Genomic DNA, 56,771 nt, shown 5'->3' with positions numbered 1-56,771 from the left:
TCAGCCAGAGAGACCGCACCGTGCTTCAGGCGGTTCTTCACCTCGGCACGCTCTCGGCGGGCCTTGGCAGCCTTCTCTAGGGCTGCGGCGCGCTGCTCAGGGGTAAGGGGAGGAAGAGCCACGCCGGGTCACCTCGAATTTCCTGTCGATGTACTCGGACGGGATGGGAAACTAGCTGGTCATGGCGCTTCAAGCAACGTCAAGGCCACTTTATCCCCCTAGAAAATCTACTTCGTGACTTTGTGTGCTTGCCATGTCGCTTTCCGTTGACAAAACTGCTCTCATCGCCGAGTTTTCAGGGGTTGTCTCACCCGCGACGTTCGACGGTCTCCCACGCCCCCTGGCACGCGAAACCGGCCGGTTTCCCGCATCGCCTCACGCGGGGAGCCGGGTGGTTTCCGGCGTTACCCCACCCGCGACGCTCGAGGGCTGCGGACCCCCGTCCGCGACGCCCGGCGGTCTCAAACCCCACCCGCGACACCCGGCGGCCTCAAACCCCACCCGCGACACCCGATGGCTTCCAAACCTTCGTCCGCGACGCCCGGCGCTCTCCGAATCCAACCGCGACCCCGGCCGGCCTTTCGAACGACCCCACCCGCGAACACCCGGCAGATCCCGGATCGTCCCCACCCACGAACACCCGACGGAATGCCGGCCGTCCTCAGGCGCGATGCCCCGTGGTGGCCGAAACCCGCCGCAGGGCGGCGGCGATGCCCGCGGCCGTCGCGCCGGGGTCGGCGGAGCCGGTGATCGGGCGGCCGATCACGAGGAGGTCGGCCCCGTCGGCCAGAGCCTGCTCGGGAGTGGCCACTCTCGCCTGGTCCTGGCTCTCGGCGCCTACGGGGCGGACACCGGGGGTGATGAGGGTGATGTCGGGCCCGACCTCGGCGCGCACCGCGGCGACCTCGCGTGGCGAGCAGACGAGGGCCTGGGCGCCCGCGGCGACGGCCAGCGCCGACAGACGGCGCACGGCGTCCTCGGAGGAGCCCTTGACACCCATCTGGTCCAGGTCGGCCTCCGAGAGGGAGGTGAGCAGCGTCACCGCCGCGATCTGGGTGTGGGGCATCGCCTCCACGGCCGCCCGGATCATCGCGGGGCCGCCGGCGGCGTGGACGGTCAGGATGGCGGGCTTGAGCCTGGCAACGGCCCTGGCGGCGCCCGCGACGGTGTTGGGGATGTCGTGGAGCTTCAGGTCGAGGAAGACCTGCACTCCGCTCGCCCCCCGGACGGAGGCGATCACGTCGGGGCCGTAGCGGAGATAGAGCTCCAGCCCGACCTTGACGGTGGTGACATGCGGGGTCACCAGGCTCGCCCAGTGGGCCGCGGTCTCGAGGTCTGGCGCGTCCAGGGCGACGGCGATGGGTGCGGGCCTCACAGGGAACTCTCCTCAAGATCTATCCGGTGCCGGGTGGACGCCCCCGGCGGGCGGTGGGCCAGTCCGACCGCGTCGGCCAGCCGGTGGAACCCCCGGGCCGCCAGAAGCTCCTCCAGCTCGCGGAGGATGCGCAGGCAGGCGTAGGGGTCGTGGAACAGTGCCGTCCCCACGGCGACGACACAGGCGCCGGCGAGGATGAGCTCGAAGGCGTCCCTGCCGGTCAGCACGCCGCCCATGCCGATGATGGGCACGCTGGGCAGGGCCGCGTGGACCTGCCACACGCAGCGTACGGCCAGCGGACGGATAGCCGGTCCCGACAGGCCACCGGTGACCGCCGCGAGCGTGGGGCGCATCGCCTCGGTGTCGATGCTCATGCCGAGCGGGTTGTTGATCATCGAGAGCGCGTCGGCGCCGCCGTCCACACACGCGCGGGCGACGCTCACGATGTCCATGACGTCCGGGGAGAGCTTGGCCACCACCGGCACGTCGTACCGCATCACCGAGCGCACCGAGGCGATCACCTCCGCGGAGGCGGCGCCGTCGCGGGCGAAGACCCGGCCGCGGTCCTCGATGTTGGGGCACGACAGGTTGACCTCCACGGCGGTGACGCCGGGCGCGTCGGTGAGCCTGCGGGCCAGCGCGGTGTACTCGGCCACGGTGCCGCCGCCGATGGACACCACGGTCCGTACGCCCCGCTGCGACAGCCAGGGCAGCTCACGCTCCAGGAAGGCGTCCACGCCCGGCCCCTGGAGCCCGACGGCGTTGAGCATGCCCGAGGGCGTCTCGGCCATCCTCGGGGTCGGACGGCCCGCTCTGGGGGCCATCGTGATCGACCGGGTGGTCAGCGCGCCGATCCTGGCCAGGTCGAAGAACTGGGCGAGCTCGGAGCCGGACGCCGCGCACCCGGCGGCCGTGGTGACGGGGTTGACCAGCTCCACGTGCCCCAGGTACGTCCGCATGTCAACCGGCATGCCGCGTTCCCCCACCGGGTGCTCCCAGCGCGTCGAACGGGATCGTGCCGACGTCGTCGAAGCGGACGCGCTCGCCCCTGAAGACCGGTCCTTCGACGCACGAGCGCACCATCCGGGTTACACCGTCGTCCCCGATCACCGGCAGCACGCACGTCATGCACACGCCGATCCCGCACGCCATGCCCTCCTCGACGGCCACCTGGACGGGGATGTCGAACTCGACCGCGACCGCGGTGACGCCGCGCAGCACCGGCATCGGGCCGCAGGCGTAGACGGCGTCGGCCCGCACGTCGGCGATCACTCCCGGCAGCACGTCGGTCACCCTGCCGCGCATGCCCAGGGAGCCGTCCTCGGTGGTGAGCGTGGTGGTCTCCCCCATCCTCCTGGCGCGCAGGGCGCCGAACACCCGGTCGGCGGAGACCGCGCCGAGGACGAAGTCGACGCGGCAGCCGCGCCCCTGGAGGGCGTCGGCCACGGTGAACAGCGTCGCCGCACCGTGCTCGGCGCCGACCAGGACGCAGGTCACCGGGTCCCTGGGCAGCGGGAACGGGCGGCCGAGCGGGCCCACCAGGTCGAGGGTGTCGCGGGCGCGGCGCTCGGCGAGCCAGGCCGTGCCGGGGCCCCGCACGGAGAAGACGAACTCGACCGTACCCCCGTAGTCGGGCTTGACGTCGTGGACGAAGAAGGCACGGCGCGTCAGCATCGACGTCCGGACCCCGCCGACGGCCACCCCGACGAAGTGGCCGGGCCGGAAGCGCTCGGCGATGCCGGGCGCCACCACGGTCAGCGCATGGTAGGCGTCGACGCGGCGCGTCGTCAGCACCGTGCCGGTCACCTGTACCGGGGTAACAGGCGTCTCCCTCACCTCCGCTAAGGCACCGGCCCGCTCCTCAACCGCTCCGCAAACGCTTCGCGTGCTCCTGGAGTGACCGTACGCCGATGTCGCCGCGGACGATCGCCTGGATGCCCTGTACGGCCGCGGCGAGCCCCTGGACGGTGGTGATGCAGGGGATGGCGCGCAGCACCGCGGCGGTGCGGATCTCGTAGCCGTCCAGGCGCGGTCCCGCCTGGCCGGGACTGCCGAAGGGGGTGTTGACGATGAGGTCCACCTCCCCGTCCAGGATGCGCCGGACGATGGTCTGCTCGCCTTCGGGGCCCGTCCCCTCGCTGTGCTTGCGCACGATCTTGGCATGGACGCCGTTGCGGCGCAGCACTTCGGCGGTGCCCTCGGTGGCGAGGATCTCGAAGCCGAGGTCGGCGAGCGCCTTGACCGGGAAGATCATGGCGCGTTTGTCGCGGTTGGCCACCGAGACGAACGCCCGTCCCTTGGTGGGCAGCGAGCCGTACGCGGCGGCCTGCGACTTGGCGTAGGCGGTGCCGAAGAACTCGTCGATGCCCATCACCTCGCCGGTGGAGCGCATCTCGGGGCTGAGCACGATGTCCACGCCGCGGAAGCGGTTGAACGGCAGCACGGCCTCCTTGACCGCGATGGGCGCGTCCAGCGGCATGGTGCCGCCGTCGCCGGTCGGGGGCAGCAGGCCCTCGGCGCGCAGCTCGGCCACCGTGGCGCCCATCATCACCCTGGCCGCCGCCTTGGCCAGCGGCACCGCCGTGGCCTTGGAGACGAACGGGACGGTGCGGCTCGCGCGGGGGTTGGCCTCCAGCACGTACAGGATGTTGGCGGACATGGCGTACTGCACGTTGAGCAGGCCGCGCACGCCCACTCCTCGGGCGATCGCCTCGGTGGCGGCGCGGATGCGCTTGATGTCGTAGCCACCCAGCGTCATCGGCGGCAGCGAGCACGCCGAGTCGCCGGAGTGGATTCCGGCCTCCTCGATGTGCTCCATCACGCCGCCGAGGTAGAGCTCCTCGCCGTCGAACAGGGCGTCGACGTCGATCTCCACGGCCTCGTCGAGGAACTTGTCCACCAGCACCGGATGGTCGCTCGCCGCGCCGGCCTTGGCCATGTAGGAGGTCAGGGTGTCGTCGTCGTAGACGATGGCCATGCCGGCGCCGCCCAGCACGTAGGAGGGTCGCACCAGCACCGGGTAGCCGATCTCCGCGGCGATGGCCAGCGCCTCCTCCTCCGTCACCGCGACGCCGTGCTTGGGCGCGGGCAGGCCCGCCTCGGCCAGCACCCTGCCGAACGCACCGCGCTCCTCGGCGAGGTGGATCGACTCGGGCGAGGTGCCGACGATCGGGACTCCGGCGTCCTTGAGCGCCTGGGCCAGGCCGAGCGGGGTCTGGCCGCCGAGCTGGACGATGACGCCCACCACGGGACCGGTCTGCTGCTCGGCGTGGACGACCTCCAGGACGTCCTCCAGGGTGAGCGGCTCGAAGTAGAGGCGATCGGAGGTGTCGTAGTCGGTGGAGACCGTCTCGGGGTTGCAGTTGACCATGACGGTCTCGTATCCGGCCGACGACAGCTCGAAGGAGGCGTGTACGCACGCGTAGTCGAACTCGATGCCCTGGCCGATCCTGTTGGGTCCCGAGCCGAGGATGAGGACCTTGGGACGCTCCCCGTAGGGGACCTCGGTCTCCTCGTCGTAGGTGGAGTACAGGTAGGGGGTCTGCGCGGCGAACTCGGCGGCGCAGGTGTCGACGGTGTTGTAGACCGGGCGGACGCCGAGCGCGTGGCGCAGGTCGCGCACCCGCGGCTCGGTCATGTCGCACAGCTCGGCGATCTGCGCGTCGCTGAACCCGTACCGCTTGGCCCCGGTCAGCACCTCGGCGGTGAGCTGTGGCGCCTCGCGCAGCTCGGCGGCCATCGCGTCGATCGCGAAGAGCTGGTCGAGGAACCAGGGGTCGACGGAGGTCGCCTCCGACAGCTCCTCGATCGTGGCTCCGGCGCGGATGGCCTGCTGCATGGTGAACAGGCGCCCGTCGTGCGGAACGCGGCAGGCGGCCAGGAGCTCGTCCTTGGGGCCGGGCTCCCCCGCCCAGGTGAAGGAGGCGCCCTTCTTCTCCAGCGAGCGCAGCGCCTTCTGCAGGGCCTCTGGGAAGGACCTGCCGATCGCCATCGCCTCGCCCACCGACTTCATGTGGGTGGTGAGGGTCCGATCGGCGCCGGCGAACTTCTCGAACGCGAACCTCGGCACCTTGACCACGACGTAGTCGAGCGAGGGCTCGAACGACGCGGGGGTCTCCTTCGTGATGTCGTTGGGAATCTCGTCCAGGGTGTAGCCGATGGCGAGCTTGGCGGCGATCTTCGCGATCGGGAAGCCGGTGGCCTTGGACGCGAGCGCCGAGGAGCGCGAGACGCGAGGGTTCATCTCGATGACGACCATGCGGCCGGTGCGCGGGTCGACGGCGAACTGGATGTTGCAGCCGCCGGTGTCGACGCCGACCTCGCGGATGACCGCGATGGCCACGTCGCGCATGTTCTGGTACTCGCGGTCGGTCAGCGTGAGCGCGGGGGCGACGGTGACGCTGTCGCCGGTGTGCACGCCCATCGGGTCGATGTTCTCGATCGAACAGACGATCACCACGTTGTCGGCCCGGTCGCGCATGACCTCCAGCTCGTACTCCTTCCAGCCGAGGATGGACTCCTCAAGGAGCACCTCGGTGGTCGGCGAGGCGTCGAGGCCCGCCCCGGCGATGCGGCGCAGCTCCTCCTCGTCGTGGGCGAAGCCGGAACCCACCCCGCCCATGGTGAAGGAGGGACGCACCACCAGCGGGTAGCCCAGCTCGTGCGCGGCGGCCAGGCACTCGTTCATGGTGTGGCAGACGAACGAGCGCGCCGACTCGGCGTTGAGGCCGCGCTCGGCGGCGACCTTGGCCACGATGCCCTTGAAAAGCTCGCGGTTCTCGCCCGCCTGGATGGCGTCGACGTCGGCGCCGATCAGCTCGACGTCGTAGCGGTCCAGGATCCCGGCCTCGTACAGGGAGATCGCGGCGTTCAGCGCGGTCTGCCCGCCCAGGGTGGGCAGCAGCGCGTCGGGCCGCTCCTTCGCGATGATCTTCTCGACGATGTCGGGGGTGATGGGCTCGACGTAGGTGGCGTCGGCGAACTCGGGGTCGGTCATGATCGTCGCCGGGTTGCTGTTGACGAGGATCACGCGGAAGCCCTCGGCGCGCAGCACTCGGCAGGCCTGGGTGCCCGAATAGTCGAACTCGCAGGCCTGGCCGATCACGATCGGCCCTGAGCCGATCACCATGATCGACTGGATGTCCGTACGCTTAGGCACCCTTGCTTCCCTCCGTGCTCATGGTCGCGCCCGGCTCCTCGCCGGCTCCGCGGACGACTCGTCCCTCGCCGGCCACTCCGCCCGCTCGTCCCCTCAACCGCTCCGTGCTCATGGTCGCGCCCGGCTCCTCGCCGGCTCCGCGGACGACTCGTCCCTCGCCGGCCACTCCGCCCGCCATCAACGCGCAGAAGTCGTCGAACAGGCCGGCCGAGTCGTGCGGGCCCGCCGCGGCCTCGGGGTGGTACTGGACGCTGAACGCCGGGCGGTCAAGCAGCCGCAGCCCCTCGACGCAGTCGTCGTTGAGGTTGACGTGGCTGACCTCCGCCGGTCCGTACGGCGTGTCGAACACGCCCTCCAGCGGTGCGCGTACCGCGAAGCCGTGGTTGTGCGCGGAGATCTCCACCTTGCCGGTGCCCCGGTGCTGCACCGGCTGGTTGACGCCCCGGTGGCCGTAGCGCAGCTTGTAGGTGCCCAGCCCGAGCGCCCGTCCGAAGAGCTGGTTGCCGAAGCAGATGCCGAAGAACGGCACGCCCGCGTCGAGGACGCCGCGAAGCGCCTCGACCGGGCCGTCGGCGGTGGCGGGGTCGCCGGGACCGTTGGAGAAGAACACCCCGTCGGGGCCGATCGCGAGGATCTCCTCGGCGGTGACGGAGGCGGGCAGCACGTGCACCTCGCAGCCGCGCTCGGCCATCCGGTGCGGCGTCATCGCCTTGATACCGAGGTCGACGGCGGCCACGGTGAACCGTTTGGGACCGATCGCGGGCACGACGTACGGCTTCGAGGTGGAGACCTCGCCCGCCAGGTCGGCGCCCTCCATCGCGGGGCTGCCCAGCACCCGCTCCAGCAGCTCCTCGACCGGCGCCAGGGCCTTGCCGGAGAAGACCCCGGCCCGCATCGCCCCCCGCTCCCGCAGGTGGCGGGTGAGGGCGCGGGTGCCGGTGATGGCGATGCCGACGACGCCCTGCTCCTTGAGGTAGTCGTCCAGGGAACGGTTGGAGCGCCAGTTGGAGGCCACCCGGGCGGGCTCACGGACCACGTATCCGGCCACCCACACCCTCGACGACTCCGGGTCCTCGTCGTTGACCCCGGTGTTCCCGATGTGGGGCGCGGTCATCGCGACGATCTGGCGGTGGTACGACGGGTCGGTCAGCGTCTCCTGGTAGCCGGTCATCCCGGTGTTGAAGACCATCTCGCCGAAGGTCTCGCCCTCGGCGCCGTAGGGGGTCCCGTGGAAGACGCGCCCGTCTTCCAGGACTAGCACTGCGGTCACTCACACACCCCGATCATCTCGGTTACAGCTCCGCGAAGTATGAAATATCCGGCACGTTGGGTCGCCGCCCCGCCGCCGGACGGGACACCCTCGTGTCCCCGGGAGTAACCCCCACGCCTCGGCGAGGGAGGGGAGAAGCCGTCCGGGGCGGCGCCCGCGACGGTCCGGGCTCGGCGGACGAGGACCCTCACGTGAGCTTTCCGTCCAGGACGGTCGGCCTGCCGCGCAGGAGGGTCGCCACGACACGGCCCGGCAGGGTGAGGCCCTCGTAGGGCGTGTTACGACTTTTTGAAGCGTAGCCCCCGGGGTCGACCGCGGCGCGCACCGAAGGGTCGTAGAGGGTGATGTTGGCCGGGGCCCCGACCTCGATCGGCCGCCCCTGGCCCTGGAGCCTGCCGATCCTGGCGGGGGCGACGGACATGCGCTCGGCGACACCCGCCCAGTCGAGCAGACCCGTGTCCACCATCGCCTCCTGAACCACCGCCAGCGCCGTCTCCAGGCCGATCATGCCCATCGCCGCGGCGGCCCACTCGGTCTCCTTGTCCTCGACCGGGTGCGGGGCGTGGTCGGTGGCCACGCAGTCGATCGTGCCGTCGGCCAGGGCCTCGCGCAGCGCCTCGACGTCCTCGCGCGTGCGCAGCGGCGGGTTCACCTTGTAGATCGGGTTGTAGGAGCCGACCGGGGAGTCCTCGACGAGATCGTCGGTGAGGAGCAGGTGGTGCGGGGTCACCTCGGCGGTGACGTCCCAGCCCTTGGACTTGGCCCAGCGGATGATCTCCACGGAACCGGCCGTGGAGACGTGGCAGATGTGCAGGCGCGAGCCGACATGGGCGGCGAGCAGGCAGTCGCGGGCGATGATCGCCTCCTCGGCGACCGCGGGCCACCCGGTGAGGCCGAGCCGCCCCGAGACCGCGCCCTCGTTCATCTGCGCGCCCGCGGTCAGGCGCGGCTCCTGGGCGTGCTGGGCGACGACGCCGTCGAACGCCTTGACGTACTCCAGGGCGCGGCGCATGAGCACCGCGTCGGAGACGCACTTGCCGTCGTCGGAGAAGACCCTGACCCGCGCGGTGGAGTCGGCCATCGCGCCGAGCTCGGCGAGGCGCTCGCCGCCCAGGCCGACGGTGACGGCGCCGACGGGGTGCACGTCGCAGTGGCCCGCCTCCTGGCCCAGGCGCCAGACCTGCTCGACGACGCCCGCCGTGTCGGCGACCGGCTCGGTGTTGGCCATGGCGTGCACGGCGGTGTAGCCGCCGAGGGCGGCTGCGCGGGTGCCGGTGTCGACGGTCTCCGCGTCCTCGCGGCCCGGCTCGCGCAGGTGGGTGTGCAGGTCGACCAGGCCGGGCAGGGCGATCAGCCCTTCGGCCTCCACGACCTCGCCACCGGACAACCCCTGGCCGATCTCCACCAGCAGGCCGTCGCGGACCAGGATGTCGACCGGCTCGCCGCCGAGGATCCTGGCGCCCCTGATGACGATGCCGTCACGCGTGGCCCCGATGCGGTCGTTCATCAGATCTCTCCTCGGAGGTCGGCGCCGCCAAGCAGCAGGTACAGGACGGCCATGCGTGCGGTCACACCGTTGGCGACCTGCTCGACGATCGTCGAGCGCGGCGAGTCGGCCACCTCGGCCGCGATCTCCATGCCCCGGTTCATCGGGCCCGGGTGCATCACGATGGCGTGCTCGGGCATCTTGGCGACACGGTCGCGGTCGAGCCCGTAGCGGCGGCTGTACTCCCGCTCGGTGGGGAAGAACGCCGCGTTCATGCGCTCGCGCTGCACGCGCAGCATCATCACCACGTCGGACTTGGGCAGCACCGCGTCGAGGTCGTAGGAGACCTCGCACGGCCAGGAGCCGACCTGGACCGGGAACAGGGTCGGCGGGGCGACCAGGGTCACCTCGGCGCCGAGCGTGGCCAGCAGCAGCACGTTGGAGCGGGCCACCCGGCTGTGCAGCACGTCGCCGACGATGGTGACCCTCCTGCCGTCCAGCGGGCCCAGGCGGCGGCGCATGGTGAAGGCGTCGAGCAGGGCCTGGGTGGGGTGCTCGTGGGTGCCGTCGCCGGCGTTGACGACGCTGCCGCGCACCCAGCCGGCCAGCCGGTGCGGCGCGCCCGAGGCGCCGTGGCGGATGACGACGGCGTCGGCCCCCATCGCCTCCAGAGTGAGCGCGGTGTCCTTGAGCGACTCGCCCTTGGAGACGCTGGAGCCCTTGGCGGAGAAGTTGATGACGTCGGCCGACAGTCGCTTGGCCGCGGCCTCGAAGGAGATCCTGGTCCGGGTGGAGTCCTCGAAGAAGAGGTTCACCACCGTGCGTCCCCGCAGGGTGGGGAGCTTCTTGATGGAACGTTCCGAGATCTTCGCCAGCTCGTCGGCGGTGTCCAGGATGAGCAGGGCGTCGTCGCGGGTCAGGTCGGCCGCGGAGATCAGGTGGCGCTTCACCCCTCGTCCCCCTTCAGCAGCAGGACCGCGTCGCTGCCGTCGTTCTCCTCCAGGTAGACCTTCACGCTCTCGGACTTCGACGTCGGCAGGTTCTTGCCCACGTAGTCGGGTCGGATGGGCAGCTCGCGATGACCCCGGTCGACCAGGGCGGCGAGCTGCACGGCCTGCGGGCGGCCCAGGTCGTTGAGCGCGTCGAGTGCGGCGCGGACGGTGCGGCCCGAGTAGAGGACGTCGTCGACGAGGACGACCACCCTGCCGTCGATGCCGTCGGCGGGCAGCTCGGTGCGGCCGAGCGCGCGGGCGGGACGCAGCCGGAGGTCGTCGCGGTACATCGTGACGTCGAGGGAGCCCACGGGGACCGAGCGGCCCTCGAACTGCTTGATGTGGGCGGCCAGGCGGCGGGCCAGGTGGACGCCGCGGGTGGGAATGCCCAGCAGGACGACGTTCTCGCCGCCCTTGGTCCGCTCAAGGATCTCGTGGGAGATGCGGATGAGTGCCCGGTTGATGTCGGGCTGTTCAAGGACGGCGCGGGCGCCGCCCTGCGCGTGCGGTAGCGCACGCGAAATGGCCTCTGCCAAGGAGGAACACCACCTTTCCCGCCTCACGGGACGGGTCTTAAAGGAAGTCAACGACCTCAAGGTACCAGCTCGGTGACGGTTCGCCCGAACAGGGGTCCGCTTCGCGAACAGCGCGGGTCCGGCTCGACAATCTTCTCAAAAGTGAATAAATATCACGATCTTCGCTGACTTCCCCTTGGTCTTCCGGGTATGCGCTTTACATCCGCACCAAGGCGAAGCATGACGATCACCTCCCGGACGCGGCCGTCCCGGCGTGCCCGCCACCGGCCACCCCCGTCAACCAGCCGCTAAGGAAGAGAAATGACCTTTCACGTCGACTCCGAGGTCGGCCGGCTCCACCAGGTCCTGCTGCACAGGCCGGAACTCGCCCTGAAACGGCTCACGCCGTCGAACAAGGACGACTTCCTCTTCGACGACGTGCTGTGGGTCCAGCGCGCCGTGGAGGAGCACGAGGAGTGGCAGAGGCTTCTGGTCGACCAGGGCGTCACCGTCCACATGCTCTCCGACCTGCTCCACGAGACGGTCGAGATCCCCGAGGCGCGCAAGCACATCCTGGACGGCATCGCCGACGAGCGTTACTTCGGCCCGATGGCCGTCGACGCCATCCGCAACGCGCTCGACTCGATGGACTCCGTCACGCTCAAGCGCTATCTCACCGGGGGCATCACCAAGCGCGAACTGGTGGAGCTGGGCACCGATCCCAAGAGCCTCGCCTTCCACACGCTCAGGCCGGACGACTTCGTCCTGCCCCCGCTGCCCAATCACCTGTTCACCCGCGACACCTCCTGCTGGATCTACGACGGCGTCTCGATCAACGCGATGAGAAAGAAGGCACGCCGCCGCGAGACCCTCAACATGGAGGCGATCTACCGCTACCACCCGACCTTCGCGTCCGGCTACGACCGTCCGGAGGAGGGCGGCTACAACGTCTGGATGCCGGGCACCCCCGCGGCTCCCGCCACCATCGAGGGCGGTGACGTGCTCGTCATCGGCCGGGGCGCGGTGCTGGTGGGGATCAGCGAGCGTACGCAGCCCCAGGCGGTCGAGATGCTCGCGCGAAGCCTGTTCAGGCGAGGTGCCGCGACGAAAATCGTCGCGCTGGACATGCCGAAGGCACGGGCCTTCATGCACCTGGACACGGTCATGACCAACGTGGACGTCGGCGTCTTCACCAAGTTCGCGGGACTGGGCATGCTGCCCTCCTACACGGTCGAACCCGGCGACAACGAGAAGGAACTCAAGATCACTGACCATCCTCCCGAGGACATGCACCGGGCCATCGCGCGGGCGATCGGGCTGGACGACATCAAGGTCCTCAGCGCGACGCAGGACGTCTACTCCTCCGAGCGGGAGCAGTGGGACGACGGCTGCAACGTGCTCGCTTTGCGTCCCGGCGTGGTGGTGGCCTACGAGCGCAACACCACCACCAACAACCACCTGCGCGAGAACGGGATCGAGGTCATCACGATCCGGGGCAGCGAACTCGGCCGGGGCCGGGGCGGCCCGCGCTGCATGAGCTGCCCGCTCGAACGCGAGGGCATCTGACCCTCCCCCGCGGGAAGCCGGGACGGCGCTCGCGGGCCCGCGACCGGCACGCGGGCACGCCGCAGGCCGCCGTCTCCGACGGGCGGGACCGTCGCACCGGGTGTTCCCCGGAGGGCGCGTCGTTCAAGATCATACGCCCGTCACCGCCCCCCGCGACGCCGCTGCCGCAAACCATCCATAAGATGCGGGAATCAGGCGAAAGCACCGAAAAAACCGGAGTTTCCGTCATGTCGGGTAGGACAAGTGCGGCGTTTGAGGCGGACCCCACCGGATCGGATTCGACATCTTTTTTCCAATCAGCTTGACCTTAGGCGCCCACAGCTTTACCGTCACTGTCCGTAACCACACCTCGTGGCGTTATCGGGTGAACCCTGACGCACCGGTCACCAAAGGTGCCAGCCTCAGGCATCAACCCGGTGAACGGGGCATAAGTTGCGAGGTAGCACAATCAAGTTGAGAGCACTACATAACAGAGCCGGGGGGCCACACCATGCCGTCTGAGTACGCCAAGTCACTGGGTGCAAGACTCCGCGCCATTCGCACCCAGCAGGGCCTGTCCCTGCACGGAGTCGAAGAGAAGTCCCGGGGACGCTGGAAGGCGGTCGTCGTGGGCTCCTACGAGCGTGGCGACCGTGCCGTCACCGTGCAGAAGCTTGCCGAACTGGCTGATTTCTACGGGGTGCCGGTCTCGGAGTTGCTGCCGGGGGGTTCCGCTCCGAGCCCTCTTGGCCCGACACCGAAGCTTGTGATCGACCTTGAGCGTCTCGCCCAGCTCCCCAAGGAGAAGGCGGGCGCGCTCGCCCGTTACGCGGCCACCATCCAGAGCCAGCGTGGCGACTACAACGGCAAGGTGCTGTCCATCCGCCAGGAGGATCTCCGCTCCCTCGCCGTGATTTACGACAAGTCCCCCAGTGAGCTCACCGAGGAGCTCATCGGCTGGGGTGTCCTGGACCCGGAGGCCCGCCGAGCCGTCGAAGCCTTCTGACGACCCCTGACCGGTCGTGGGTGCGCCGCAACCGGCGTACCCACCCCGCAGAGCCCCTCGTTCTCAGCAGAACCTGTCCTTAGTTCCGCCCCGGGCTACAGCCATTGTGGTAGGAAAAGGCAGACACGCATTTAGCGAGGTGTGGTGGACATGGCCAGGGGGGATGATCGGATCGATCACTCTCGATCGACCTCCAAGACCCGTCTCCGCACCGCCCCGGCGCAGCCGGGATCGACCAGGACGCGCGCCTTTCCGCGGCTGCTGACCTCGATCGGCACCACCCGGACCCAGAGCACCCTGAAACTCCTGCCGTTCGTCGTGATGGCCGTGGTGGCCGCGATCGACTTCGGCACCGGCCCCACGTCCGGCCTTCTGCCGCTGCTCGCCCTCGGCCCGGCCTTCGCCAGCGTGGCCTGCGACCTGACCCGCACCACGGTGGTCGGCGTTGTCGCCCTGGCGCTGTGCTTCGCGCTCGGCCTCTACAACGACATCCTCTCGTCCCGCATCAACATCACCCTCATCGCCATCCTCGGCGTCACCGTGGCCGGCGTGCTGGCCAGCGCCGGACGGCTGCGCCACGAACGCCAGCTCGCCGACGTGCGCTCGGTGGCCGAGGCCGCCCAGCGGGTGTTGCTGCGCCCGGTGCCCCGCCGCGCGGGACCGGGCATCGGCGTGGCCGTCTCGTACACCTCCGCCACGGCGGAGGCCAGGATCGGCGGCGACCTGTACGAGGTCGTCACCACCCCGCACGGGGTGAGGATCATCGTGGGAGACGTCCAGGGCAAGGGCCTGGAGGCCGTGGAGACGGCCGCGGTCGCGCTCGGGGCCTTCCGTGAGGCGGCCCACGACGAGAGAACGCTCCAGGGCGTCGTGGGCCGCCTGGAGAACGCCCTGAGCCGCGAGCTGTCCGGCGAGCAGTTCGTGACCGCCGTGCTGGCCGAGATCAGCGGCGATTCCACCATCACCGTCATCAACTGCGGCCACCCGGCGCCCCTGGTGCTCGACGCCGACGGCGGGGTCTGGTTCGCCGACCCTCCGGACGAGGCGCTCCCGCTGGGTATGAGCGCCCTCAAGGCCGTCGAGCCGCGGCCGCACCACATCCCCTTCGAGCCTGGCGATCAGGTCCTCTTCTACACCGACGGGGTCATCGAGGCACGCGACGACGCGGGCGAGTTCTATCCGCTGCTGGAGCGGGCGTACCTGCTGGAGGGCGAGGACCCCCAGGGCTCGCTGGACGCCCTGCGCGCCGACCTGCTCGACCACGTGGGCAGGCCGCTGAGCGACGACGCCGCGATGCTCCTGCTGCGCCACCGCGCCGTCCGCCAGAACTCCACGGCGGCGTGAGGAAGAGCGCCGCGAGGGAACAGCGGCGCGAAAACGGCTTCACGGCGGCGTGAGAGAACACCGGCGCGAGAAAAGCGTGGGAGAACGAGGCACGAGGGAACGACGGCACGAGAACGTCCCCGTACGCCCTGCGCCCGCCGGCGGGACCGGTGGAGGCGGGACGTACGGGGACGGCGCCGATGAGCTCGGGCGGCCGCTCCCGGGTGGGAGGCCGCTCCCGCTCTAACCGGCTAGAGGGATCCGGCCCGGGAGCATGGGCTGGCTCGGGACACCGAGCAGCTTCTCCACGGTGGTGACGAACCGCTCCGCCTCGGAGATGAGCTCCTCGGCGTCTCGCGAGGACACCGTGCGGGTCAGGCCCGCCTCGGCGGCGGCCCGCTTGGCCGCGCTCGTCTCGAAGTAGGGTGCCCACTCGGCCAGGCGGGGCTCGGCCTCGGGCAGCAGCTCCCAGGCGCTGCGCAGCCTGCGCCTGCGACCCTGCATCGGACGGGGACGGGCCGCCAGGACAGCGGCGGCCGCCCTGAGCGCGGCGAGGTGGGCCGCGACGTAACGCGCGGCGGAGGTCCTGGCGGCGGCGGCCTCTTCGAGGCAGTCGCGCGCGTCTGTGAGGTGTGCCCGCACCGTGGGGGACAGCCGGGGCCCACCGGAATCGCCGAGCCGAGGGGTCATAGCGCTTCAGCCTCCTTGGTCGCAAGCGGCTCCGGCGTTTTCGCCGGTGGTATCACATTCGCAGACCCCACCGACAAATCCGCCGGACGACCGGACGAGGAGCTTCCCCTCTCCCCGTCCACCCTGACCTGGTCCGATCGTCTTCGCCGACGACATGGACCCGATCGGCCGCTCTTGGAACACGAGCCGCGAGCCCCGTGTCATCACATCGAACATAAATTCGATCACTAATACTGTCAAGTAAAACGACGAACAAAGGTTCGACCTTCGGGCATCTGGAGCACGCGAAAGGGCCCCGGGAGATCACCGTCTCCCGGGGCCCCTGCTCGCGCCCGGCGAGGGCACGACCGGCGGCTCGCGTTCCGCCGGATCGCCCCTACCGGACGAACCTGCCTCGGACGTGCACCGGCACTCCCGTACCGAGCAGCCCGGGAAGGACCTCCGCCACGTGCATCGGCAGTCGTACGCAACCGTGGGAGGCGGGCGCCAGCGGCACCGACAGCGCGCCGTGGAAGGCGATGCCCCCGTTGAAGAAGATCGGGTTGTAGAGCTGGCCCAGGTAGGACTTGTGCCAGCCGTCCCTGCGCCAGGTGGTCTTGTAGTCGCCGGTCGGCGTGCGCGCGTCACCGCAGAACCGCTGGGTCCTGCCCTCCCAGGTGGCCGTCTCGCAGTAGGCGATCCCGCTGCCGGAGGAGGTGTGGCTGATCAGCTTCACCGTGCCGTTCACGTAGAGGACCATCACCTGCTTAGCGAGGTTGACCTCCACCCGGGTCGGCTTGCCGTTGGGAACGAGCACCTTCGGCGCCAGGGGGGTCTCCAGAGCGTCCCAGGTCCTGCGTGCCACGGTGCTGGTCGGCGAGATGCCGTTCACCTTCTGGAAGGCCCAGATCGCCGTCAGGGTCGCCCCGCCGTAGCGGCCGTCGATCCTGCCCGGGGCGTAGCCGAGCTCGGTCAGCCGGGTCTGGAGCACCTTCACCGCGGCGCCCTTCGCACCGAGCTTGAGCGTTTTGCCGGGCGCGACGAACGAGGACGCGCCCGTCACCCCCGCCGTGACGGCCGGGGAACCCAACGTCCCCGCCGCCGCGGCGCCGGCAGGAAGGGCGACGCCCACGGAAGAGAGGAGCACGGCCCCCGCCGTCATCAGCGCGGCCACTCCCGGCCGCAGTCCAACCCCCATTTTCGATCAACTCCTCATATCACTATGGATCGGGTCAAGGGACCATAGCGCACGGTTTCCCCGTGCAGACAGCCGGTCATGAAACGGCAATCAACGGTCAATCTGTTTAGAGTGGCCGCGTGCCAGAAAAGTTGCATCCGAACATCGAGAAGGTCGCCGCCGTCCTGCGCGAGCACGGCGTCCCCGGCGAGATCGTCATCTTCGCGGAGGCCACCCCCACCGCCGCCACCGCGGCCGCGCAGCTCGGCTGCGAGGTCGGCGCCATCGCCAACAGCCTGATATTCGACGCCGACGGTGAGCCGCTCCTGGTGCTGACCAGCGGCGCCCACCGCGTCGACACCGACCTGATCGCCAGGACGGCCGGAGCGGAGAAGGTGAAACGCGCCGCCCCCGCCTTCGTGCGGGCGGCCACCGGCCAGGTCATCGGCGGCGTCGCCCCGATCGGCCACCCCGCCCCGGTCAGAACCCTGGTCGACACCTGGCTGGCCAAACACGAGGTCGTCTGGGCCGCGGCCGGCCACCCGCACACCGTCTTCCCAACCTCCTTCGACGAGCTCGTCCGCATCACCGGTGGGGTCCCCGTCGAGGTCGAATAACGGCTTCGCGCGGCTTTTGAAGTCGGTGTCCACGGGCTCGTGCCCCCGACCGGGCCTCCGCGCCCACGGCCCGGCGAGCTCGTACGCGCGACACGACCGGCCCCACACCGAGCGGGCCGCGGGTGAGCACGCCGGTGCTCCGTACGCACGACACGACGCTCGCGACCACGCCCGGAACCGCACGGCTCCGGGCGCGGTCGCGAGAAGCCGGTCAGGCCCTTCGTGACCGGGTCGGCAGGCGGGTGGGAAAGGCCGGGAAACTCCCTGGTGAGCGCCGGATAACCCTTCCTCGCCACGCGGTGACCCGTGCCACGTCCACCCTGCTAGGGTGCGACGCGTGATCGGACTGCGACGGATCGGCCCCGACGAGTTCACGCTCCGGCTGGACGCGGTCCTCGGCGTCTACACCGAGGCGATGAACCCTCCGGCCGACCAGGTCGCCGGCCGCAGGCTCATCATGGGAAACCACGCCACCCATCCCGCCTTCACCTGCCTGTTCGCCGAGCTCCCCGACGGCACCCCCGTGGGCATCGCCTACGGCTTCCACGGGGTTCCCGGCCAGTGGTGGCACGACGTGGTCAGGCGAGCCCTCGCGGACAAGTACGGAGAGGGCGGCGCCCGCGGCTGGCTGGGCGACGCGCTGGAGCTCGCCGAGATCCACGTCCGCCCCGACTACCAGGGCAAGGGCATCGGCCGGGCGATGATCACGGGGATGTGCGCGGGCCGCCTGGAGCGCACCGCCGTGCTGTCGACCCGCGACCAGCCCACCGCGGCACGCCACCTCTATCGCAGCGTCGGCTTCGTGGACCTGCTCACGCAGTTCGTCTTCCCCGGTGGGCACGAGCGCTACGCGATCCTCGGGAGCCCCCTGCCGCTGGGCGGCTGAGCCGCCCCGAAGGATCCGCGGTCTCAGGTCGGCAGCGGGGCGATCTCCGGCGTGTGGTCGAGCGCCTGGAAGACCTCCCGGGTCGCGCTTGAGCGGTTGAAGGTGATGAAGTGGATGCCCGGCGCGCCCTCGTCGAGCAGGGTCTGGCAGAGCTCGGCGGCGTGTTCGATGCCGAGGCTGCGCACCGCGGCCGGGTCGTCGGCGACGGCCGCGAACCTCTCGGCCACCTCCGGCGGGAACGGCGCCCCGGAGAGCTGCTCGGACCTGGCGATGGTGCTCATCTGCGTGACGGGCATGATGCCGGGGATGATCGGCGTGTCACAGCCGGCGGCGGCCACCCGGTCACGCAACCGCAGGTAGTCCTCGGCGCGGAAGAACATCTGGGTGATCGCGTAGTCGGCGCCCGCGCGGCACTTGCGCACGAAGTAGTCGGTGTCGGACTCGATCGAGGCCGACCTGGGGTGCTTGTACGGGAAGGCGGCCACGCCCACGCAGAAGTCGCCGGACTGCCGGATGAGCCGGACCAGCTCCTCGGCGTACAGGACGCCCTCGGGGTGGCGCACCCACTCGCCCGTCACGTCGCCGGGCGGGTCGCCCCGCACGGCGAGGATGTTGCGCACGCCCGCTCCCGCGAAGCGGCCGATCAGATGGCGCAGCTCGCGGAGGGAGTGGTTGACGGCGGTGAAGTGGGCGACCGGGGTGAGCGTGGTCTCGCGGGCGATCCGCTCGACGATGTCGACCGTGCGGTCGCGGGTGCTGCCGCCGGCGCCGTAGGTGACGGACACGAAGGTGGGGTGCAGTGACTCCAGCTCACGGACGGCGCGCCAGAGCTGACGCTCCCCCTCGTCGGTCTTCGGGGGGGAGAACTCGAAGGAGAACGAGCGGGCACCGGCAGCGAGGAGTTCGCGGACGGTGGCGACACGATCAGGGAGGACAGACGCGCGACCCAAAGCCATGGGGTCAAGGATACTTGCCCGGCCGCTCGGCCGCCCGATCAGATCATGTCCGCCGGACGTGGAGCGGACTTGTCACAATTAGCACGTAAACAACCACCCCTCTAGATCGAAATGTCCCCTTGGACCGTTAATCTCATTACCTGACCTCCTCACGCCGTCAAAGCCGGGGATTCCAATTTTCATAGATTGGGTTCCCTGCCTCATCCTCAGTCGCAAGGAACCCGGAGGTGTCGTGCCCCACCACACCGGCTCCACAGGCGTGCCACCTCTCCACCGGGCCGGCGGAGAGGGTCTTGTCCATCATGCGTACGGTGGTCGGGGTGTCATCACCGCCGGTCACGACGCCGGGATGCACGGCGCCGTACCGCGTTTTCCCCCCAGAGCTGAAGCCCAGGGTCTCCACACTGGAGGTATTCGATGATCACTTCTGCAGCCGCGTTGGACATGATCCGGTCCGAGGTGGATCGTTCTCTTCGGCGATTCGTCGAACAACAGCGCCCACAGGTCAGCGCTCCGGAGCTGGCGCCGCTCATCTCGGCGGCCGAGGATTTCCTCGCGGGCGGCAAGCGGCTGCGCCCCGCCTTCTGCTATTGGGGCTGGCACGGTGCGGGCGGGGGTGAGGAGCCCGCCATCTTCTCCGCCGCGGCCTCGCTTGAGCTGCTCCAGGCCAGCGCTCTGGTGCACGACGACGTGATGGACGCCAGCGATCTGCGCCGGGGCATGCCCTCGGCGCACCGCAGGTTCGAGGACCTGCACAGGAAGGCCCGCTGGCACGGTTCGGCCGAACAGTTCGGCGAGGGGGCCGCCATCCTGCTGGGCAACCTGATGCTCATCTGGTCCGGTGAGATGTGGCGCAACAGTGGCCTGCCGGCCGCCTCTCTGGCGGCGGCGCAGAAGGTCCACGACGACATGCGCACCGAGCTGATGTGCGGTCAGTACTTCGACCTGCTGGAGCAGGCGCACGGCGAGGGCACCTTCGAAAGCGCGCTGCGGGTCGCCCTCTTCAAGAGCGGCAAGTATTCCGTGGAGCAGCCGCTCAGGCTCGGCCTGGTGCTGGCGGCCCGGGGCAGGGAGCCCTGGATCGACCGGCTCTGCGAGGAGTACGGGCAGTCGGTGGGCATCGCCTTCCAGCTGCGCGACGACATCCTCGGCGTGTTCGGCGACCCGGACGAGACCGGCAAACCGGCTGGCGACGATCTTCGTGAGGGCAAGCGGACGATGCTCATCGCCCGCACGCTCGCCGTGGCCTCGGAGTCCCAGGCTCAGGTGGTGCGCACCACGCTCGGCGACCCGGACCTGGACGAGACGGGGATCGACCGGCTGCGTCAGATCATCGAGGAGACGGGGGCCCTCGTGGCGTGCGAGGACCTCATCAAGGGGTATCTGGAGAACGCCCTCGGCTCGCTGGAGGGCGCACCGATCCTCCCCGAGGCCCGCGCGGCCCTGGCCGACCTCGCGGTGGCCGCCACCTCCCGGCGGACCTGACCGTACCCGGCACACGACGGAACGGCTCACGACAGGACGGCTCGCGGCGTAGTCGCTCACGACGGAGCGGCTCCCGGCATGCCGCTCACGACGGGGCGGCTCCCGGCAGAGCCGACTCCCGACAGGCGGCGAACAGGACCGGGCCGACGACAGGGCGATCCGCCCGGCCATGGGCACGGTCCCCGCCGGGCGGCGAGCCGCCGGGACGGCGGAAGCCTCAGGCGGGAGCGTCCAGCCTCCGCCTGAACTCCGCCGCCACCGCCTTGGGGTCGTCGGCCTCGGTGATCGCCCGGACGACCACGACCCTGCGCACGCCGTACGACATGACCTCCTCCAGGTTGGCGAGGTCGATGCCGCCGATGCCGAACCATGGCCGGTCGGTCTCCAGGGCCGCGGCGTGCCTGAGCAGGCCGGGGCCCGGGGCGGACCTTCCCGGTTTGGTAGGGGTCGGCCAGATCGGGCCGCAGCAGAAGTAGTCGACTCCGGGCTCGACGGCCGCAGCGGACGCCTCCTCGGGGGCGTGAGTGGAACGCCCGATGAGGATGTCGTCGCCGAGCATGTCGCGCGCGACCCGCACCGGCAGATCATCCTGGCCGAGGTGGAGCACGTCGGGACGGATCGCGTACGCGATGTCGGCCCTGTCGTTCACGGCCAGGAGGGCGCCGTGCCGGTCGCAGGCCTCGCGGAAGACGGCGAGGAGGTCGAGCTCCTCGCGCGCCTCAAGGCCCTTCTCGCGCAGCTGCACGATGTCGACCCCGCCCGCGAGGGCGGCGTCGAGGAAGTCCGCGAGGTCTCCCCGGTCTCGGCGCCCGTCCGTGCAGAGATACAGGCGGGCGTCAGAAACCGAGGGCCTGGGCACGTCTCTTCACCTCGGTGTGGCGGCCCGCCACGATCGCGTCCACCGGTGAGCCCGGCAGCGTGTCGTCGGGAGTGAAAAGCCAGCGAAGGGATTCGACGTCGTCGTATCCGGCGTCCAGGAGCACGGTGAGGGTCCCAGGAAGGCCCTTGATCACGTCTCCGTCGACGAGGAACACGGCGGGGACCTGCGGCTCTCCGCCGCCCCTGCGCACTCCGATGAGCTTACGGTCCTTGAGAAGTTGCTTGGCGCGACCGGCGCTCAGGTTGAGCCTTCTGGCCACCTCGGTCAGGGTGAGCCACTCGCCCACCAACTGGTCGGTTTCCCGGTCGATCTGCGCAACAGAAAGCGTCACGAATCCACCACTACCACATCGAGCCCTTCGCCAAACACCCGGCGGCGAGGTTACGCCACCGTACAATCGCGCAACGCTATCGCAGGGTCGGTGAGGCGATCGACGTCGAGGCGCTGTCCGCCCTCGATGAGGCGGCGCCCCTGGACCAGATCGCGGGGGCGGTTGACCGAGAGCACCGCCGTGAGCCTGTCGTCCTCGGTCACCCAGCAGATCGCCCACCTGGGCTTCCCTTCGGCCGCCGGATCGCCTCTCAGGATGAGCCTGGCACCGTCGTGGTGGCCGGCGTACTGGACCATGTGGCCGAACTGCTCGGACCAGAAATAGGGGACCGGGTCGTAGACCGCGGCGTCGCCGAGGAGTGTGGCCACCGCGACGTCCGGGGCGCCCAGGGCGGTGTCCCAGTGCTCGACGCGCAGGCGGATGCCGTAGCGGCGCGACCACCAGGCGGCGCAGTCGCCCACGGCGACCACGTCGGGCAGCGAGGTGCGCAGGTGCTCGTCGGTGACCACGCCGTTGTCGAGCCTGATGCCGGATCCGGCCAGCCACTCGGTCGCGGGCCGCACGCCCACTCCGGTGACGACCACGTCGGCCTCCACCGCGGAGCCGTCCGCCAGAGTGAGCCCCCCGTGGTCGACGGAGGCGACCATGGTGCCCAGGCGCAGGTCGACGCCCGCCTCGGCGTACCAGGGGGCGGTGTACGCACCGACCTCGCCGAGCGCGGTGGCCAGCGGGGTGCGGGCGGCCTCGACGACGGTCACGGCACAGCCCGCCCTGCGGGCGGCGGTCGCCACCTCGGCGCCGATCCAGCCCGCGCCGATGACGGCGACCCTGACTCCCTCGCCGAGCAGGGAGCGCAGCCGGAGCGCGTCGTCGATGGTGCGCACCACGTGCTGGGGGCCGTCCCCGCGCAGCCTGATCGGGCGGGCACCGGTCGCGACGACCAGGCCGTCGTAGGCGATCTCGCCCTCGGTGGTCTCCACCACACCGGGATGGAGACCCTTGGCCGACACGCCCGCGCGAAAGTCGATCTCAAGCGCGTCGAGGTCGGAGTCGACGACCGTGGAATCGGTCTCGCCGAGCAGCACTCCCTTGGACAGGGGCGGGCGGTCGTAGGGCCGGTGCCGCTCCTCTCCGATCAGGGTGATCCTGCCGCCGAACCCACGGGCTCGTAACGCCTCCACGCTGCGCACACCGGCGAGGCCGGCTCCAACCACCACGACATGATTCACACTTCCCGACGATAAGCGGGAACCCCGTACTCCTACCAACGGTCGTTGATAACGAAAACGGGATTTACCTCACATCTAACGCGCTAAGCGTGTTGCCCCAGCCCTTAGGGTGAGAGGAGAAGACGCGCGGGAGCCCGGAACGCACCGGGCTGAGAGGAGGGCTGCGGACGAGGAAGGACCCCCTGCGAGCTGGTGATGTGCGAGGAGAAGCGCCCCGCACGGCACGGCGAGCGAGGTCCGGAGACGACCGCGAGCGGGCCCTCGACCGCCACGAACCTGATCCGGGTCATGCCGGCGAAGGGAGCGGAGCACGTATGGCGGACCATCTCGACCTCCTCGTCGTGGGCGGCGGCGTGATCGGCCTGTCGGTGGCGTGGCGCGCCGCCGTCCTGGGCCGCAGGGTGGCGGTCGCCGACCCCGCGCCGGCCTCCGGCGCCTCGTACGCGGCGGCGGGCATGCTGGCCCCGGTGAGCGAGGTCACCTACACCGAGGAGCCGCTGCTGCGGCTGGGGCTCGCCTCCCTGAAGCGCTGGCCCGCCTTCGCCGCCGAACTGGCGGACGCGAGCGGGCACGACCTCGACTACCGCACCGACGGCACGCTCGACGTCGCCTTCGGCTCCGACGACCTGGCGGCGCTGGACGACCTCGCCGCCTTCGTCTCCAGGCTGGGGCTGCCCGCCGAGCGGCTCACCGGCCGCGAGTGCCGCCGCCTGGAGCCCATGCTCGCCCCCGCGGTCCGCGGTGGCCTGCTGGCCGGCGGCGACGCCTGGGTGGACCCCAGGAGGGTCACCGCGGCACTCCTTGCGGCCCTGGAGCGCGCGGGCGGCGCCCTGGTACGCGCCCGCGCGGCCGAGCTGATCACCGCCTCGGGAAGGGCCACCGGGGTACGCCTCTCGACCGGCGAGACCGTCGGAGCCGACCTGGTGGTCCTCGCCGCCGGAGCCTGGTCGGGCTCCCTGGAGGGGGTGCCCCCGGAGGCGCTGCCCCCGGTACGGCCGGTCAAGGGCCAGATCATGCGACTGCGCTCCCCCGCGCCGATCCTGCGGCGGTGTGTGCGCGGGGTCGTTCACGGCTCGCACGTCTACCTGGTCCCGCGCGGCGACGGCGAGACGGTCCTCGGCGCCACCCAGGAGGAGATGGGCTTCGACACCCGCGTCACGGCCGGTGGACTGTGGGAGCTGCTGCGCGACGCGCGGGAGCTCGTCCCCGGGGTGACCGAGCTGGAGGTGGCCGAGATGACTGCGGGCATGCGTCCGGGCACCCCGGACAACCTGCCGCTGATCGGCCCCACGATCGTGCCCGGTCTCCACCTGGCCACCGGGCATCACCGGGGCGGGGTCCTGCTCGCGCCGCTCACCGCCGACCTCTGCTCGCAGGAGACGGGCGAGACGGACGCCGGGCTCTCCGCGATCTGCTCGCCGCTCCGCTTCCGTGATCGCGGCGCCCAGGACCGCCACCGGGAGCACCGTTCCCGGGAACTCGATTCCCCAAAACCTCCGCCATGGGAGCACCGCCTCCGGGAGCACACACCGCAGGAGTACAGATGAACGTGACCATCAATGGCGCCGCGCACGAGTTGCCCCCGGGTGCGACCGTCGCGCAGGCCGTACGGCGGCTGACCGAGGTACGGAACGGGGTGGCCGTCGCGGTGAACGACGAGGTCGTCTCGCGCGGCGCCTGGGATTCCACGGCGCTCGTGGAGGCCGACCGCGTCGAGGTGCTCACCGCGGTCCAGGGAGGCTGACCGGTGACGAAGGACGCGAGAGGGATCGACAGGTCTATGACGGACGCCAGGGAGGCCGGCCGGTTGACGACGGACCCGGTGGACGATCTGGTCATCGGCGGCGAGAAGTTCTCCTCCCGCCTCATCATGGGCACCGGGGGCGCCCCGTCCCTGGAGATCCTCGACCAGGCGCTCGCCGCCTCCGGGACCGAGCTGACCACCGTCGCGATGCGGCGGCTCGACCCGTCCGCGCGGGGTTCGGTGCTCGACGTGCTGCGACGGCGCGGCATCAAGGTGCTGCCGAACACCGCGGGTTGCTTCACCTCCGGTGAGGCCGTGCTGACCGCCAGGCTCGCCAGGGAGGCGCTGGAGACCGACTGGGTCAAGCTGGAGGTCATCGCCGACGAGCGCACTCTGCTGCCCGACCCCATCGAGACCTTCGACGCGGCGGAGCGGCTGGTCGCCGACGGGTTCACGGTGCTGCCCTACATCGGCGACGATCCCGTACTGGCACGCAGACTGGAGCAGGTGGGCTGCGCGGCGGTGATGCCGCTGGGTGCGCCGATCGGCTCGGGACTCGGCATCCGCAACCCGCACAACATCGAGCTGATCGTGGAGTTCGCGAGCGTGCCGGTGATCCTGGACGCCGGGATCGGCACGGCCAGCGACGCGGCACTCGCCATGGAGCTCGGCTGCGACGCGGTCCTGCTGGCCACGGCGGTCACCCGGGCACAGCGTCCCGCCCTGATGGCCCAGGCGATGCGCTCGGCCGTCTCCGCAGGCCGGGCCGCGCGTATGGCCGGGCGGATACCCCGGCGTCGCTACGCGGAAGCCTCCTCTCCCTCGATCGACAGGCCGCCGACGGTCCATCGATAGAAAACCACCACGTCTCGGCATCGGTTTGGGATTCGGGGATCCTGCCCGCGCCAAATCGCCCGTAAACTCGGCCACGTGGACACGACGCTTACGGACCCCCTGGTCGGGAAACTCCTCGACGGGCGTTACCGCGTCGAGTCCCGGATCGCCCGGGGCGGAATGGCGACCGTCTATCTGGCCCTGGACGTCCGGCTCGACCGCACGGTCGCCGTCAAGGTGATGCACCGCTCGCTCGCCGAGGACCCCGCCTTCGTGCGTCGCTTCATCGGCGAGGCCAAGTCGGTGGCCAGCCTGTCGCACCCCAACGTGGTGCACGTGTTCGACCAGGGCACCGACGGCGACAACGTCTATCTCTCGATGGAGTACGTGCCGGGCCGGACCCTGCGCGACGTGCTCCGTGCCCGGGGCAGGCTGCCCGCCCGCGAGGCGCTGGAGGTCATGATCCCGGTCCTCGCCGCGCTGGGCGCCGCCCACCAGTCCGGCCTGATCCACCGGGACGTCAAGCCGGAGAACGTGCTGCTCGCCGACGACGGCCGGGTCAAGGTCGTCGACTTCGGCCTGGCCCGCGCGATCGAGGCGAGCAACCAGACGCGCACCGGTGTCATGATCGGCACCATCGGCTACATGTCGCCCGAGCAGGTGACCGCGGGAGGCGCCGACGCCCGCAGCGACGTCTACGCGGCCGGCATCATGCTGTTCGAGCTTCTGACCGGCCGCCAGCCCTACGAGGGCGAGACCCCGATGTCGGTCGCCTACCGGCACGTGCACGACACGGTTCCCGTGCCCTCGGCACTGCTGCCCGGCTCTCCCCCGCTGCTCGACACCCTGGTGGCGAAGGCGACGGCCCGCGATCCCGCGAACCGCCCCGTGGACGCCACCGCGCTGCTCGTCGCCGCCGTCGAGGCCCACCGGATGCTGCCCAAGGAGAGCGGCCCGGTGCCGTCCCTGCCCGTCGGCCCGCCGCACGGCCACGAGATGGCGGCGCCCACGCCCCCCGCCCCGGCCAACCACACGCTGATCCAGCCCCGCGTGGAGTTGCCCACCGGCCCGGCCGACGACCACCACACGACCGCTCCCAAGGCAGGCAGGAGGTCCGGCGCCCGCTGGTTCCTGATCGGGCTCGCCGCGGTCATGGTGATCGCGGTGGGGGTGACCGGCTGGCTGTTCTCGCAGAACACCGCCATCGTGGTGCCCTCCACCCTGGTGGGCAAGAACATCACGGCCGCCACCGGCGAGGCCAAGCAGCGCGGCTTCACCGTCGAGACCGGCAAGGCCGAGCACGACGAGAAGGCCCCGAAGGGGACCGTGCTGCGCACCGAGCCCGTGGCCGGCACCGAGGCCGAGCCGGGGAGCAAGCTGATCCTCATCGCCTCCGCCGGTCCCAAGCGGGTCGCGGTGCCCAATGTGGTGGGGATGACCGAACCGCAGGCCAGGAGCAGGCTGGCCGAGTCCTCACTCCTCGTCGACGATGTCAAGAAGCAGCCCAGCGAGACCGTGCCGCGCGGCCAGGTGATGCGGACCGTCCCCGCCGTGGGAAACCCGGTCAGGGAGAACAGCAAGGTCGACCTGATCGTGAGCGCGGGCCTGCTCATGCCGGACGTGAGGGGCATGCCTCGCGACCAGGCCGATGGGGTGCTGCGCGGGGCGGGGTTCGCTCCCGAGTTCGTCGAGCAGACCGACTCGGCCCAGCCGTGCACCGTCATCGCCCAGGACCCGCAGCCCAAGGCCGAGATCGACAAGGGCGCCGTGGTCCGGCTCACCCTGTCGCAGTGCAGCAGCGAGTGGCGCTGGCCCTGGGAGCGCGACGGCGAGGTCCCGCCCGGGGAGAACGGAGACAACGGCGGCAACGTCGTGGTGATCCCGAACATCGTCTTCAAGGACTACCGGGCGGCGAGAGACGAGCTGCGCGCCGCGGGGGTCACGGTGAAGATGAAGCGCACCCTGGGCAAGGGCCGGGTCCTGGCCCAGATCCCGCCGGGCGGCCAGGCGGTCCCGCCCGGCACCCAGGTCACCATCTGGTACTGACCCCTGTACGGCCCCCGCGAAGGAGGCCGTACGGGCGCAGGTGGACCGGGGGCGTCATCCGTCGCCGGGGCCGCGTCAGCCATCGGTCTCGGTGAGGAAGCCGTGCAGGCGGACCCTGGCCAGGCCGCCGTCGGGATAGATGTCCACCCTGGCGTACGTGGCCGCGGGCGCGTCCCGGATGCGGAAGCGGTGCCGGGTGTCGGGCAGCAGGCGGGTCCTGGGCAGCAGCGGGAACCAGGTGGTGCCGTCCGCGGTGCCCGTGATGGAGACCTCGGCGGGGGCGTTGAACACCAGGTTGGTGGTGTCGATCTCGGCGAGGCCGACGACGCCGGAGCCCGCCAGGCGGATCACCAGCCAGTCGTTGCCACCGTCGCGGCGGCGTGCGGTCTCCCAGCCCTCGGCCTGGTGACGGGCGAGACCCGGTGAGATGGCGTTGTTGGGCGAGGAGTAGAACTCGTTGGAGCAGGCGGTGACGAGCGCGCCGTTCTCCAGGGCGGCCAGGTCCAGTCCGAACCCTTCGTACAGGGACAGGTCGGGCCTGACCTCGCCGTGCACCCGCAGACGGGCGATGCCCCCGTCGGGAAACATGTTCAGCCGCACGTGCGTGTAGCGGCGCTCGCCGGACACCGCGAAGAGGTGCTCGGCGTCCCCCTTGAGACCACTTCTGGGAACGATCTCCACCCAGTCGGCCGCCTCCAGCTCGGCGACCGTCGGGTAGCCCTCGACCTCGACGGCCTCGACGGAGGCGTACGGCGGGTAGTTGCCCTTGAACCAGGCGGTGTCGATCACCACGCCCCTCACCACGCCGGGCATGCCGAGCCTGACCAGGGCCCAGTCGTGGCCGGGCTCGCGTCGCCTGCGGGTCTCCCAGCCGTCGTAGACCTGGCCCTTGGCTCCGAAGGTGTGCGGCATGAAGCCGGGACGGCCCGGCCTGATGAGGCTCTCCCTCTCGGCGAAGGACTCGTCGTTGGCCGCGACGACCGCGCCGCCGAGGGTGCGCAGGGCGAGGTCGGGCAGCGCGGTGAATTCGGCAGGGCTGGTCGCGTTGGTGGGCTCGGTCACGTTGGTCGGCTCGGTCGCGTTGGTCACGTTGGTCGGTTCGGTCAAGGAGAGGCCTTTCTCACGGTGAACCGGCCGGGCCGCCGTAGCGGTCTCACCGCGGACCGGGATCGTCTTGGCGGCGTCGTCCTACAGGAGGGTGCCCTGGGGATCGTTCCCCACGACCCGGCCGCGCAGCCACGTCGTACGGACCTCGCCCACCAGCGTCCTGCCGTGGTAGGGAGTGACCGGGTTCCTGTGGTGCAGGGTGGAGACGTCCACGGTGTGGACGGCGTCGGCGTCGAAGGCGACCAGGTCGGCGTCCGCGCCCACGGCGATGGCGCCCTTACCGCGCAGCCCGGCCAGCGCGGCCGGGTGTTCCGCCATCCAGCGCACGACGTCGCCCAGGCCGTGCCCGCGCCGTGCCGCCTCGGTCCAGACGGCGGTGAGGCCGAGCTGCAGGGAGGAGATCCCGCCCCAGGCGGTGGCGAAGTCGGGCACCTTCAGGTCGAGGGTGGACGGCGAGTGGTCGGAGACGACGCAGCCGAGCACCCCGTCGGCGAGGCCGCGCCAGAGTTCGTCACGGTTGGCCGAGGAGCGGATCGGCGGGCAGCACTTGAACTGGGTGGCGCCCTCGGGCACCTCCTCGGCCATCAGCGTGAGGTAGTGCGGGCAGGTCTCCGCGGTGAGCCTCACCCCCTCCCGCCTCGCCTTCGCCAGCGGTTCCAGGCACAGCGCGGACGACACGTGCAGGATGTGCGCCCGCACCCCGGTCTCCCCCGCCAGCGCGGCGACCCGTTCGACGGCGCGGCACTCGGCCTCTCCGGGCCGGGAGCCGAGAAACTCCGGGTATCCCGGCCCTTCCGGGTCGGCGAGCAGCGCGGGGTCCTCGGCGTGGACGACCAGCAGCCCGTCAAAGGAGGCGATCTCCACCATGGCGGCCCGCAGCCCGTCCTCGTCAAGCGGCGGGAACTCGTCCACGCCCGACGGGGACAGGAAGCACTTGAACCCGCGCACGCCCGCCTCGTGCAGCGGCCGCAGGTCTCCGACGTTTCCGGGGATCGCCCCGCCCCAGAAGGCGACGTCCACCGCGCACTGCCCGTCCGCCGCCTCGCGCTTCACGGCCAGGGCGTCCGCGTTCACGGTCGGTGGCAGCGAGTTGAGCGGCATGTCCACGATCGTGGTCACCCCGCCCGCGGCGGCCGCCCGGGTGGCGGAGGCGAACCCCTCCCAGTGGGTACGGCCCGGCTCGTTGACGTGCACATGGGTGTCGACCAGGCCGGGCAGCAGCGCGACGCCGCCGAGGTCGACCTGCTCGACGGCGTCCGGCCCGGCGTCGTGGGAGTGCACCCCGACGATCTTCCCGCCTCTTACCGCGACCGCCGCCGGGCCCTCTCCCTGAGGCAGCACGACCCTGCGGGACCGGATGACCAGATCCGCCACTTCCTCAACCTCTGCGCTCATCCACTCTCCGTTCCTCGCCGTCCGTGACCTGCCTGTCAGCCGCCTGTCAGCCGCCTGTCAGAGGTGCCTTTCCGCGACCGTGCGGGCGAGCCGTTCCAGCAGCGGGCCCGCCTGGGCCATGCACACGGCCGGGTCGGGCTCGATGTCGGTGAGCGCGTAGGCGGCGGTGATCCCCGCCGCGTTCAGCTCCTCGTCGCCCAGCGTGCGGCGCCCGCAGACCGCGACGACCGGGACGCCCGCCTTGGCCGCGGCGCTCGCGACCCCGGCGGGGGCCTTGCCGCGCAGTGTCTGCTCGTCGAGCGAGCCCTCGCCGGTGATGACGAGGCGCGCGCCCTCGAGCCGGTCGCGGAAGCCGAGCAGCTCCAGGAGGTAGTCGATGCCGGGGCGGAAGTCGGCCGCGAGGAAGGCCAGCGCGGCGAAGCCCACTCCCCCGGCGGCGCCCGCGCCCGGCCTCCCCGCCACGCCCATCGAGCGGACGACACCGTCGTGCTCGATGGCGCCGACCAGGCCGTGGGTGTGCGCGGCGACGGCGGCGAGCCTGGCGAGTGCCCGGTCGAGCAGCTTCACGTCGTCGGGGCTCGCGCCCTTCTGCGGTCCGTACACGGCGGCGGCGCCGTGCGGGCCGAGCAGCGGGTTGTCCACGTCACCGGCGACGACGAACTCGACATCATCAATCGCGATAAGTCCGGAAATATCGATTTTTTCCAGGTCGCGGAGGGCCGCTCCCCCGAAAGGGAGTTCCCGTCCGCCGGAATCCAGGAAACGGACGCCGAGCGCCCGCATCATGCCCGCGCCACCGTCGGTGCAGGCGCTGCCGCCGAGGCCGAGCACGACCCGCCTCGCCCCGCGCCGTACCGCGTGGGCGATCAGCTCGCCGGTGCCGTGGCTGGTCGCGGTGAGCGGGGCGAGTTCCACCCCCTCGTGCGCGGGAGATCCCTCGGTGACCGCGCACCCCGAGGCGACCGGCAACCGCCGCAGCCCTGACGCCTCGGCCAGCTCGACGACCGCCGTCGCCACGTCCCCTCCCGCGAGGGCGCCCTCCCCCGAGGAGGCGTCGCGCCAGGCGTAGGAGGCGAGGACCGGGTCACCGACGGGACCGGTGACCTCGACCTCGACGCGGGTGAACCCGCAGGCCACGACCGCGTCCACGGTGCCGTCACCGCCGTCGGCCACCGGTAACGCGACCGTGGCGACGCCTGGCCCGAGGCCCGCCGCGACCCGCGCGGCGACCTCGGCGCCGGTGAGCGAGCCCTTGAACTTGTCCGGGGCGATCACGACGTGTCCCGAAGACTCAGACAACCCTGCTCCCTGCTGACGGACGGGGGGCGTGCCTCCCCGGCCGGCGTGAACGGCCGGGAGGCGGACGCCGGACCCCGGTGAGACGGAGGACCATCATCACATCCGTCCCCGCGCGCCCTCGACGCCCGGCCCTGTGGCCCGTCTCATCCGCCGACCTCCTTCGCCGCCGTGAAGCCCTGCTCCTCGGCCAGGCGCATGAGACGGCGGTGCGCCTCGCCTCCCGCGCGGCCGAGCTCGTCCTGGGCGACGGTACGCAGTTCGTCGTCCTCGACGACGGTCTCGCCGCCGACCAGCAGGCGGGCCAGCGGAGGCTGCCGGGTGCCGAACACCAGGGCGCAGACCGGGTCGGCGACCGCGGAGGCGAAGGCGTCGGTGCGCCAGAGGGCGATGTCGGCGAGCTTGCCTGCCTCCAGGGAACCGAGCTCCTCCTGACGGCCCAGGTTCCTCGCCCCTCCGAGGGTCGCGATCTCCAGGGCCTGGCGCGCGGTGAGCGCGGTGGGCCCGTACCTGGCCCGCTGGAACAGCAGGGCCTGGCGCATCTCGCCGGAGAGGGAGGTCAGCTCGGCGGAGGCGCTGCCGTCCACGCCCAGGCCGACGTTCGCCCCCCGGTGAAGCATCTCCGAGACGCGGGCGATCCCGGCGCCGAGGCGGCCGTTGGAGCTGGGGCAGTGCGCCGAACCCGTACCGGTCTGGGCGAAGACGTCGATGTCGCCGTCGCTCAGGTGGACGGCGTGGGCGAACCACACGTCAGGGCCGAGCCAGCCGAGCTTCTCCATGTAGTCGACCGGGCGCTGCCCGACCTGTCGCAGGCAGTGCTCCTCCTCGTCGAGGGTCTCGGCGAGGTGGGTGTGCAGGCGCACGCCCTTGGACCTGGCCAGCGCGGCGGCCTCGGTCATCAGGTCGGCGCTGACGGAGAACGGCGAGCAGGGGGCGACCGCGACGCGCAGCATGGAGGAGAAGGACGGGTCGTGGTAGGTGTCGACGGCCTCGGCCGTCGCCTCGAGGATCTCGTCCAGCCGCTCGACCACGACGTCCGGCGGCAGGCCTCCCTGCGACCTGCCCCGGTCCATCGAGCCCCGGGCGGGGTGGAAGCGGAGGCCGACCTGCCTCGCCGCCTCGATCTCCGCGGCGAACAGGTCCCCGCGCCCGGAGGGGAAGATGTAGTGGTGGTCGCTGGAGGTGGTGCAGCCCGACAGGGCCAGATAACCCAGTCCCGCGCCCGCCGCGCCCCTGACGACCTCGGCGTCCATCGCGGCCCACACCTGGTAGAGCGCCGTCAGCCACTCGAACAGGGTGGCGTCCTGGGCAAGCCCCTGGGAGGCCCACTGGTAGAGGTGGTGGTGGGTGTTGACCAGGCCGGGGGTGGCGAGACAGCCGCTGCCGTCGATCCTGGCCGCCCCGGGGACGTCCGGCGCGGGGCCGGCGCCCAGGGCCACGATCCTGTCGCCCTCGACGTGGATGTGCCCCGAGGGGATCTCCTCTCCCACCACCGGAGCGATGTGGACGTTCTCGATCAGGGTGGCGCTCACGAGGCCTCCGCCTTCCGCGCCGCGGCCAGACGCACGGCGTCGAGGATCTTCTCGTAGCCGGTGCACCGGCACAGGTTGCCCGCCAGGGCCTCGCGGATCTCCGCGTCGGACGGCCGCGCGACCCGTTCGATCAGGTCGTGGGCCTGTACGAGGAGGCCGGGGGTGCAGAAGCCGCACTGGACGGCGCCGCACTCGACGAAGGCCTCCTGGATCGGGTCGAGCCGGTCGCCGTCGGCGAGCCCCTCGACGGTGCGGACCTCACGTCCCTCGACCTGCCCGGCCGCGACCAGGCACGCGCAGACGGGGATCCCGTCGAGGTAGACCGTGCAGGAGCCGCACTCGCCCTGCTCGCACGCGTTCTTGGAACCGGGCAGGCCGACGCGCTCGCGCAGGACGTACAGGAGGCTCTCGCCCTCCCAGACGTCGTCGGCGACCTCCGTGCGGCCGTTGACGGTGAAGGTGACGCGCATCATCCGGCCCTCCTCTCGAAGTGTCCCGAGCGGAACTCGTTCCACGCCCAGGTGAGGGTGCGTCGCGCCATCACCGCGATGGCGTGGCGCCGGTAGTCGGCGGTGCCGCGCACGTCGTCGATCGGGGAGACGGCCCCGGCCGTCAGCTCCCCGAAACGCTCCAGCACCCCGGGGTCGAGCCGGGCCTCCCAGTCGAGCTCGGCGGCGAGGAACTCCTCGGCGGCGACGGCGCGGCGGGGGGTCGGGGCGGCCGAGCCGATGCCGGTGCCGACCCGGCGCTCCCCGGGGTGCAGCGCGATCGCGAACGAGCAGACCGCGATCACCATGGCGTTGCGGGTGCCGACCTTGGAGAAGTACTGGGGGCCGCTCGCGGGACTCGTCCAGAACGCCCGGATCAGCTCGTCGGCCTCCAGCGCGCTGCGCTTGACCCCGAGGTAGAACTCGTCGGCCGGAATCATCCGCACCCCCCTGGCCTCGGACTCGACCTCCACGACCGCGTCGCCGGCCAGGAGCGGCGGGTGGCTGTCCCCCGCGGGCGAGGCGGCGCCGAGGTTGCCCCCCACGGTGCCGCGGTTGCGGATCTGCGGCGAGCCGACCGTGCGGGAGGCCTGCGCCAGGCCGGGGAGCCGGTCGCCCAGCTCGCCGATCAGTCGGGCGTACGTCACGCCCGCGCCGATCCTGAGCCTGCCGTCCGGCTCCTCGCTCCACGCCGCGAGCTCGGTGATCCGGTTCAGGTCGAGCAGCGCGGCGGGCCGGCGCACGTCGAAGTTGAGCTCGACCATCATGTCGGTGCCGCCCTGGATGGGCACGGCCTCCGGCAGGTCGGCCTTGGCGGCCAGTGCCTCCGCCCAGGTGGCGGGTCGCAGGAATTCCATGGTCGTCACTCCCAGGCGAAGCGGGCGTCGGGGGCGTCGTCGCGGAGCACGTCGCCCTCGATCAGCCCGTAGGGACGGTCGGCCGCGTAGAACACCTCGTTGGGGTTGTCCAGCCCGAACGGGGTGAGGTCAACCAGGAAGTGGTGTTTGTTGGGCATCGCCAGGCGCACCTCGCAGACCTCCTCTCTGGCGTTCAGTACCCGCTCGCCCATCGCGTAAAGGGTCTGCTGCAGCGACAGGCTGTAGGTCTCGGCGAACGCCCCGAGCAGGTGGCGGTGCACCTCGTCGTACGACTCCCCGTACGCCGTCCCCTGCCCGGCCACCCCCGGCAGGTGCCGCCAGCGCGCCGAGACGGCGGTGGCCAGGACGCGATCCTTGGTGGGGGCGAGGGTGGTGTACTCGTCCTGGATGAAGCCGGAGAACTCCGAGTCGGTCGAGTTGAGCACCGTCAGGTCCCTCAGCCCGGAGACCACACTGGTGGTGCCGTCGCGGTCGTGGTGGACGACGCAGGTGCGCGTCTCCCTTCCCGAGCGGACGAAGGAGTGCCGCCCGCCCTTCTCTTCGGCCTCCCCCGAGACCGGGATGCGGTCCCAGAAGTGCTCCTCGATCTCCACGCGGGCGTGGTGGACGGTGGGTTGCGACTCCACGTAGTGACGGGCCAGCAGGATCGCGAAGTCCTCGATCTCGGCCACGCCGTACTTCCTGGCGAAGGCGTACACGGTGTTCTTCTGCGTGTCGGTCGGCAGGACGGCGGCGTTGTCGCCGGTGAGGTGGACCTCCTCCATCGCGCCCGACAGCGCCGAGCCGACGGTGACGTCCTTGATGTGGTGGACGCCGCCGTCCCTGACGACGCGGACCAGGCGGGTCTCCGCCTTGCCGTAGCGGTTGGGACCGAGAACGACGGCCATCAGTTCCTCCCGAGGGGGCCGTCGTCTTCAGGCGACAGGGGAATCGGGAGCGGGAGGGCCGCTAAGGCCCGAGCGTGTAGTGGCCTGACGGGTTCACGCATTCCGCGTCTCCTCTTTCCGGTATTCGATACGGTGGGAACAAAGGTTCGAGCCAGGGGGCGGTGTGGTGCGCAGATCGTTCAAGTTCCTGCTGCGCCCCACGAGCAAACAGGCCGCCGCGCTGACCGCCTGCCTGGACGATCACCGTGCCTTGTACAACGCCGCACTGGAGCACCGCCGCACCGCCTACGCCAAAGCGAAGGTGAGCATCCGCTACGGCGACCAGTCCGCCGACCTCAAGCACATCCGCGCCGATGACGCGGAAGGGCAGGGCCGGTGGTCGTTCTCCTCCCAGCAGGCCACCCTGCGCCGCCTGGACAAGGCGTTCGCCGCGTTCTTCGCCCGCGTCAAGGCCGGGCGCACGCCGGGCTTTCCCCGCTTCAAGGGCAACGGACGCCTCGACACCGTCGAATGGCCCAAAGACGGCGACGGCTGCCGCTGGGACTCCCAGCCCGAACACCCCACCGCGACGTTCGTCCGCCTGCAGGGCGTCGGCCACGTCCGCGTCCACCGGCACCGCGCCGTGCGCGGCACCGTCAAGACGATCGGCGTCAAGCGGGAGGGCTCGCGCTGGTACGTGATCTTGTCGTGTGACGACGTGCCCGCCGAACCCCTGCCCGCCACCGGCACTGCCGTCGGGATCGATCTGGGGGTGGCGTCGCTGGTCACCACCAGCGAGGGTGAGCACCTGGCCAACCCGCGCCACCTGGCCGCCTCCGCCGACCGTCTCGCCGCCGCCCAGCGCGACCTCTCCCGCAAGAAACGCGGCTCCACGCGGCGCCGCAAAGCGGTGGCCCGCGTCGCCGCCCTGCACGGCAAGGTCCGCCGTCAACGCCTGGACGGCGCGCACAAGGCCGCCCTCACGCTGGTCCGCGACCACGACGTCATCGCCTGCGAGGACCTGCGGATCGCGAACCTGACCCGCTCGGCGTCGGGCACGCTCCAGGCGCCCGGCACCAATGTCGCGCAGAAAGCCGGGCTGAACCGGAGCATCTTGGACGCGGGCTGGGGGGTGTTCCTGACGATCCTCGCGGACAAGGCTGAAAGCGCCGGTCGAGAGCTGATCGCGGTGAAACCCGCCAACACCTCCCGCACCTGCGCCCGTTGCGGCCACGTTGCGAAGGAGAACCGCCTCACCCAAGCCGAGTTCCGGTGCGTGTCGTGCGGGCATGCCGCACACGCCGACGTGAACGCGGCGACCAACATTCTCAGGGCAGGGCTTGCCCTTCGCGATGTCGCGCGAGCGGCTTAACGAGAAGCCGCTCCCTTCAGGGAGCGGAGGAGTCACCTAGCTCCCTCGATACGTCGAGTAGGCGAACGGGCTGAGCAGCAGGGGAACGTGGTGGTGCTCACGCGGGTCCGCCACCGTGAAGTCGATCGAGACCCGAGGATAGAAGGCGTCCACCGCGCGGGCGGCGAAGTAGCCGCCGGTGTCGAAGACCAGGCGGTGCTCTCCGGCCCCGCAGGTCCACCCCGCGATCCGCCCGTCGGCGTCGGTGACGCCCTCGGCGAGCACCTCGCCGTCCCTTTCCAGGCGTACGGCGACCCCCGCCGCGGGTCTGCCGAGGGCGGCGTCCAGCACGTGGGTGGACAGGCTCATGGGGCGGCTCCCAGAAGTTTCGCCAGTCGCAGGCGGGTGATCTTCGCGAGTTCGGTCCTGACGACGTCCCGCTCGGTGTCCTCGTCGTTGCCGAGCCGTTCGGTGAGACGGGCCAGCATCTCCTCCGCCGACAGACCTGTGGCGCAGATCAGGTAGACGTGACCGAACCGCCGCTCGTAGGCGCGGTTGCCCTCCGCCAGCCGGTCGAGGACGTCCCTGCCGACGGTGTCTATCCCCGCCTGCTCCCCGCGCGACCAGGCCGCCTCTCTTTCCTGGCGTTCCGGATGCTCCGGGCGCTTCGAGTGTCCTTCCGGGCGGCCGGCCGCCCCGGAACCCGACGCCGGCCCTCCCTCTTGGGACGACTCCTCGGCGCGAGGCGGTTCGCCGATCCGGGGGTGGGCGGCCAGCGCCTCGCGGACACCGGACCAGTCCAGCCCTCGCACGACGGCCTCCGCCGTATCGGCCAGCCGGTCGAGGTCGCGGTAGGGACGCGACGCGGCCACCTCCCGGGCGAAGGCCCGGCAGGCGCAGCAGGCGAGCAGCCCGGCCTCGGCCTCCTCGGCGCCCAGCGCGTTGAACGCGGCCAGCCCCGAGACCGACGGCGCGGAGTTCACGTTAGGCATGGCAGCAGTACACACACCACCGGTGCGTGCGGTCCAGCGCCACGGACCGCAAACTGAGCCATGATTTGCCCTGAATTTTCGTAACATGCTCTAAATTCGTTGATCTTCAACGTGGCGTCGCCCTCCACCGGGACGCGGGCCGGGGCGCGGGTAGGGGCCCGGCGCACCGATCGAGAATCCCACCCGTCACCGACTCACGGCTCCGCGTCACACGCCCTCGATAAAGCTCTGAGCACAGCCGTGAGCCTCTCGCGCGGATCGTCGACGACAGGCCGCCCATCGACCGTGGCCGGACGAGCGGCGCTTCGGCGACGGCATGGCCCGTCCGCGGTACGGCGCCGGGAACGTCGCGAGGGTGAATCGCCCGCACCGGGCGGGTCCGTGCCCGCGCACCATCGCCCTGCCCATGAGAATCGAAAAGTACAGAGCGACGGCGGGCGAGGTCACGCGATAAGAAACGCCGATCGCCGTGAGCGGACCGGCCCCCGGGACGGTGCCTAAGATGTTTGCACTATGACTTCACTCTCCCCTATCGGCGGGCACGTCTCCGTCACCGGCGGCCTCGCCAAGGGCGGGCTGCGCTACGCCGCCGACATCGGCGCCGAGATGATCCAGGTGTTCGTCAGCAACCCCCGCGGCTGGGCGCTCGCCGCGGGCGACCCCGTCCAGGATGCCAAGCTGCGCGAATCGGGCGTGCTGTCCTTCGCGCACGCCTCCTACCTGGTCAACATGGGGTCTCCCAGTCCCGAGACGCTGGAGAAGTCGGTGGCCGCCGTGCGGCACAACCTGCTGCGTGCCCACGCGATCGGCGCGAAGGGAGTGGTGATCCACACGGGGTCGGCGGTGAGCCAGTCCCGTGAGGCCGCCCTGCGGCAGTTGCACGAGCATCTCCTGCCGCTCCTGGAGGAGATCCCCGAGGACGGCCCCGATCTGCTGCTGGAGTCGATGGCCGGGCAGGGCGGGGTCCTCTGCGCGACCGTCCAGGACCTGGAGCCCTACCTGGAGGCCCTCGACTGGCATCCGAAGGCGGGGATCTGTTTCGACACCTGCCACGTCTTCTCCGCCGGGCATGACCTGTCGACCTCCGAGGGCGTCAAGGAGACCCTGGACGCCCTGCACGCGATCGCCCCCGGGCGGCTCAAACTGGTCCACGCCAACGACTCCAAGGACCCGTGCGCCTCCAGGAGGGACCGGCACGAGAACATCGGCGCCGGCCACATCGGCGCCGCGTCCTTCGCCGAGATGATGCGCCACCCCGCGGTGGCGGGCGTCCCGTTCTGCATCGAGACGCCGGGCGGCGCGGAGAAGCACCGCGAGGACATCGACCTGCTCAAGAAGCTCCGCGACGCCTGACGCGACGACCGGCCGCCTTCCGGCGTCCGTCCCCGCGTTCACCTCGGCGTTCGCCGTCCGGCAGGGCCGGCGTCACCGGGCCTCGCGGGATCGGACGGGACGCCCGTCCTCGTGATCCGGCCGCCCCCGTGTGGCCGGATCACGGTCCGGCCCGTCGGCTAGCGCGGGCGTCCCGTCATATCGGAGATCGGCGGCCCCTCCCCTGTTTGGCCGAGGACCCGGCGGCCGAGTGACCGGATGTCGCCGGCTCTCGACGGTCACCCGATGTCCGCACGTCAGGTCTTACCCGAGCCTTGCGGCTCTGTCCCCCCCTGACGCGGTGGGTCCCGTTCTCCGATGAGGGAACACTAGAGGCGCCTCCAGACGAGCGAGCGGCGCTTTCCCTCCAGCGCGATTAACGGTTCGTAGTTGTCGATGTGCGGAGAGCGCCGACACGACGAGCGGCCGTCGGCGGGCGACGAACGGTCGATCGAGGGCTCGTGGGGCCTGTGTGAACACCGGTACGGGGAGACGCCGGCAGGGCGCGCGAAACGCCCGCCGACCAGCGGAGCCCGCGGCCGGGAGTCCGGCGACGGCAGGTGGGCGTCCCAGGCGGGGGTGCCTACGCCGGGCGCGAGCCTCCCTGGCCCACTGTCGAGGCGGGTGCGGGCCTCCACGGGCCCGCCACCGAGGCGAGTGCGGGTCACCCTGGACCGATCGCCTGGACGGGCGCAGGTCGCCCTGAACCAACCACCTGGACGGACGCGGGGCACCCTGAGCCGGTCGTCGGCGGCCGCGATCGGGGACACGGACGAAGATCCACCGGTCGAAGGGGGGCGTGCCGGGGTCCACACGGGCGTGAACCGCCACAGGAGGCCGCGACGACCCCGGCCCCAGGGAGAAACTCCCACGGCGGTCTACGGCCGCGAGAGGGGCGCAGGTGGCTACCGCAGGGCGGCGGAGGGCAGGGGCCTGGTCCGGGTCACGCCGGGGACGGCCGGGCGGTCGCGGAACTGGCGGATGAGCCGCTCGCGGACCTGGCGGGTGTGGCGGCGGCTGACCGGGAGCGTCTCGGTGCCGACCCTGAGCATCACCCGGCCGCCGTCGAAGCGCAGCTCGCTCACGTGCCGTACCGAGACGAGCGTGCTGCGGTGCACCCTGATGAACCCCGATCCGGCCCAACGCCGCTCCAGAGCGGCGAGCGGCATGCGGACCAGGTAGCTGCCCTCGTCGGTGTGCAGCCGGACGTAGTCGCCCTGCGCCTCGGCGAACCAGACCGCCTGCTGGGGCACGAACCTCGTCCGCCCGGCGAGCTCGACCGGGATGACGTCCTCGGGTACGGGGGCGGGCGCCGCGGGAACCATGGACTCCAGGCGCCGCACCGCCTCGGCCAGCCGGTCGGCCCTGACCGGTTTGAGCAGATAGTCGACCGCCTCCAGCTCGAAGGCCTGCACCGCGCAATCCTCGTGCGCGGTGACGAAGACCAGCCGGGGCGGGTTGGGGAAGCCCGCGATGAGCCTGGCCAGGTCGAGGCCGTCGAGGCCGGGCATCCGGATGTCGAGGAAGACCCCGTCCAGCCGCTCACCCGTACCGATCATCTGGACCATGTCCTGGAGCGCGGTGACGCCACCCAGGGCTGTGGAGACGTGCTCGATCCGGGGGTCCTGGCGGAGGAGATGGGCGATCTCCTCAAGAGCGGGGACCTCGTCGTCAACGGCCAGGACTCGCAACATGGCCCTACGCTGCCCTTTCAACCGCATCCGCCGCAAGCCTCACGGCGACTTCAGGTAATAGTTTGACTACAAATAGCTATCGGCGCTGGGAGCTTGGGAACGCGGAGCCTCACCGTGGTGCCCGCGTTCGGGGCACTCTCCACGACCAGGCCGTAGTCCTCTCCGTACATCTGACGGAACCGCACGTCGACTCCGGCCAGCCCGATCCCCCCCTCCCCGTCCTCGGGTAGGTCTCCCTGTGAGCCCTCGCGCGGGAAGCCGCCGTCGAGGAGCAGCCGGGTCCGCTCGGGTGGCATGCCCAGGCCGTCGTCCTCCACGCTGATGTGGGCCTCGGGTCCGGCGTCGCTGACGACCACCCGGACCTCGCCGCGCTGTCCCGCCGCGGCCACCCCGTGCTTGACGGCGTTCTCCACCAGGGGTTGCAGGCAGAGGAACGGGACGGAGAGCGACAGCACCTCCGGTGCGATCTTGAGGGTGACGTGGAGCCGGTCGCCGAACCTGGCACGTTCCAGGAGCAGGTAGCGATCCACGCAGTGCAGTTCCTCGGCGAGGGTGGCGAAGTCACGGGCCCTGCGCAGCGCGTACCGGTTGAAGTCGGCGAACTCCACCAGCAGCTCCCGCGCCCGGTCGGGGTCGGTACGGACGAACGAGGCGATGGTGGTCAGCGCGTTGTAGACGAAGTGGGGGGACATCTGGGCGCGCAGCATCCGCATCTCGGCCTCCATCGTCCGCCGCCGCGAGGAGGCGACCTCGGCCAGCTCCAGCTGCCCGGAGACCCAGCGGGCGACCTCGGTGACGGTCCGCGCCAGTGCCGCGCCCATCACGGTGTCGTACGCGGCGAGCGCGCCGACCACCCGCCCGTCGACGGTGAGCGGCACGACGACGCCGCTCCGGATGACGCAGCCGGGCGTGCCACAGCTCAGGGTCTCCCCTGCCACCACCCGGGGGCCGGCCGAGGCGAGGACGCCGCGGACGTACTCGGGCAGGTGGTCGCGATGGCAGCCCGCCGCGCCGTCCCAGGCGAGCAGGCCACCGGTGTCGGCGACCGCGACGGCGCCGGTTCCCAGCAGGGCGCGCAGGTGGCGGGCCGCCTTGCCGGCGGACTCGCGGGTGAGCCCGGCCCGCAGCGAGGGTGCCGCCATCGCCGCGATGTGCAGTGCGAGGAAGGTGGCCTCGTCCGTCGGAGTGCCCGAACGGTCCGGATGCTCCCGGCGCGGGCGGGGGAGGAGGAATCCGAGGATGGCGCTGAAGGCGCAGAGCAGCATCCAGCCGGTGGTCGACATGCGGGAAACGGTAGTCAACCGACCCCTCTGATCAGGGGCGAACGCCGATCACGGTGGGCCTTCGCCCGCTTCCTCCTGATAGGAGTAGCGCTGCTCACGCCAGGGGTCGGCGATGTTGTGGTAGCCGCGCTCCTCCCAGAAGCCGCGCTTGTCCTCCAGCAGGTATTCCACGGCGCGGACCCACTTGACGCTCTTCCAGGCGTACAGGTGCGGGACGATCATCCGCACCGGGAAGCCGCGCTCCGGGGAGATGGGTTTCTCGTCGAACTCCAGCGCGAACATCGTCTGGGGGCGGGTGAAGTCGCCGATGCGGATGTTGGCGCTGTAGCCGTACTCGCCCCAGATCATCACGTGCCTCACGTCGGGCGCGGGCGGGGCGATCTCCATCAGCGTCGCCGTGGACACCCCGCTCCACTCGTTGCCCATGATCGAGAACTTGGTGACGCAGTGGAAGTCGGCCACGATCGTGGTGCGTGGCAGTTCCGAGAACTGCGGCCAGGTGAAGCGGTGCTGCTCGCCGGAGGCGGTCGCCCCCATGACGTGCAGCTGCCAGGTCGCCGGGCGGAACGTGGGCACCCGGCCGTAGTGGATCACCGGTCTGCCCCGGGGGACGTACTGGCCCGGGGGCAGGCGAGACTCCTCCGAAGGTTCGGACTGCTCCACCATCACTCCCCTCGCCGTTTCCCCCATGGCACGGGGTAATCCTGCCATCGCGGATTTCCCGGCCTCTCGGTGGCTATCGCATAGCGCTCTTCTGGCTGGCCCCGGGGCCGCGGGCAGGATCTGTTCTCTGCGTGCGCTATCATTTCCCGCTATGCGCACCGCGTTCTGGTTTTGGTATGGCGACGGACCCTCAGGTCGGACCGTTCGCCTCCAGATGCTGCGCTGACAGCCTGGCGAACAGAAGGCCCCGGGTCCGGTTTTCGGACCCGGGGCCTTCTGCTTTTCCGGCTTTCGTCGAGAACGTCACAACCACTACAGGAAACATCGGAGCCGGCCTGGATCGGCGGGCGCCGACGGAGTGATCGAGAGGGAGAGAAATGGTCATCGTCATGGGTCCGGACGCCACGCGGGAGGATGTCGAGGCGATCGTGAAGATCATCAGCTCGGTGGGCGGGGAGGCGTTCGTCAGCCGGGGGGTGAGCCGCACGATCATCGGCCTGGTCGGCGACATCGCCCAGTTCACCACCCTCGACCTGCGCGGGATGCCCGGAGTGGCCGACGTGATGCGGGTGAGCGCGCCGTACAAGCTGGTGAGCCGCGACAACCATCCCGAACGGTCCACCGTCCGCGTCGGCGGCGTGCCGATCGGCCCGGACACGGTCACCCTGATCGCCGGGCCGTGCGCGGTGGAGACCCCGGAGCAGACCCTGAAGGCCGCCCTGATGGCGAAGGCCGCCGGTGCCACCCTGCTGCGCGGCGGCGCCTACAAGCCCCGCACCTCCCCGTACGCCTTCCAGGGGCTCGGTGAGGCGGGCCTGCGCATCCTCGCCGACGTGCGTGAGGAGACCGGGCTTCCCGTCGTCACCGAGGTCGTCGACGCCGCCGACGTCGAACTGGTCGCCTCCTACGCCGACATGCTCCAGGTCGGCACCCGCAACGCGCAGAACTTCGCGCTGCTGCAGGCGGTCGGCGCCGCCGGCAAGCCGGTGATGCTCAAGCGCGGGATGAGCGCCACCATCGAGGAGTGGCTGATGGCCGCCGAGTACGTCGCCCAGCGCGGCAACCTCGACATCGTGCTGTGCGAGCGCGGCATCCGCACCTTCGAGACCGCCACCCGCAACACCCTGGACGTCTCGGCGGTGCCGCTCGCCCAGCGGCTGTCGCACCTGCCGGTGATCGTCGACCCGTCCCACTCGGGCGGGCACCGCGACCTGGTCCTGCCCCTCACCCGCGCGGCCATCGCCGTCGGCGCCGACGGTGTGATCATCGATGTCCACCCGAACCCCGCCCAGGCCCTCTGCGACGGCCCCCAGGCGCTGGTCGACGGAGACCTGGAGGAGCTCGCCCAGGTGATGGAGCACCTTCCGCCGCTGCTGGGCAAGGTCGCCGCCGGCGACCTCCTCGCCCCCGCCTGACGGGAGCCGCCGGCCCGCTCTCGCCGGTTGGCTCGGTGGCCCCTCGGTGGCCCCGGTAGCCGCTCCCTCGGGCACGCCGTTGCCCGAGGGAGCGGTTCAGGCGTCGAGCCTGTACTCCTGCAGGGATCCGGCGAGCTGGACGGCGAGCTCCTCGGCGTCGAGGCGGCGCTCGATCTTCTTCAGGTCGACGAGCTTCGCGGCGGTCTCGGCCCGGCGGGGGGCCAGAAGCGTGCAGCAGTCCTCGTCGGGCAGCTCGGAGATCGCCAGGGTGCCGATCCGGCGGGCCTCGGCCATGATCTCGGTCTTGTCGAGGCCGATGAGGGGACGCAGGATCGGCATGTCGACGGCGTCGTCCTGGGCGGTGATGTTCTGCAGGGTCTGCGAGGAGACCTGTCCCAGGGAGTCACCGGTGACCAGAGCGCCGGCGCGCAGGCGGCGGGCGACCTCCTCGCCGGTCTTCAGCATCAGGCGCCGCTGGGTGATGATCGCCAGGCGGTCCTGCCCCGAGGCCTTGATCGACTGCTGGGCCTTGCCGAAGGGGACGACCCACAGCCGGGACCCGCCCTGGAACTTGTCGAGCGCCCTGACCAGCGCGTACGCCTTGTAGATGGACTCGGAGGTGGTGAAGGGGATGCCGGAGAAGTGCAGGAAGTCGACCCGCAGGCCCCGGCGCATCATCCGGTAGGCGGCCACCGGGGAGTCGATGCCGCCCGACATCAGCACCAGGCCCCTGCCGCTGGTGCCGACCGGCAGCCCGCCCTGGCCCGGCTGCCCGCCGGTGAAGACGAACGCCTCGTCGCGGTCGACCTCGATGGAGACGACGAGCTCGGGACGCTTCAGGTCGACCGGCAGGCCGTAGATGTCGTTGAGCTCGCCGCCGACCGAACGGTCCAGCTGCATCGAGGTGAGCGGGAAGCGCTTGTCGCGGCGGCGGGAGCGGACCGCGAAGGAGACGCCACGCCTCACGTCGTCGCGGTCGGCCAGCAACTCGATGGCCGCCTTGGTGATCGCCGAGGGGTCCTTCTCCACCCGCCAGGCGCGGTGGACCCAGACCAGGCCGGGGACGTACGAGACGCGCTCGGCGACCGCGTCGGCGATCTCGACGCCGCTGCCGTCGGGCAGGAAGAGCGCGATGACACCGTGGCGCTGCCGTACGTCGACCTTGACGCCGACGTCCTTCAGGGCGGCCTTGATATTGGCCTGCAACCTGCGTTCGAAGAGCTCGCGGTTGTTGCCCTTGAGGACGACCTCGCCCAGTTTGAGCAGAACGCAGGGCTCGCCCAAGGCGGACATGGTCATGGTGCGACCTCCGGTGGAGCTTCGAGGGGAACGGGGAGTCGGGGACGTCGGGGAGTCACAGTCAAGTCTCTCGCGTGCTCGCGCAAAGACAACGTCTCGACCTTGACACTTTAGTCGCGCCGTCAATCCGATTACGCCATCCCTCGGATCGTCCCCGCACCCCGCCGAGACCCGTCCACGTGATCGCCGTCCGGGACGCCTCCACCACGCCCGGGTCGTCCCTACGACCCGTCGAGCCCCTGTTCGATCGCGTAGCGGACCAGTTGCACCCGATTGTGGAGCTGGAGCTTGTTCAGCGTGTTCTGGACATGGTTCTGCACCGTCCGGTGGGAGAGCACGAGACGCTCGGCGATCTGCTTGTACGACAGGCCCTTGGCCACCAGGCGGAGCACCTCGGTCTCCCGCTCGGTCAGGCGGGGCGTCGCCTCGGGCGCGGGTCTGGTCGCCAGCCTGCGGTACTCCCCCAGGACGAGTCCCGCCAGGCCCGGGGTGAACACCGCGTCGCCCCCGGCGGTGCGCCTGACCGCGTCGAGGAACTCCTCCTTGCTCGCGGATTTCAGGAGATATCCGGACGCGCCCGCCTTGATGGCCTCCAGCACGTCCTCCTGCTCGCCGCTGGCCGACAGGACCAGCACCCGGGGCGGCGGCTCCGATGCGGCCAGGCTCCTCGCCACCTCGACCCCCGGCAGGTCAGGCAGTTGCAGATCGAGCACGACCAGCTCGGGCCGGACCGCCGCGGCCACCCGGACCGCTTGGCGCCCCTCCCCGACCGTGGCCACGACCTCGTACCCGGCCTCGGCCAGATCCCTGGCCACCCCGTCCCTCCACATCGGGTGGTCGTCCACCACCATCACGCGCATTGGCCCACCTTAGGACTGTTCCGTCCTGGGTAACACGCCTAGCCGACCGGGACCGACATCTCGATCTCGGTGCCCCGGCCAGGCCCCGAGATCACGGTGACCGTGCCGCCGAGGTCGGCGATACGGCCTCGGATGGACTGCGCGACACCGAGGCGCCCGTCGGCGGCGGCCTCCTCCAGGCGTCCGGGTGCGATGCCCGGTCCCTCGTCCCTCACCGTCACGGTGACCAGCCCGTCCTCACCCTCGGCGAAGACCCAGGCGGGCGCCCGCGCCCCGCAGTGGCGGGCGACGTTGTCCAGGGCGGCCCCGACCGCGGCGGCCATCTCCGCCGCGGTGGCCGCGGGCAGGGTGAGCGGGGTCGCCGGGGCGGAGACGGTGACCGTGGCCGAGCCGTACCTGTGCAGCAGTGCGCACAGGTCCGCGGCGCCGAGGGCGGGCGGCTCCGGCCTGAGCCTGACCAGCTCGCGCAGGGCGGCCTCCTGCTCGCCCGCGAGCCTGCCCAGCTCGGCCGCCTCACCGCCGATCTCCTGCCCGCGCCGCTGGACCAGCGCGAGCACCTGGAGCACCGAGTCGTGGATTCCCCTGGCGAGCCGTTCCCGCTCCCGCCCTGCCGCCTCCAGCTCGATCGCCTGCTGCATGCGCTCCTCGGCCTTCTTCGCCAGCCGGGCGACGTGCCCGACGACCACCCCGGCGAGGAAGAGCAGGACGGCACCGTTGATCTGCAGCGTCTCGAAGTCGCCCCCGGGAACGCCGCGCAGCCACAGGTCGGCGAGCGAGACGATCAGCGCGGCCACGGCCCCCAGCCGCCGCCCGCCGTACACTCCCCAGGCGAGCACCGCCCCGCCCATCCAGGTGCCGGTGATCGGCAGGCTGCCCTGCTGGTAGGCGCCCTGTACGGCCGGGGTGGCGAGCAGGCAGCCCATGGTCACGAGCATGTCGGCGGCGAGCAGAGGCCGGCCGCGGAGCTCCTCGACGGAGTAGGCGAAGATCGTCGCCACGGTCCACAGCGCCATGACGCCGATCACCACCCAGCCGGTCGCCGGGTGGGCGTACCCTCCGGCGCGGATGAGCAGGACCGCCGCGTACGCGAGGGACGCGACGCGGAAGACCGCGATCGCACGCCAGAACGGATCCTCGATTCCCGTCACCCGTCGCCCGCACCTTTCATCGGATAGGCGACGAGCCGCGATGATTCGCCGACGAGAGATTCGTCCCTCTTCGACTCCCGAGGGCGATGGTGTACGGCTTACGCCCCCGCTTTTGCCTGATCAAGGCGCAAGCCGTACACGGAGGGGAATCGCGGGCGACCGCCCTGCCGGGAGGCTAGGAGAGGCCGCTTGCAGAACGCTTGCAGGCGCCCCCTCAAGGAGGACGCCTTGGAAAGCGGGGCTCAGCCGAAGAAGACCTCGGCCTCCTCGTAACGGCCGGTCGGCACGGTCTTCAGCTCCTTGGTGGCCTCGTCGAGACCGACCCTGACGATCTCGGTGCCCTGAAGGGCGACCATCTTGCCGAAGTCGCCCTCCTGCACCGCGTCGATCGCCTGCAGGCCGAACCGGGTGGCCAGCACCCGGTCGAAGGCCGTGGGGGTGCCACCGCGCTGGATGTGGCCGAGCACGGTGGTGCGGGCCTCCTTGCCGGTGCGCTTCTCGATCTCCTTGGCGAGGGTCTCGCCGATGCCGCCGAGCCGCACGTGCCCGAAGGCGTCGAGCTCGCCCGCCTGCAGCGCCATCTGGCCCTCGACCGGGTGCGCGCCCTCGGCCACGACGATGATCGGCGCGTACTTCGTCTCGAAGCGGGACTCGACGTAGGCGCACACCTTGTCGATGTCGAAGGGCTTCTCCGGAATGAGGATGACGTTGGCGCCGCCCGCCATTCCGGCGTGCAGGGCGATCCAGCCCGCGTGGCGGCCCATGACCTCGCAGATCAGCGCGCGGTGGTGGGACTCGGCGGTGGTGTGCAGCCGGTCGATCGCCTCGACGGCGATGTTGACGGCCGTGTCGAAGCCGAAGGTGTAGTCGGTCGCGTTGAGGTCGTTGTCGATCGTCTTGGGCACGCCGACGACCTTCACGCCCTTGTCGAAGAGCTGCTTGGCCACGCCGAGGGTGTCCTCGCCGCCGATCGCGATCAGCGCGTCGACCCCGCTCTTCGCGAGGTTCTCCTTGATCCTCTCAACACCGTTTTCGATCTTGATCGGGTTCGTCCGCGACGAGCCCAGGATCGTTCCGCCACGGGGCAGGATTCCACGTACGGCATTGATGTCGAGCGGCATGGTCTCGCCCTCGAGGGGACCCCGCCAGCCGTCGCGGAACCCGACGAACTCATGCCCGTGGACACCCACTCCCTTGCGCACGACGGCGCGGATAACGGCGTTCAGGCCGGGGCAGTCGCCGCCGCCGGTGAGCACTCCGATACGCATGGCATCCTCCGGTAATGAGTGTCGGTTCAAGGTGGCCAGACTAGGTGGCTTGGTCGTCCGGCAACGGATTTTCGCCACCGACGCAACGCATTCTGCCCGCAGATGCGCCCAGTGGTCTAGACCAAGTGTAGTCGTCCTCACATGTCGTTTCTCACGATCGACGGCGGAGCGCCCGGGCCACGCGGGGGCGCCCCTCTCCTCCCGCGTCCTGCCTGGCGCGCACGTCAGAGGCTCACCGGACGCCTCGGTAAAGCCTACGGTGAGCACCTCACGACGAGGGCGGCGCGGGCCCTGCGGGAGCGGCCGTGTGACAGCGCCCTGTGACGGGGCCCTGTGACTGCGTCCTATGACAGGGGCAGCACGCAGGAGGGGGTGCCGACGGCGAAGACCTCTTCCGCGGGCTGCGGGAGGCCGGCTTTGAGCGGCAGCACGGCGACGCCGTTCGAGCGCTGGTTGGCCACGTACATGTGACCGTCGGCGATGGCGAAGTGCCGCGGCCAGACGCCGCCGCAGGGAACCTCGGCCACCCGCTCCAGTTCGGGGCCGGAGAAGACCGAGATCGTGTCGGGTCCCCGGTTGGCGACGTAGACGAGGCCGCCGGAGACCTCCAGGTGCGAGGGCTGGTTGTGCCCCTCGCTCCCGCCGGCCTGGGCGACCGCGATCTCGCGCCACTGCCCGCCGGAGGGATCGGAGTCGTCGGCGGGACCGGCGCCGTCGGGGACCTCGTAGACGCGCACGGTGCCGTCCAGCTCACCCGCCACGTACCAGTGGCCACCCGACCAGGCCATGTGCCGGGGCCCCATGCCGGACGCGAGCCGCACCGGCCCCGCGGGGTGCGGGACCACGTCGTCCCCGACCAGGTAGCGGCGGATCTCGTCGCAGCCCAGGTCGCTCACGTGCAGCACCCCGTCGGGGCCGAAGACCGCCTGGTGGGCGTGGGCGCCCTCGCGGTAGGGGAAGATCCACACATCGGTCAGGAGGCCGGATTCGTCGATGCCGTGCACGCTGACGGTGCCGTCGCCGTAGTTGGTCACCGCGAGGCGCGTGCCCGTGGGGTCCACCGCGAGGTGGCAGGGGGCCGATCCCTCACTGGGTCGCTGCGCGAGCGGGCTGAGCGTGCCGTCCTCGGCTCGGGCGAAGACGCCGACGGTGCCGCGCTCGCTCTCTCCCACCGCGTACAGGATCGGGAGGGTGGGGTGGACGGCGAGGAAGGAGGGGCCGGAGGCCGTCGTCTCCCCGAGCCGCGCGAGGCTCCCCAGCTCGACCAGGGTGATCCCCTGCCCGGACCCGTCGGTGTCGGGGGTGTACCCACCGATGTACGCGACCTCAGCCATCATGCTCCCGTCACGGGCGCGGCACGCGCCGCCCCCAGAATCATCATCCGTTCTCGCCCAAAGTGCGAAGTTAGCGCAGTGAACGGCCGATCTCACATCGGCCACACCGATTAATTAATTGACTGTGTCAATGAATCGGTTGATGCTGTCAAGCATGGAAAGACACGTGGCGGACGTCCGCGCCTTCAACCGCTTCTACACCGGGCACATCGGCCTGCTCCACCAGGGGATCCTCGACAGCTCCTACTCGCTCACCGAGGTGAGGGTGCTGTTCGAGCTCGACCGGGCGGGCCGGATGGAGGCGAGCGAGCTGCGGCGGCTGCTCGACCTCGACGCCGGATACCTCAGCCGGATGCTCGGCAGGTTCGAGGGCGAGGGGCTGGTGGTGCGCGAGCGGTCCGCCGTCGACGCGCGGCGGCAGGTGGTCGAGCTGACCGGCGAGGGCAGGGCGAGGTTCGCGGGCTTCGACGAGCGCGCGGCGGCGGAGGTGCACGAACTGCTCGCCGGACTGACCGAGGAGGACCGCGGACGGCTGGTCGCGAGCATGACGACGATCGAGGAGATCCTCGGCCGGGCGCCGAAGCCGGACCGGCCGTACGTCATCCGCCCGCCACGTCCCGGCGACCTCGGCTGGGTGGTCTACCGCCACGGCACGCTCTACAGCCAGGAGCAGGGCTGGGGGATGGACTTCGAGGCGCTGGTGGCCAGGGTCGTGGCCGACTACGTGAACGACCACGACCCCCGGCGCGAGGCGGGCTGGATCGCCGAGGTGGACGGCGAGCGCGCCGGGTGCGTCTTCTGCGTACGCAGGGACGACGAGACGGCGCAGCTACGGATGCTGCTCGTCGAGCCGTCCGCGCGCGGCATGGGGATCGGCACCCACCTCGTGGACGAGTGCATGCGCTTCGCCAGGGCCGCCGGATACCGGCGGATGATGCTGTGGACCAGGGACGTGCTGCTGGGCGCGAGGCGCATCTACCGGGCGGCCGGCTTCGAGTTGGTCGAGAAGGAGCGGAGCCAGGGCGACCAGGACGGCAAGGACGGCAAGAACTTCGTCGAGGAGATCTGGGCCCGCGACCTCTGAGCCCGCCCCCGACTTCGACTCTGTTCCCAGCTCCGTCCCCGCCTCGACCTCACCCCTGCACCCGCTCCGTCCTGGCCCTTGGTTCCGACTCCGGCCCCCCTCCCCCTGCTCCATACCGGCCCCTGACTCTGCCCCGACAGCCTCCTCCTCGAAGGCTGCTCCGGCCGAGTCCCAGGTAACCGCAGGTCGAAGGCCCGCCCGGAACCATCCCACCTCTCCCCTAATTCCCTCTTTATAGATAGGTATTATGTGGTTAGTATCGAGGGCACCACCCCGTTTCGTATGAGCCCGATGAGGCGAAGATGCGCTTGCACTGGTTCCTGCCGACCACCGGCGACGGCCACCATGTCAGGCCCGCCACGACCACCGTCGCGGCGGGCGGCGCCGCGGCCAGGCCCGCGACGCTCGACTACCTGTCCCAGGTGGCCCGCGCCGCCGAGGCGGCAGGTTTCGAGGCGGCGCTGACCCCGGTCGGCGCGGGCTGCCCCGACCCGCTGGTGGTGTGCGGCGCCGTCGCGGCGCGAACCGAGCGGCTCAAGCTGCTGGTGGCCTTCCGGCCGGGCTTCACCCTCCCCACGCTGCTCGCCCAGCAGGCGCAGACCTTCCAGGAGATCAGCGGGGGGCGGCTCCTGCTCAACGTGGTCACCGGCGGCGACCCCCTGGAGCAGCGCGCCTACGGCGACTTCCTCGACCACGACGCCCGCTACGAGCGCACCGGCGAGTTCATCGAGGTGCTCAGGCGCACCTGGGCGGGCGAGCCTTTCGACCACCTGGGCGCGCACTACCGGGTGTCGGGGGGCGGGCTCGCCACACCGCTCCTCGACACCCCAGATGTCTACTTCGGCGGGGCCTCCCCCGCCGCGGAGCGAGCGGCCGCCGCCGGGGCGGACGTCTACCTGATGTGGGGCGAGCCTCCGGCGATGATCGCCGAACGGGTCGCCAGGATGCGCAAGCTCGCCGCCGAGGCGGGCCGCGAACTACGGTTCGGCATCCGGCTCCACGTCATCGCCCGCGACACCTCCCAGGAGGCCTGGGCGCACGCCCGGCGCCTGCTCGACGGCATGGACCCGGACAGGATCGCCGCCACCCAGGCGCGGTTCGCCCGGATGGACTCCGTGGGACAGCGCCGCATGGCCGACCTCCACGGGGGTTCGGCCGACGCGCTGGAGATCTCGCCCAACCTCTGGGCGGGAGTCGGGCTGGTCAGGGAGGGTGCGGGCACCGCGCTGGTCGGCAGCTACGCGGAGATCGCCGAGCGCGTCCGCGAATACGCCGATCTGGGCCTGTCGGAGTTCGTGCTGTCCGGCTGGCCGCATCTGGAGGAGGCCTGGCGGGTGGGCGACTTCGTCCTTCCCCGGCTCGCGCCCCCCGCCCTCGTCACGTGAGCGTCCTCACCGCCCCTCCTCGTCTCCCCCGTCTCCGCCCCCGCCGCGGCGGCGTCTCCGGAGGCGAGCAGGGCCCCGGACTCTGGCGGGCCCTCGCGCTGCGGGCCGGGGCGATCGTCGCGCTGGTCGCGATCTGGCAGGCCGTGGCCATGGCCGGGATCTGGCCGCCGGTCTTCGTGCCGGAGCCCGTCGCGGTCTGGGAGCAGTTCCTGCGCACCACCGCCGGGGGGGTGAGCGGCTACACCCTCCAGGAGCACCTGCTGACCAGCCTGCGCCGCATCCTGCTCGGCTGCCTGTACGGGGTGACGGGCGGCATCGCGCTTGGACTGCTGATCGGCATGATCCCAACGCTGCGCGCGCTGCTCGGCCCGCTGGTCACGTTCGTGCGCACCCTGCCGCCGCTGGCGTACCTCAGCCTGCTGGTGATCTGGTTCGGCATCGACGAGGAGCCCAAGATCTGGCTCCTGCTGCTCGCCGCGCTCCCGCCGGTCGCGGTGGCCACCGCCGACGCCGTACGCGGCGTGCACGAGGACTACCTGAACGCCGCCCGCTCACTGGGCGCCCGCCGGCACGAGCTGCCGCTACGGGTGGTGCTGCCGAGCGCGTTGCCCGAGATCATCACGGGGATACGGGTGGCCGTGGGCGTCGCCTACACCACCGTGGTCGCCGCCGAGACCGTGAACGGCGTGCCCGGCATCGGCGGGATGGTCCGCGACGCCCAGCGCTACAACCAGACGGACGTGGTGGTGCTCGGGATCATCGTCATCGGCCTGTCCGGCCTGCTCATCGACTTCCTCCTGCAAACGCTGGACCGCCGCCTGGTCCCCTGGCGCGGCCGTACCTAGGAAAGACCCCTCATGAAACACCTGGCAATGACCCCCGTGAAGCGGGCCGCGCTCGCCCTGACCGCCGCCGTCCTCGCCCTGACCGCCTGCGGGTCCGGCACGGAGGAGGCGAAGCCCGCCGCCGACGGCTCCCCCGCGACCCTGCGCATCGGCTACCAGCTCATCCCCAACGGGGACCTGATCGTCAAGGACCAGCAGTGGCTGGAGAAGGCGCTGCCGAACACCAGGATCACCTGGAGTAAGTTCGACTCGGGCGGCGACGTGAACACCGCGATGATCGCCGGATCGCTCGACATCGGGCTGGCGGGCAGCAGCCCGGTCACCCGCGGCCTGTCGGCGCCCCTCAACATCCCGTACCGGGTGCCGTGGATCTTCGACGTGATCGGCGACAACGAGGCGCTCGTCGCGCGGGGCGGCGTGACCGACGTCAAGGGGCTCGCGGGCAAGCGGGTCGCCGCCCCCTTCGCCTCGACCACCCACTACAGCCTGCTCGCCGCGCTCGACGAGGCCGGGCTGTCGGAGGCCGACGTGAAGATCCTCGACATGGAGCCGCCGGACATCCAGGCCGCCTGGCAGCGCGGCGACGTCGACGCCGCCTACGTCTGGACGCCCACCCTGGCCGAGCTGCAGAAGAACGGCGGCACGACGCTGGTCACCAGCCGTGAGCTGGCCCAGCGGGGCAAGCTCACCGCCGACCTCGCGGTGGTGAGCGACGACTTCGCGAAGAAGTACCCGAAGGCGCTGCACGTCTGGCTCCAGCAGCAGGACCGCGCGGTCAAGCTGGCCAGGAGCGACAAGGACGCCGCCGCCGCGGCCATCGGCCGACAGCTCAACCTCGACCCGGCGGAGGCCGCGCGCCAGCTCGGCCAGCTCGTGCTCCTCGACGCGGCGGAACAGCGTTCGGCCGAGTATCTCGGCACTCCCTCGGCCCCAGGAAGGTTCGCCGAGAACCTGCGCAGCTCGGCCGAGTTCCTCAAGGGCCAGCAGAAGGTGGACGCCGTGCCCGAGCTGAGCGTCTTCCAGAAGGGCCTGGCCACGCAGGAGCTCGCCGATGCCTTCGCCGGAAGCTGAGACCACTCGTGCGGGCACGAACTCCGGCCGTGCCCGCACGGCTCCCGACACGGCCGCGGGCCCCGGCCCGGCTCACACCGCCCCCGACACGGCGGCCGGCGGGAACACCGGATCTGCCCGCACGGACCCCGGCACGGCTTCCGGCGGAAACGCCGGACCCGAAGACGCCCGGCCCCCCGCCACGGCGCTCGCGCTCGCCGGGGTGTCGCACTCCTACCGAGGGCGCACGGGGACGGTCGACGCCCTCGGGCCGATCGACCTGGAGATCGCCGCCGGGGAGTTCGTCACGGTCGTCGGCCCCTCGGGGTGCGGTAAGAGCACGCTGCTGCGGCTGGTGGCGGGCTTCACCGCGCCGTCGGCGGGGACGATCACGGCCTCCGGCGAACCGGTCGTGGGCCCCGACCCGGCCAGGGGGTACGTGTTCCAACAGCATCGGCTCTTTCCCTGGCTCTCGGTCGAGGGGAACGTCGGTTTCGGGCTGCGCGGCCTGCCCAGGGCAGCGCGGCGCGAGCGGGTGGCCGAGTTGCTGGAGCTGACCGGGCTCACCGACGTCGCCAGGGCCAGGCCGTACGAACTGTCGGGGGGCATGCAGCAACGCGCGGCGATCGCCCGCGCGCTCGCACCGGGACCCGCGCTGCTGCTGATGGACGAGCCGTTCGCCGCCCTGGACGCCTTCACCCGGGAACGCATGCAGGAGGAGGTCCGCGAGCTGTGGCGGCGGGCGGGCACGACGGTGGTGTTCATCACCCACAGCGTGGACGAGGCCGTCTACCTCGGCACCCGCGTGCTCGCGCTGAGCGGCAGGCCGGGCCGGGTGGTCCTCGACCGCGCCTCGAACCTGCCGTACGGCGACCATCCTCGCGCCGACCCGCTCTTCACCGGGTTGCGCGAGGAGCTGACGGAGGTCGTCAGACAGGCCGCGTCGCTCAGTGGCGGAAGCGGCCGGGTCGGCGGGTTGGCAGACAGGTATGGGTACCGGTGGCGATCATTACGCGACGGGAACCGGCGGATCCCAGGTGATCGGTAGCTGGGCGATGCCACCACCGAGCTTCCGTTCGCTCAGCCCCCCGGAGACCGGGATGTCACTGACCGGGATCGCCAGGCGCATGGTGGGCAGCCGGGGCAGAAGCCTGGCGAGTACCTCGTTGATTTCCAGCCGAGCCAGTGGGGCACCGAGGCAGTAGGTGATTCCGTGGCTGAACACCAGGTGGGGGTTGGGCGATCGGGTGACGTCGAACCGTTCCGGGTCCTCGAACACCCGGTCGTCGAACGCGGTCGAGCCGTGGTCGCACAGCACGAGGTCGCCGGCGCGGATCGTGACCCCACCGATCTCGATGTCCTCGCTGGCGTAGCGGGGTAGCGCGGATTCGGCGAATTTGCTCATCCGCACTGCCTCCCCCACCGCGCCGGGCAGCAGTTCCGGGTCATCGAGCACCAGCTTGTGCTGATCCGGGTTCATGGCGAACAGCGCGATCGCCGCGCTGATGCTGTGTGGAGTCACCTGGTACGACATGGTGACAAAAGCCAGCAACGCACCGACGAAGTCGTTGGGGAGTCCGGATTGGCACAGCGCCGAGGCCAGATCGTCGCCCGGTTGCACGCGTTTGCGCCTGGCAACCTCGCTCAGGTATCTGAACAGCTCCTGCGCCTGGCCCAGTCCCGCCCCCACCTTGCTGACCCGGTCGAGCACCACCTGGTATTCCGCTGGATCCGCTATGCCGAGCAGATCGCACAGGATCTGATAGGAGAACGGCAGCGAGAACTCGGTGTGGATGTCTATCGGCGGCTGCTTGGCGAGTACGGCGTCGAGATACTCGTCGACCACGGCGCCGACGCGCGACCGCATGCCGGCTATGCGCTTGGCCGAGAAATACGGGGTGAGATTAGCCCGGAGGGCCTGATGCGCACGATGCGCCTCAGCCGGATCCTGGTCCGACACGACCAGGTCCAGCATCGGGCTGTCCAGGTACCGTGCTCTGTTCGGCGGGTCCGGGTGGGTGGTCCCGAGTCGGTCGTCGAGCAGGAGTTGCTTGAGTTCGGCGAGCCGGGTCACCAGCCACGCTTCATCGCCGACCGGGGTACGCACCCGGACGATGGGGCCGCTGTCTCGCAGTTGGCGGATCAACGGGTTCAACTGGCCCAGGCATCCAGGTTCGCCCAGTGTCGGCAGTTCGCTATGGACCATCCGAGCCCCCCGAGGTTTGGTTTGAGCGCCACGCTATCGCTAGATGATCTCCTCTTTTAGCTAGGGACTTTCTCAGATGCATCGGCAATTTTCAGGTCGTACACCACCCTTGCATCCCGCTAATCCCGTTCGTCCTGTTCGTGGCTCGTCAGGCGGTCTCGGAGTCGCCCGCGATGCGATCGGCCGGCCGGCCAGGGCCTGCAGCCCGGCCAGGATCTCCTAAGGTGGCCACGAGGTTTCCGGTGTTCAGGTTCTTCTTGGCCGATGGACCCCTCTACCGGAGACCTCGCTGCTTGGCCGGGCACGACACGCCGCCATACAGCAGACGGACTTCGAAACAGGGCCTAGAAGGCCGATGAAGATCTTGGTCTATCAGGCGATGCCGCCTTTCAGGGCATGGCCGTGATTCGCCAGGTGACGCTGTCGTGGTGGAGTCC

Annotated in this window: 51 protein-coding genes (1 of these 51 running past the window's edge); 18 read left to right on the top strand and 33 right to left on the bottom strand. The window is 70.9% G+C overall.

Annotated features, from left to right (window positions below):
- The 9 genes from mihF to pyrR form a co-directional block, all read right to left on the bottom strand.
- Positions 1 to 122, bottom strand: the beginning of a protein-coding gene (gene mihF, locus ACIBH4_RS15960) for an integration host factor, actinobacterial type (protein ID WP_350948044.1). Its footprint begins 202 nt before the window's first position; only the first 122 of its 324 coding nucleotides appear in the window; the start codon lies at positions 120 to 122; its stop codon lies beyond the left edge, outside the window.
- 539 nt (positions 123 to 661) lie between these two features.
- On the bottom strand, positions 662 to 1,375 hold the full coding sequence (pyrF, locus tag ACIBH4_RS15955) for an orotidine-5'-phosphate decarboxylase (protein ID WP_362507126.1): 714 nt from the start codon (positions 1,373 to 1,375) through the stop codon (positions 662 to 664).
- Positions 1,372 to 2,346, bottom strand: a complete 975-nt coding sequence (locus tag ACIBH4_RS15950; RefSeq protein WP_350948042.1) for a dihydroorotate dehydrogenase — start codon at positions 2,344 to 2,346, stop codon at positions 1,372 to 1,374. Before ACIBH4_RS15950 ends, pyrF begins: the two co-directional genes overlap by 4 nt.
- Positions 2,336 to 3,211: a dihydroorotate dehydrogenase electron transfer subunit gene (locus ACIBH4_RS15945; protein ID WP_386208732.1), complete on the bottom strand. Its 876-nt coding sequence runs from the start codon at positions 3,209 to 3,211 to the stop codon at positions 2,336 to 2,338. Before ACIBH4_RS15945 ends, ACIBH4_RS15950 begins: the two co-directional genes overlap by 11 nt.
- A gap of 25 nt (positions 3,212 to 3,236) precedes the next feature.
- Complete coding sequence (gene carB, locus ACIBH4_RS15940) at positions 3,237 to 6,533, bottom strand: carbamoyl-phosphate synthase large subunit (RefSeq protein WP_362507134.1); 3,297 nt, start codon at positions 6,531 to 6,533, stop codon at positions 3,237 to 3,239.
- Positions 6,526 to 7,803: a glutamine-hydrolyzing carbamoyl-phosphate synthase small subunit gene (gene carA, locus ACIBH4_RS15935; RefSeq protein ID WP_362507137.1), complete on the bottom strand. Its 1,278-nt coding sequence runs from the start codon at positions 7,801 to 7,803 to the stop codon at positions 6,526 to 6,528. Before carA ends, carB begins: the two co-directional genes overlap by 8 nt.
- A 187-nt stretch (positions 7,804 to 7,990) precedes the next feature.
- Complete coding sequence (locus tag ACIBH4_RS15930) at positions 7,991 to 9,310, bottom strand: dihydroorotase (protein ID WP_362507139.1); 1,320 nt, start codon at positions 9,308 to 9,310, stop codon at positions 7,991 to 7,993.
- Positions 9,310 to 10,239 carry an aspartate carbamoyltransferase catalytic subunit gene (locus ACIBH4_RS15925; RefSeq protein ID WP_350948037.1) on the bottom strand — a complete coding sequence of 310 codons (930 nt, stop codon included), beginning with the start codon at positions 10,237 to 10,239 and terminating at the stop codon, positions 9,310 to 9,312. Before ACIBH4_RS15925 ends, ACIBH4_RS15930 begins: the two co-directional genes overlap by 1 nt.
- On the bottom strand, positions 10,236 to 10,817 hold the full coding sequence (gene pyrR, locus ACIBH4_RS15920; protein WP_362507143.1) for a bifunctional pyr operon transcriptional regulator/uracil phosphoribosyltransferase PyrR: 582 nt from the start codon (positions 10,815 to 10,817) through the stop codon (positions 10,236 to 10,238). The genes ACIBH4_RS15925 and pyrR overlap by 4 nt, the downstream gene beginning before the upstream one ends.
- A gap of 300 nt (positions 10,818 to 11,117) precedes the next feature.
- Between pyrR and ACIBH4_RS15915 the strand changes: the two genes are divergently transcribed.
- From ACIBH4_RS15915 to ACIBH4_RS15905, 3 genes are all read left to right on the top strand, one after another.
- Positions 11,118 to 12,362, top strand: a complete 1,245-nt coding sequence (locus ACIBH4_RS15915) for an arginine deiminase (RefSeq protein ID WP_362507146.1) — start codon at positions 11,118 to 11,120, stop codon at positions 12,360 to 12,362.
- 490 nt (positions 12,363 to 12,852) lie between these two features.
- Positions 12,853 to 13,347: a transcriptional regulator gene (locus ACIBH4_RS15910; RefSeq protein WP_350948034.1), complete on the top strand. Its 495-nt coding sequence runs from the start codon at positions 12,853 to 12,855 to the stop codon at positions 13,345 to 13,347.
- A 150-nt stretch (positions 13,348 to 13,497) separates the two neighbouring features.
- Positions 13,498 to 14,691, top strand: a complete 1,194-nt coding sequence (locus ACIBH4_RS15905; RefSeq protein ID WP_362507149.1) for a PP2C family protein-serine/threonine phosphatase — start codon at positions 13,498 to 13,500, stop codon at positions 14,689 to 14,691.
- A 222-nt stretch (positions 14,692 to 14,913) separates the two neighbouring features.
- On the opposite strand, the gene ACIBH4_RS15900 is transcribed toward ACIBH4_RS15905, so the two are convergent.
- Together ACIBH4_RS15900 and ACIBH4_RS15895 are read right to left on the bottom strand one after the other, a co-directional pair.
- Positions 14,914 to 15,360: an SAV_6107 family HEPN domain-containing protein gene (locus ACIBH4_RS15900; RefSeq protein WP_362507152.1), complete on the bottom strand. Its 447-nt coding sequence runs from the start codon at positions 15,358 to 15,360 to the stop codon at positions 14,914 to 14,916.
- A 376-nt stretch (positions 15,361 to 15,736) separates the two neighbouring features.
- Positions 15,737 to 16,537 carry a L,D-transpeptidase family protein gene (locus ACIBH4_RS15895; RefSeq protein WP_362507155.1) on the bottom strand — a complete coding sequence of 267 codons (801 nt, stop codon included), beginning with the start codon at positions 16,535 to 16,537 and terminating at the stop codon, positions 15,737 to 15,739.
- Positions 16,538 to 16,656: 119 nt separating this feature from the next.
- Here ACIBH4_RS15895 and ACIBH4_RS15890 point away from each other — a divergent pair, with 119 nt between their 5' ends.
- Positions 16,657 to 17,133 (top strand): YbaK/EbsC family protein, encoded by a 477-nt coding sequence (locus tag ACIBH4_RS15890; RefSeq protein WP_362767339.1) that lies wholly within the window; start codon positions 16,657 to 16,659, stop codon positions 17,131 to 17,133.
- 337 nt (positions 17,134 to 17,470) lie between these two features.
- Positions 17,471 to 18,019, top strand: coding sequence for a GNAT family N-acetyltransferase (locus tag ACIBH4_RS15885; protein WP_362767336.1), 549 nt, complete (start codon positions 17,471 to 17,473; stop codon positions 18,017 to 18,019).
- Between the two features lie 23 nt (positions 18,020 to 18,042).
- On the opposite strand, the gene metF is transcribed toward ACIBH4_RS15885, so the two are convergent.
- The gene (metF, locus tag ACIBH4_RS15880; RefSeq protein ID WP_362507164.1) at positions 18,043 to 18,975 is read right to left on the bottom strand and encodes a methylenetetrahydrofolate reductase [NAD(P)H]; all 933 of its coding nucleotides are present in this window, start codon (positions 18,973 to 18,975) and stop codon (positions 18,043 to 18,045) included.
- A gap of 417 nt (positions 18,976 to 19,392) precedes the next feature.
- On the opposite strand from metF, the gene ACIBH4_RS15875 reads away from it, so the two are divergent.
- Entirely contained in the window at positions 19,393 to 20,460 is a 1,068-nt protein-coding gene (locus tag ACIBH4_RS15875; protein ID WP_362507167.1) for a polyprenyl synthetase family protein, read from the top strand.
- Between the two features lie 217 nt (positions 20,461 to 20,677).
- Here ACIBH4_RS15875 and thiE read toward each other — a convergent pair whose 3' ends face one another.
- Genes thiE through ACIBH4_RS15860 form a run of 3 tightly spaced genes read right to left on the bottom strand, consistent with a single transcriptional unit; the run spans position 20,678 to position 22,900 of the window.
- Positions 20,678 to 21,319 (bottom strand): thiamine phosphate synthase, encoded by a 642-nt coding sequence (gene thiE / locus ACIBH4_RS15870; RefSeq protein WP_362507170.1) that lies wholly within the window; start codon positions 21,317 to 21,319, stop codon positions 20,678 to 20,680.
- Positions 21,297 to 21,671: an Rv2175c family DNA-binding protein gene (locus tag ACIBH4_RS15865; RefSeq protein WP_362507173.1), complete on the bottom strand. Its 375-nt coding sequence runs from the start codon at positions 21,669 to 21,671 to the stop codon at positions 21,297 to 21,299. The genes thiE and ACIBH4_RS15865 overlap by 23 nt, the downstream gene beginning before the upstream one ends.
- Before the next feature lie 50 nt (positions 21,672 to 21,721).
- Complete coding sequence (locus ACIBH4_RS15860) at positions 21,722 to 22,900, bottom strand: FAD-dependent oxidoreductase (protein WP_362507176.1); 1,179 nt, start codon at positions 22,898 to 22,900, stop codon at positions 21,722 to 21,724.
- Positions 22,901 to 23,214: 314 nt separating this feature from the next.
- Here ACIBH4_RS15860 and thiO point away from each other — a divergent pair, with 314 nt between their 5' ends.
- The 4 genes from thiO to pknB all read left to right on the top strand — a co-directional run bounded on the left by thiO (position 23,215) and on the right by pknB (position 27,524).
- Positions 23,215 to 24,447: a glycine oxidase ThiO gene (gene thiO / locus ACIBH4_RS15855; protein WP_362507179.1), complete on the top strand. Its 1,233-nt coding sequence runs from the start codon at positions 23,215 to 23,217 to the stop codon at positions 24,445 to 24,447.
- Positions 24,444 to 24,644: a sulfur carrier protein ThiS gene (gene thiS, locus ACIBH4_RS15850; protein ID WP_362507182.1), complete on the top strand. Its 201-nt coding sequence runs from the start codon at positions 24,444 to 24,446 to the stop codon at positions 24,642 to 24,644. Before thiO ends, thiS begins: the two co-directional genes overlap by 4 nt.
- A gap of 36 nt (positions 24,645 to 24,680) precedes the next feature.
- Complete coding sequence (locus ACIBH4_RS15845; RefSeq protein ID WP_362507185.1) at positions 24,681 to 25,499, top strand: thiazole synthase; 819 nt, start codon at positions 24,681 to 24,683, stop codon at positions 25,497 to 25,499.
- Positions 25,500 to 25,574: 75 nt separating this feature from the next.
- A complete protein-coding gene (gene pknB, locus ACIBH4_RS15840) occupies positions 25,575 to 27,524 on the top strand; it encodes a Stk1 family PASTA domain-containing Ser/Thr kinase (protein ID WP_362507188.1) in 1,950 nt (649 codons plus the stop codon).
- A gap of 75 nt (positions 27,525 to 27,599) precedes the next feature.
- Here pknB and alc read toward each other — a convergent pair whose 3' ends face one another.
- The 7 genes from alc to pucL form a co-directional block, all read right to left on the bottom strand.
- Complete coding sequence (alc, locus tag ACIBH4_RS15835) at positions 27,600 to 28,631, bottom strand: allantoicase (protein WP_362507191.1); 1,032 nt, start codon at positions 28,629 to 28,631, stop codon at positions 27,600 to 27,602.
- Between the two features lie 81 nt (positions 28,632 to 28,712).
- Entirely contained in the window at positions 28,713 to 30,026 is a 1,314-nt protein-coding gene (gene allB / locus ACIBH4_RS15830) for an allantoinase AllB (RefSeq protein ID WP_362507194.1), read from the bottom strand.
- Between the two features lie 57 nt (positions 30,027 to 30,083).
- On the bottom strand, positions 30,084 to 31,325 hold the full coding sequence (locus ACIBH4_RS15825; protein ID WP_362767333.1) for a glycerate kinase: 1,242 nt from the start codon (positions 31,323 to 31,325) through the stop codon (positions 30,084 to 30,086).
- A 143-nt stretch (positions 31,326 to 31,468) separates the two neighbouring features.
- Entirely contained in the window at positions 31,469 to 32,854 is a 1,386-nt protein-coding gene (locus ACIBH4_RS15820) for an 8-oxoguanine deaminase (protein WP_362507200.1), read from the bottom strand.
- A complete protein-coding gene (locus tag ACIBH4_RS15815; RefSeq protein WP_362507312.1) occupies positions 32,851 to 33,324 on the bottom strand; it encodes a (2Fe-2S)-binding protein in 474 nt (157 codons plus the stop codon). Before ACIBH4_RS15815 ends, ACIBH4_RS15820 begins: the two co-directional genes overlap by 4 nt.
- Positions 33,324 to 34,199 carry an FAD binding domain-containing protein gene (locus ACIBH4_RS15810; RefSeq protein ID WP_362507203.1) on the bottom strand — a complete coding sequence of 292 codons (876 nt, stop codon included), beginning with the start codon at positions 34,197 to 34,199 and terminating at the stop codon, positions 33,324 to 33,326. Before ACIBH4_RS15810 ends, ACIBH4_RS15815 begins: the two co-directional genes overlap by 1 nt.
- Positions 34,200 to 34,204: 5 nt before the next feature.
- Positions 34,205 to 35,107 carry a factor-independent urate hydroxylase gene (pucL, locus tag ACIBH4_RS15805; RefSeq protein ID WP_362507206.1) on the bottom strand — a complete coding sequence of 301 codons (903 nt, stop codon included), beginning with the start codon at positions 35,105 to 35,107 and terminating at the stop codon, positions 34,205 to 34,207.
- A gap of 166 nt (positions 35,108 to 35,273) precedes the next feature.
- Between pucL and ACIBH4_RS15800 the strand changes: the two genes are divergently transcribed.
- Positions 35,274 to 36,458, top strand: a complete 1,185-nt coding sequence (locus ACIBH4_RS15800) for an RNA-guided endonuclease InsQ/TnpB family protein (protein ID WP_399172234.1) — start codon at positions 35,274 to 35,276, stop codon at positions 36,456 to 36,458.
- Positions 36,459 to 36,494: 36 nt separating this feature from the next.
- On the opposite strand, the gene uraH is transcribed toward ACIBH4_RS15800, so the two are convergent.
- Together uraH and ACIBH4_RS15790 are read right to left on the bottom strand one after the other, a co-directional pair.
- Positions 36,495 to 36,806, bottom strand: a complete 312-nt coding sequence (uraH, locus tag ACIBH4_RS15795; protein ID WP_362507212.1) for a hydroxyisourate hydrolase — start codon at positions 36,804 to 36,806, stop codon at positions 36,495 to 36,497.
- Positions 36,803 to 37,429 carry a 2-oxo-4-hydroxy-4-carboxy-5-ureidoimidazoline decarboxylase gene (locus ACIBH4_RS15790; RefSeq protein WP_362507215.1) on the bottom strand — a complete coding sequence of 209 codons (627 nt, stop codon included), beginning with the start codon at positions 37,427 to 37,429 and terminating at the stop codon, positions 36,803 to 36,805. Before ACIBH4_RS15790 ends, uraH begins: the two co-directional genes overlap by 4 nt.
- Before the next feature lie 513 nt (positions 37,430 to 37,942).
- Here ACIBH4_RS15790 and ACIBH4_RS15785 point away from each other — a divergent pair.
- Complete coding sequence (locus tag ACIBH4_RS15785) at positions 37,943 to 38,782, top strand: deoxyribonuclease IV (protein WP_362769413.1); 840 nt, start codon at positions 37,943 to 37,945, stop codon at positions 38,780 to 38,782.
- 923 nt (positions 38,783 to 39,705) lie between these two features.
- Here ACIBH4_RS15785 and ACIBH4_RS15780 read toward each other — a convergent pair.
- From ACIBH4_RS15780 to ACIBH4_RS15770, 3 genes are read right to left on the bottom strand one after another with little or no spacing between them, the layout of a single operon-like run.
- Positions 39,706 to 40,494: a LytTR family DNA-binding domain-containing protein gene (locus ACIBH4_RS15780; RefSeq protein WP_362507221.1), complete on the bottom strand. Its 789-nt coding sequence runs from the start codon at positions 40,492 to 40,494 to the stop codon at positions 39,706 to 39,708.
- Positions 40,495 to 40,544: 50 nt separating this feature from the next.
- On the bottom strand, positions 40,545 to 41,777 hold the full coding sequence (locus tag ACIBH4_RS15775) for a histidine kinase (RefSeq protein WP_362769411.1): 1,233 nt from the start codon (positions 41,775 to 41,777) through the stop codon (positions 40,545 to 40,547).
- Between the two features lie 48 nt (positions 41,778 to 41,825).
- Positions 41,826 to 42,443, bottom strand: coding sequence for a molybdopterin-dependent oxidoreductase (locus tag ACIBH4_RS15770; protein WP_362507315.1), 618 nt, complete (start codon positions 42,441 to 42,443; stop codon positions 41,826 to 41,828).
- 374 nt (positions 42,444 to 42,817) lie between these two features.
- Here ACIBH4_RS15770 and aroF point away from each other — a divergent pair, with 374 nt between their 5' ends.
- Positions 42,818 to 43,855 (top strand): 3-deoxy-7-phosphoheptulonate synthase, encoded by a 1,038-nt coding sequence (aroF, locus tag ACIBH4_RS15765; RefSeq protein ID WP_362507227.1) that lies wholly within the window; start codon positions 42,818 to 42,820, stop codon positions 43,853 to 43,855.
- 96 nt (positions 43,856 to 43,951) lie between these two features.
- Here the strand turns inward: aroF and thiI are convergent, their stop codons facing one another.
- The 5 genes from thiI to ACIBH4_RS15740 all read right to left on the bottom strand — a co-directional run bounded on the left by thiI (position 43,952) and on the right by ACIBH4_RS15740 (position 49,764).
- Positions 43,952 to 45,154 (bottom strand): tRNA uracil 4-sulfurtransferase ThiI, encoded by a 1,203-nt coding sequence (gene thiI, locus ACIBH4_RS15760; protein ID WP_362507231.1) that lies wholly within the window; start codon positions 45,152 to 45,154, stop codon positions 43,952 to 43,954.
- Between the two features lie 221 nt (positions 45,155 to 45,375).
- Positions 45,376 to 46,005, bottom strand: a complete 630-nt coding sequence (locus tag ACIBH4_RS15755; protein WP_362507318.1) for a response regulator transcription factor — start codon at positions 46,003 to 46,005, stop codon at positions 45,376 to 45,378.
- A 47-nt stretch (positions 46,006 to 46,052) separates the two neighbouring features.
- Positions 46,053 to 47,162: a MacS family sensor histidine kinase gene (gene macS / locus ACIBH4_RS15750; protein WP_362769408.1), complete on the bottom strand. Its 1,110-nt coding sequence runs from the start codon at positions 47,160 to 47,162 to the stop codon at positions 46,053 to 46,055.
- 242 nt (positions 47,163 to 47,404) lie between these two features.
- Complete coding sequence (locus ACIBH4_RS15745; protein WP_350948005.1) at positions 47,405 to 48,430, bottom strand: 6-phosphofructokinase; 1,026 nt, start codon at positions 48,428 to 48,430, stop codon at positions 47,405 to 47,407.
- 344 nt (positions 48,431 to 48,774) lie between these two features.
- Complete coding sequence (locus ACIBH4_RS15740; RefSeq protein WP_362769405.1) at positions 48,775 to 49,764, bottom strand: beta-propeller fold lactonase family protein; 990 nt, start codon at positions 49,762 to 49,764, stop codon at positions 48,775 to 48,777.
- Positions 49,765 to 49,918: 154 nt separating this feature from the next.
- Between ACIBH4_RS15740 and ACIBH4_RS15735 the strand changes: the two genes are divergently transcribed.
- From ACIBH4_RS15735 to ACIBH4_RS15715, 5 genes are all read left to right on the top strand, one after another.
- Entirely contained in the window at positions 49,919 to 50,848 is a 930-nt protein-coding gene (locus tag ACIBH4_RS15735; RefSeq protein WP_362507240.1) for a bifunctional helix-turn-helix transcriptional regulator/GNAT family N-acetyltransferase, read from the top strand.
- A 302-nt stretch (positions 50,849 to 51,150) separates the two neighbouring features.
- Positions 51,151 to 52,233: an LLM class flavin-dependent oxidoreductase gene (locus tag ACIBH4_RS15730; RefSeq protein ID WP_362507243.1), complete on the top strand. Its 1,083-nt coding sequence runs from the start codon at positions 51,151 to 51,153 to the stop codon at positions 52,231 to 52,233.
- Entirely contained in the window at positions 52,230 to 53,078 is an 849-nt protein-coding gene (locus ACIBH4_RS15725) for an ABC transporter permease (RefSeq protein ID WP_362769402.1), read from the top strand. The genes ACIBH4_RS15730 and ACIBH4_RS15725 overlap by 4 nt, the downstream gene beginning before the upstream one ends.
- A 12-nt stretch (positions 53,079 to 53,090) precedes the next feature.
- Positions 53,091 to 54,149, top strand: a complete 1,059-nt coding sequence (locus tag ACIBH4_RS15720; protein WP_362769399.1) for an ABC transporter substrate-binding protein — start codon at positions 53,091 to 53,093, stop codon at positions 54,147 to 54,149.
- The gene (locus tag ACIBH4_RS15715) at positions 54,130 to 55,176 is read left to right on the top strand and encodes an ABC transporter ATP-binding protein (protein ID WP_362507251.1); all 1,047 of its coding nucleotides are present in this window, start codon (positions 54,130 to 54,132) and stop codon (positions 55,174 to 55,176) included. The genes ACIBH4_RS15720 and ACIBH4_RS15715 overlap by 20 nt, the downstream gene beginning before the upstream one ends.
- Here ACIBH4_RS15715 and ACIBH4_RS15710 read toward each other — a convergent pair.
- A complete protein-coding gene (locus ACIBH4_RS15710) occupies positions 55,138 to 56,334 on the bottom strand; it encodes a cytochrome P450 (protein WP_362507254.1) in 1,197 nt (398 codons plus the stop codon). The two genes, ACIBH4_RS15715 and ACIBH4_RS15710, sit on opposite strands and share 39 nt — an antisense overlap.
- Positions 56,335 to 56,771 lie beyond the last annotated feature (437 nt).

It is taken from the genome of Streptosporangium sp. NPDC050284 (assembly GCF_044459525.1).
Classification (GTDB): Bacteria; Actinomycetota; Actinomycetes; order Streptosporangiales; family Streptosporangiaceae; genus Streptosporangium.
Note: the sequence above shows the minus strand (reverse complement) of the source record. Positions and strands in the feature narration are given on the sequence as shown.

Bases quoted from the DNA above. Each gene is read 5' to 3' on its own strand.
- allB (WP_362507194.1), bottom strand. From the start codon at position 30,026: ATGAGCGCAGAGGTTGAGGAAGTGGCGGATCTGGTCATCCGGTCCCGC.
- ACIBH4_RS15710 (WP_362507254.1), bottom strand. From the start codon at position 56,334: ATGGTCCATAGCGAACTGCCGACACTGGGCGAACCTGGATGCCTGGGC.
- ACIBH4_RS15930 (WP_362507139.1), bottom strand. From the start codon at position 9,310: ATGAACGACCGCATCGGGGCCACGCGTGACGGCATCGTCATCAGGGGC.
- ACIBH4_RS15770 (WP_362507315.1), bottom strand. From the start codon at position 42,443: ATGGTGGAGCAGTCCGAACCTTCGGAGGAGTCTCGCCTGCCCCCGGGC.
- ACIBH4_RS15950 (WP_350948042.1), bottom strand. From the start codon at position 2,346: ATGCCGGTTGACATGCGGACGTACCTGGGGCACGTGGAGCTGGTCAAC.
- ACIBH4_RS15735 (WP_362507240.1), top strand. From the start codon at position 49,919: ATGGAAAGACACGTGGCGGACGTCCGCGCCTTCAACCGCTTCTACACC.
- uraH (WP_362507212.1), bottom strand. From the start codon at position 36,806: ATGAGCCTGTCCACCCACGTGCTGGACGCCGCCCTCGGCAGACCCGCG.
- ACIBH4_RS15720 (WP_362769399.1), top strand. From the start codon at position 53,091: ATGAAACACCTGGCAATGACCCCCGTGAAGCGGGCCGCGCTCGCCCTG.
- ACIBH4_RS15745 (WP_350948005.1), bottom strand. From the start codon at position 48,430: ATGCGTATCGGAGTGCTCACCGGCGGCGGCGACTGCCCCGGCCTGAAC.
- ACIBH4_RS15895 (WP_362507155.1), bottom strand. From the start codon at position 16,537: ATGGGGGTTGGACTGCGGCCGGGAGTGGCCGCGCTGATGACGGCGGGG.
- thiS (WP_362507182.1), top strand. From the start codon at position 24,444: ATGAACGTGACCATCAATGGCGCCGCGCACGAGTTGCCCCCGGGTGCG.
- ACIBH4_RS15910 (WP_350948034.1), top strand. From the start codon at position 12,853: ATGCCGTCTGAGTACGCCAAGTCACTGGGTGCAAGACTCCGCGCCATT.
- thiO (WP_362507179.1), top strand. From the start codon at position 23,215: ATGGCGGACCATCTCGACCTCCTCGTCGTGGGCGGCGGCGTGATCGGC.
- ACIBH4_RS15785 (WP_362769413.1), top strand. From the start codon at position 37,943: ATGACTTCACTCTCCCCTATCGGCGGGCACGTCTCCGTCACCGGCGGC.
- aroF (WP_362507227.1), top strand. From the start codon at position 42,818: ATGGTCATCGTCATGGGTCCGGACGCCACGCGGGAGGATGTCGAGGCG.
- ACIBH4_RS15815 (WP_362507312.1), bottom strand. From the start codon at position 33,324: ATGCGCGTCACCTTCACCGTCAACGGCCGCACGGAGGTCGCCGACGAC.
- ACIBH4_RS15875 (WP_362507167.1), top strand. From the start codon at position 19,393: ATGATCACTTCTGCAGCCGCGTTGGACATGATCCGGTCCGAGGTGGAT.
- ACIBH4_RS15810 (WP_362507203.1), bottom strand. From the start codon at position 34,199: ATGGAATTCCTGCGACCCGCCACCTGGGCGGAGGCACTGGCCGCCAAG.
- ACIBH4_RS15730 (WP_362507243.1), top strand. From the start codon at position 51,151: ATGCGCTTGCACTGGTTCCTGCCGACCACCGGCGACGGCCACCATGTC.
- ACIBH4_RS15715 (WP_362507251.1), top strand. From the start codon at position 54,130: ATGCCTTCGCCGGAAGCTGAGACCACTCGTGCGGGCACGAACTCCGGC.
- ACIBH4_RS15905 (WP_362507149.1), top strand. From the start codon at position 13,498: ATGGCCAGGGGGGATGATCGGATCGATCACTCTCGATCGACCTCCAAG.
- thiI (WP_362507231.1), bottom strand. From the start codon at position 45,154: ATGACCATGTCCGCCTTGGGCGAGCCCTGCGTTCTGCTCAAACTGGGC.
- metF (WP_362507164.1), bottom strand. From the start codon at position 18,975: ATGGCTTTGGGTCGCGCGTCTGTCCTCCCTGATCGTGTCGCCACCGTC.
- ACIBH4_RS15780 (WP_362507221.1), bottom strand. From the start codon at position 40,494: ATGTTGCGAGTCCTGGCCGTTGACGACGAGGTCCCCGCTCTTGAGGAG.
- ACIBH4_RS15790 (WP_362507215.1), bottom strand. From the start codon at position 37,429: ATGCCTAACGTGAACTCCGCGCCGTCGGTCTCGGGGCTGGCCGCGTTC.
- ACIBH4_RS15900 (WP_362507152.1), bottom strand. From the start codon at position 15,360: ATGACCCCTCGGCTCGGCGATTCCGGTGGGCCCCGGCTGTCCCCCACG.
- ACIBH4_RS15845 (WP_362507185.1), top strand. From the start codon at position 24,681: ATGACGGACGCCAGGGAGGCCGGCCGGTTGACGACGGACCCGGTGGAC.
- ACIBH4_RS15915 (WP_362507146.1), top strand. From the start codon at position 11,118: ATGACCTTTCACGTCGACTCCGAGGTCGGCCGGCTCCACCAGGTCCTG.
- ACIBH4_RS15740 (WP_362769405.1), bottom strand. From the start codon at position 49,764: ATGGCTGAGGTCGCGTACATCGGTGGGTACACCCCCGACACCGACGGG.
- ACIBH4_RS15775 (WP_362769411.1), bottom strand. From the start codon at position 41,777: ATGTCGACCACCGGCTGGATGCTGCTCTGCGCCTTCAGCGCCATCCTC.
- ACIBH4_RS15755 (WP_362507318.1), bottom strand. From the start codon at position 46,005: ATGGTGGTGGACGACCACCCGATGTGGAGGGACGGGGTGGCCAGGGAT.
- pucL (WP_362507206.1), bottom strand. From the start codon at position 35,107: ATGGCCGTCGTTCTCGGTCCCAACCGCTACGGCAAGGCGGAGACCCGC.